The sequence below is a fragment of the Empedobacter tilapiae genome (assembly GCF_004785645.1).
Lineage (GTDB): Bacteria > Bacteroidota > Bacteroidia > Flavobacteriales > Weeksellaceae > Empedobacter > Empedobacter tilapiae.
In genome coordinates, this window is sequence record NZ_SRPE01000001.1 from 173,015 (window position 1) to 230,685 (window position 57,671).

49 protein-coding genes, 6 tRNA genes and 1 riboswitch (1 of these 56 cut by a window edge) are annotated in these 57,671 nt (G+C 31.1%); of the genes, 24 read left to right on the forward strand and 31 right to left on the reverse strand.

Features of this window, described 5'->3' with window-relative positions; genetic code table 11:
- The 3 genes from E4J94_RS00810 to E4J94_RS00820 all read left to right on the forward strand — a co-directional run.
- On the forward strand, window positions 1-7 hold the end of the coding sequence (locus E4J94_RS00810) for an HlyD family secretion protein (protein WP_135834008.1). It extends 1,187 nt beyond the left edge of the window; the window shows 7 of its 1,194 coding nt (coding positions 1,188-1,194); its start codon lies beyond the left edge, outside the window; the stop codon is at window positions 5-7.
- A 21-nt stretch (window positions 8-28) separates the two neighbouring features.
- Window positions 29-1,600, forward strand: coding sequence for a DHA2 family efflux MFS transporter permease subunit (locus E4J94_RS00815; protein ID WP_135834009.1), 1,572 nt, complete (start codon window positions 29-31; stop codon window positions 1,598-1,600).
- Between the two features lie 135 nt (window positions 1,601-1,735).
- Window positions 1,736-3,043, forward strand: coding sequence for a hypothetical protein (locus E4J94_RS00820; RefSeq protein ID WP_135834010.1), 1,308 nt, complete (start codon window positions 1,736-1,738; stop codon window positions 3,041-3,043).
- Between the two features lie 57 nt (window positions 3,044-3,100).
- Here E4J94_RS00820 and E4J94_RS00825 read toward each other — a convergent pair whose 3' ends face one another.
- Window positions 3,101-3,802 carry a DUF6261 family protein gene (locus tag E4J94_RS00825; protein WP_135834011.1) on the reverse strand — a complete coding sequence of 234 codons (702 nt, stop codon included), beginning with the start codon at window positions 3,800-3,802 and terminating at the stop codon, window positions 3,101-3,103.
- Window positions 3,803-4,327: 525 nt separating this feature from the next.
- Here E4J94_RS00825 and E4J94_RS17990 point away from each other — a divergent pair.
- Window positions 4,328-4,714 (forward strand): WapI family immunity protein, encoded by a 387-nt coding sequence (locus E4J94_RS17990; RefSeq protein ID WP_449389983.1) that lies wholly within the window; start codon window positions 4,328-4,330, stop codon window positions 4,712-4,714.
- A gap of 30 nt (window positions 4,715-4,744) precedes the next feature.
- Window positions 4,745-5,155 carry a hypothetical protein gene (locus E4J94_RS00830; RefSeq protein ID WP_135834012.1) on the forward strand — a complete coding sequence of 137 codons (411 nt, stop codon included), beginning with the start codon at window positions 4,745-4,747 and terminating at the stop codon, window positions 5,153-5,155.
- A 102-nt stretch (window positions 5,156-5,257) separates the two neighbouring features.
- Here the strand turns inward: E4J94_RS00830 and E4J94_RS00835 are convergent, their stop codons facing one another.
- The 4 genes from E4J94_RS00835 to E4J94_RS00850 all read right to left on the reverse strand — a co-directional run bounded on the left by E4J94_RS00835 (window position 5,258) and on the right by E4J94_RS00850 (window position 9,311).
- Window positions 5,258-5,908, reverse strand: a complete 651-nt coding sequence (locus tag E4J94_RS00835; RefSeq protein WP_135834013.1) for a phosphoribosylanthranilate isomerase — start codon at window positions 5,906-5,908, stop codon at window positions 5,258-5,260.
- 272 nt (window positions 5,909-6,180) lie between these two features.
- Complete coding sequence (gene prfA, locus E4J94_RS00840) at window positions 6,181-7,272, reverse strand: peptide chain release factor 1 (protein WP_135834014.1); 1,092 nt, start codon at window positions 7,270-7,272, stop codon at window positions 6,181-6,183.
- Between the two features lie 109 nt (window positions 7,273-7,381).
- Window positions 7,382-8,737 carry a T9SS-dependent choice-of-anchor J family protein gene (locus tag E4J94_RS00845; RefSeq protein ID WP_135834015.1) on the reverse strand — a complete coding sequence of 452 codons (1,356 nt, stop codon included), beginning with the start codon at window positions 8,735-8,737 and terminating at the stop codon, window positions 7,382-7,384.
- A gap of 259 nt (window positions 8,738-8,996) precedes the next feature.
- Window positions 8,997-9,311 carry a DUF3817 domain-containing protein gene (locus E4J94_RS00850; protein ID WP_135834016.1) on the reverse strand — a complete coding sequence of 105 codons (315 nt, stop codon included), beginning with the start codon at window positions 9,309-9,311 and terminating at the stop codon, window positions 8,997-8,999.
- Window positions 9,312-9,419: 108 nt separating this feature from the next.
- Here E4J94_RS00850 and E4J94_RS00855 point away from each other — a divergent pair, with 108 nt between their 5' ends.
- Window positions 9,420-11,048: a ShlB/FhaC/HecB family hemolysin secretion/activation protein gene (locus E4J94_RS00855; protein WP_135834017.1), complete on the forward strand. Its 1,629-nt coding sequence runs from the start codon at window positions 9,420-9,422 to the stop codon at window positions 11,046-11,048.
- Between the two features lie 73 nt (window positions 11,049-11,121).
- Here E4J94_RS00855 and E4J94_RS00860 read toward each other — a convergent pair whose 3' ends face one another.
- Entirely contained in the window at window positions 11,122-11,916 is a 795-nt protein-coding gene (locus E4J94_RS00860) for a hypothetical protein (RefSeq protein ID WP_135834018.1), read from the reverse strand.
- A gap of 415 nt (window positions 11,917-12,331) precedes the next feature.
- Between E4J94_RS00860 and E4J94_RS00865 the strand changes: the two genes are divergently transcribed.
- The gene (locus E4J94_RS00865) at window positions 12,332-13,525 is read left to right on the forward strand and encodes a C1 family peptidase (protein WP_135834019.1); all 1,194 of its coding nucleotides are present in this window, start codon (window positions 12,332-12,334) and stop codon (window positions 13,523-13,525) included.
- Window positions 13,526-13,589: 64 nt separating this feature from the next.
- Here the strand turns inward: E4J94_RS00865 and E4J94_RS00870 are convergent, their stop codons facing one another.
- Both E4J94_RS00870 and E4J94_RS00875 read right to left on the reverse strand, forming a co-directional pair.
- The gene (locus E4J94_RS00870) at window positions 13,590-15,776 is read right to left on the reverse strand and encodes a glutamine synthetase III family protein (RefSeq protein ID WP_135834020.1); all 2,187 of its coding nucleotides are present in this window, start codon (window positions 15,774-15,776) and stop codon (window positions 13,590-13,592) included.
- Window positions 15,777-16,038: 262 nt separating this feature from the next.
- Window positions 16,039-16,452: a DUF4293 domain-containing protein gene (locus E4J94_RS00875; RefSeq protein WP_038332961.1), complete on the reverse strand. Its 414-nt coding sequence runs from the start codon at window positions 16,450-16,452 to the stop codon at window positions 16,039-16,041.
- A 174-nt stretch (window positions 16,453-16,626) separates the two neighbouring features.
- Here E4J94_RS00875 and rho point away from each other — a divergent pair, with 174 nt between their 5' ends.
- Window positions 16,627-18,276, forward strand: coding sequence for a transcription termination factor Rho (rho, locus tag E4J94_RS00880; RefSeq protein ID WP_135834021.1), 1,650 nt, complete (start codon window positions 16,627-16,629; stop codon window positions 18,274-18,276).
- A 119-nt stretch (window positions 18,277-18,395) separates the two neighbouring features.
- Here rho and E4J94_RS00885 read toward each other — a convergent pair.
- The 4 genes from E4J94_RS00885 to E4J94_RS00900 form a co-directional block, all read right to left on the reverse strand.
- Window positions 18,396-18,479: transfer RNA gene (locus E4J94_RS00885), tRNA-Leu, on the reverse strand.
- Window positions 18,480-18,502: 23 nt separating this feature from the next.
- Window positions 18,503-18,575, reverse strand: a tRNA-Gly gene (locus tag E4J94_RS00890).
- 29 nt (window positions 18,576-18,604) lie between these two features.
- Window positions 18,605-18,688, reverse strand: a tRNA-Leu gene (locus E4J94_RS00895).
- A 31-nt stretch (window positions 18,689-18,719) separates the two neighbouring features.
- Window positions 18,720-18,792 (reverse strand) — tRNA-Gly (locus tag E4J94_RS00900).
- A 142-nt stretch (window positions 18,793-18,934) separates the two neighbouring features.
- On the opposite strand from E4J94_RS00900, the gene E4J94_RS00905 reads away from it, so the two are divergent.
- Together E4J94_RS00905 and E4J94_RS00910 are read left to right on the forward strand one after the other, a co-directional pair.
- Window positions 18,935-19,267: a hypothetical protein gene (locus E4J94_RS00905; protein ID WP_135834022.1), complete on the forward strand. Its 333-nt coding sequence runs from the start codon at window positions 18,935-18,937 to the stop codon at window positions 19,265-19,267.
- Entirely contained in the window at window positions 19,264-19,980 is a 717-nt protein-coding gene (locus tag E4J94_RS00910) for a DUF2071 domain-containing protein (RefSeq protein WP_135834023.1), read from the forward strand. Before E4J94_RS00905 ends, E4J94_RS00910 begins: the two co-directional genes overlap by 4 nt.
- 1 nt (window position 19,981) lies before the next feature.
- Here the strand turns inward: E4J94_RS00910 and cobC are convergent, their stop codons facing one another.
- The 4 genes from cobC to E4J94_RS00930 form a co-directional block, all read right to left on the reverse strand.
- Window positions 19,982-20,542 (reverse strand): alpha-ribazole phosphatase, encoded by a 561-nt coding sequence (gene cobC, locus E4J94_RS00915; RefSeq protein ID WP_135834024.1) that lies wholly within the window; start codon window positions 20,540-20,542, stop codon window positions 19,982-19,984.
- A complete protein-coding gene (locus E4J94_RS00920; RefSeq protein ID WP_135834025.1) occupies window positions 20,527-21,303 on the reverse strand; it encodes an adenosylcobinamide-GDP ribazoletransferase in 777 nt (258 codons plus the stop codon). Before E4J94_RS00920 ends, cobC begins: the two co-directional genes overlap by 16 nt.
- Window positions 21,297-22,316: a nicotinate-nucleotide--dimethylbenzimidazole phosphoribosyltransferase gene (cobT, locus tag E4J94_RS00925; RefSeq protein WP_135834026.1), complete on the reverse strand. Its 1,020-nt coding sequence runs from the start codon at window positions 22,314-22,316 to the stop codon at window positions 21,297-21,299. Before cobT ends, E4J94_RS00920 begins: the two co-directional genes overlap by 7 nt.
- Before the next feature lie 109 nt (window positions 22,317-22,425).
- Window positions 22,426-22,519: riboswitch (adenosylcobalamin-variant (AdoCbl-variant) riboswitch) on the reverse strand.
- Window positions 22,520-22,544: 25 nt separating this feature from the next.
- The gene (locus E4J94_RS00930; RefSeq protein WP_135834027.1) at window positions 22,545-23,186 is read right to left on the reverse strand and encodes a hypothetical protein; all 642 of its coding nucleotides are present in this window, start codon (window positions 23,184-23,186) and stop codon (window positions 22,545-22,547) included.
- A gap of 147 nt (window positions 23,187-23,333) precedes the next feature.
- On the opposite strand from E4J94_RS00930, the gene E4J94_RS00935 reads away from it, so the two are divergent.
- The 4 genes from E4J94_RS00935 to E4J94_RS00950 are packed head-to-tail and all read left to right on the forward strand — an operon-like array spanning window position 23,334 to window position 32,125.
- Window positions 23,334-27,257 carry a response regulator gene (locus E4J94_RS00935; RefSeq protein WP_135834028.1) on the forward strand — a complete coding sequence of 1,308 codons (3,924 nt, stop codon included), beginning with the start codon at window positions 23,334-23,336 and terminating at the stop codon, window positions 27,255-27,257.
- 11 nt (window positions 27,258-27,268) lie between these two features.
- Window positions 27,269-27,625 carry a response regulator transcription factor gene (locus tag E4J94_RS00940; RefSeq protein WP_135834029.1) on the forward strand — a complete coding sequence of 119 codons (357 nt, stop codon included), beginning with the start codon at window positions 27,269-27,271 and terminating at the stop codon, window positions 27,623-27,625.
- Between the two features lie 4 nt (window positions 27,626-27,629).
- The gene (locus E4J94_RS00945; RefSeq protein WP_135834030.1) at window positions 27,630-28,694 is read left to right on the forward strand and encodes a HEAT repeat domain-containing protein; all 1,065 of its coding nucleotides are present in this window, start codon (window positions 27,630-27,632) and stop codon (window positions 28,692-28,694) included.
- 2 nt (window positions 28,695-28,696) lie between these two features.
- The gene (locus E4J94_RS00950; protein WP_135834031.1) at window positions 28,697-32,125 is read left to right on the forward strand and encodes a sulfatase-like hydrolase/transferase; all 3,429 of its coding nucleotides are present in this window, start codon (window positions 28,697-28,699) and stop codon (window positions 32,123-32,125) included.
- Here the strand turns inward: E4J94_RS00950 and E4J94_RS00955 are convergent.
- The 6 genes from E4J94_RS00955 to E4J94_RS00980 all read right to left on the reverse strand — a co-directional run bounded on the left by E4J94_RS00955 (window position 32,122) and on the right by E4J94_RS00980 (window position 36,999).
- Complete coding sequence (locus E4J94_RS00955) at window positions 32,122-33,369, reverse strand: YaiO family outer membrane beta-barrel protein (RefSeq protein ID WP_135834032.1); 1,248 nt, start codon at window positions 33,367-33,369, stop codon at window positions 32,122-32,124. The genes E4J94_RS00950 and E4J94_RS00955 overlap by 4 nt on opposite strands.
- Before the next feature lie 91 nt (window positions 33,370-33,460).
- A tRNA-Leu gene (locus E4J94_RS00960) sits at window positions 33,461-33,544 on the reverse strand.
- Between the two features lie 23 nt (window positions 33,545-33,567).
- A tRNA-Gly gene (locus E4J94_RS00965) sits at window positions 33,568-33,640 on the reverse strand.
- 169 nt (window positions 33,641-33,809) lie between these two features.
- Entirely contained in the window at window positions 33,810-34,289 is a 480-nt protein-coding gene (locus E4J94_RS00970; protein ID WP_135834033.1) for a DNA-deoxyinosine glycosylase, read from the reverse strand.
- Window positions 34,289-34,984: an AIM24 family protein gene (locus E4J94_RS00975; RefSeq protein WP_135834034.1), complete on the reverse strand. Its 696-nt coding sequence runs from the start codon at window positions 34,982-34,984 to the stop codon at window positions 34,289-34,291. Before E4J94_RS00975 ends, E4J94_RS00970 begins: the two co-directional genes overlap by 1 nt.
- A 98-nt stretch (window positions 34,985-35,082) precedes the next feature.
- The gene (locus tag E4J94_RS00980; RefSeq protein ID WP_135834035.1) at window positions 35,083-36,999 is read right to left on the reverse strand and encodes an ABC-F family ATP-binding cassette domain-containing protein; all 1,917 of its coding nucleotides are present in this window, start codon (window positions 36,997-36,999) and stop codon (window positions 35,083-35,085) included.
- 107 nt (window positions 37,000-37,106) lie between these two features.
- Between E4J94_RS00980 and E4J94_RS00985 the strand changes: the two genes are divergently transcribed.
- Window positions 37,107-37,427 carry a hypothetical protein gene (locus E4J94_RS00985; RefSeq protein WP_135834036.1) on the forward strand — a complete coding sequence of 107 codons (321 nt, stop codon included), beginning with the start codon at window positions 37,107-37,109 and terminating at the stop codon, window positions 37,425-37,427.
- 18 nt (window positions 37,428-37,445) lie between these two features.
- Complete coding sequence (locus E4J94_RS00990; protein ID WP_135834037.1) at window positions 37,446-37,667, forward strand: hypothetical protein; 222 nt, start codon at window positions 37,446-37,448, stop codon at window positions 37,665-37,667.
- A gap of 5 nt (window positions 37,668-37,672) precedes the next feature.
- Here the strand turns inward: E4J94_RS00990 and E4J94_RS00995 are convergent, their stop codons facing one another.
- Both E4J94_RS00995 and E4J94_RS01000 read right to left on the reverse strand, forming a co-directional pair.
- Window positions 37,673-38,134: a hypothetical protein gene (locus E4J94_RS00995; protein ID WP_135834038.1), complete on the reverse strand. Its 462-nt coding sequence runs from the start codon at window positions 38,132-38,134 to the stop codon at window positions 37,673-37,675.
- 11 nt (window positions 38,135-38,145) lie between these two features.
- Window positions 38,146-39,204 carry an NAD(P)/FAD-dependent oxidoreductase gene (locus E4J94_RS01000; RefSeq protein ID WP_135834039.1) on the reverse strand — a complete coding sequence of 353 codons (1,059 nt, stop codon included), beginning with the start codon at window positions 39,202-39,204 and terminating at the stop codon, window positions 38,146-38,148.
- A 73-nt stretch (window positions 39,205-39,277) separates the two neighbouring features.
- Between E4J94_RS01000 and E4J94_RS01005 the strand changes: the two genes are divergently transcribed.
- Window positions 39,278-40,330, forward strand: coding sequence for an endonuclease/exonuclease/phosphatase family protein (locus E4J94_RS01005; protein ID WP_185145624.1), 1,053 nt, complete (start codon window positions 39,278-39,280; stop codon window positions 40,328-40,330).
- 59 nt (window positions 40,331-40,389) lie between these two features.
- Here the strand turns inward: E4J94_RS01005 and porN are convergent, their stop codons facing one another.
- From porN to E4J94_RS01040, 7 genes are all read right to left on the reverse strand, one after another.
- The gene (gene porN, locus E4J94_RS01010) at window positions 40,390-41,292 is read right to left on the reverse strand and encodes a type IX secretion system ring subunit PorN/GldN (protein ID WP_168801806.1); all 903 of its coding nucleotides are present in this window, start codon (window positions 41,290-41,292) and stop codon (window positions 40,390-40,392) included.
- Window positions 41,293-41,313: 21 nt separating this feature from the next.
- Window positions 41,314-42,882 (reverse strand): type IX secretion system motor protein PorM/GldM, encoded by a 1,569-nt coding sequence (gene porM, locus E4J94_RS01015; RefSeq protein ID WP_135834041.1) that lies wholly within the window; start codon window positions 42,880-42,882, stop codon window positions 41,314-41,316.
- 49 nt (window positions 42,883-42,931) lie between these two features.
- Window positions 42,932-43,603 (reverse strand): type IX secretion system motor protein PorL/GldL, encoded by a 672-nt coding sequence (gene porL, locus E4J94_RS01020; protein WP_135834042.1) that lies wholly within the window; start codon window positions 43,601-43,603, stop codon window positions 42,932-42,934.
- A gap of 39 nt (window positions 43,604-43,642) precedes the next feature.
- Window positions 43,643-45,082, reverse strand: coding sequence for a T9SS ring complex lipoprotein PorK/GldK (gene porK / locus E4J94_RS01025; protein ID WP_168801807.1), 1,440 nt, complete (start codon window positions 45,080-45,082; stop codon window positions 43,643-43,645).
- Between the two features lie 108 nt (window positions 45,083-45,190).
- Window positions 45,191-46,342, reverse strand: coding sequence for an arginase family protein (locus tag E4J94_RS01030; protein ID WP_135834043.1), 1,152 nt, complete (start codon window positions 46,340-46,342; stop codon window positions 45,191-45,193).
- The gene (topA, locus tag E4J94_RS01035) at window positions 46,342-48,876 is read right to left on the reverse strand and encodes a type I DNA topoisomerase (protein WP_135834044.1); all 2,535 of its coding nucleotides are present in this window, start codon (window positions 48,874-48,876) and stop codon (window positions 46,342-46,344) included. Before topA ends, E4J94_RS01030 begins: the two co-directional genes overlap by 1 nt.
- 84 nt (window positions 48,877-48,960) lie before the next feature.
- Entirely contained in the window at window positions 48,961-49,755 is a 795-nt protein-coding gene (locus E4J94_RS01040) for a DUF2189 domain-containing protein (RefSeq protein ID WP_135834045.1), read from the reverse strand.
- Window positions 49,756-49,877: 122 nt separating this feature from the next.
- Here E4J94_RS01040 and miaB point away from each other — a divergent pair, with 122 nt between their 5' ends.
- The 7 genes from miaB to E4J94_RS01075 all read left to right on the forward strand — a co-directional run bounded on the left by miaB (window position 49,878) and on the right by E4J94_RS01075 (window position 57,532).
- Window positions 49,878-51,323 carry a tRNA (N6-isopentenyl adenosine(37)-C2)-methylthiotransferase MiaB gene (gene miaB, locus E4J94_RS01045; protein ID WP_135834046.1) on the forward strand — a complete coding sequence of 482 codons (1,446 nt, stop codon included), beginning with the start codon at window positions 49,878-49,880 and terminating at the stop codon, window positions 51,321-51,323.
- 102 nt (window positions 51,324-51,425) lie between these two features.
- On the forward strand, window positions 51,426-52,697 hold the full coding sequence (locus tag E4J94_RS01050) for a sigma-54 interaction domain-containing protein (protein ID WP_135834047.1): 1,272 nt from the start codon (window positions 51,426-51,428) through the stop codon (window positions 52,695-52,697).
- A gap of 2 nt (window positions 52,698-52,699) precedes the next feature.
- Window positions 52,700-53,209: an LPS assembly lipoprotein LptE gene (gene lptE, locus E4J94_RS01055; RefSeq protein WP_135834048.1), complete on the forward strand. Its 510-nt coding sequence runs from the start codon at window positions 52,700-52,702 to the stop codon at window positions 53,207-53,209.
- A 23-nt stretch (window positions 53,210-53,232) separates the two neighbouring features.
- Entirely contained in the window at window positions 53,233-54,390 is a 1,158-nt protein-coding gene (locus E4J94_RS01060; RefSeq protein WP_135834049.1) for a tetratricopeptide repeat protein, read from the forward strand.
- Between the two features lie 4 nt (window positions 54,391-54,394).
- Window positions 54,395-54,745 carry a preprotein translocase subunit SecG gene (gene secG / locus E4J94_RS01065; protein WP_135834050.1) on the forward strand — a complete coding sequence of 117 codons (351 nt, stop codon included), beginning with the start codon at window positions 54,395-54,397 and terminating at the stop codon, window positions 54,743-54,745.
- Window positions 54,746-54,851: 106 nt separating this feature from the next.
- Window positions 54,852-55,274: a hypothetical protein gene (locus E4J94_RS01070; protein ID WP_135834051.1), complete on the forward strand. Its 423-nt coding sequence runs from the start codon at window positions 54,852-54,854 to the stop codon at window positions 55,272-55,274.
- Between the two features lie 5 nt (window positions 55,275-55,279).
- On the forward strand, window positions 55,280-57,532 hold the full coding sequence (locus tag E4J94_RS01075) for a zinc-dependent metalloprotease (RefSeq protein ID WP_246034223.1): 2,253 nt from the start codon (window positions 55,280-55,282) through the stop codon (window positions 57,530-57,532).
- Window positions 57,533-57,671 lie beyond the last annotated feature (139 nt).

The following is a 57,671-nucleotide window of genomic DNA, read 5'->3' on the forward strand; positions in this document are numbered from 1 at the left end:
AAAATAATCATCGATATTCAGAAAAATTATGGAAGAAAATAATTTAGTTGAATATGGTGCAAGACGTGTAATCATCACCATTACCGCCATCATGTGTGCATTGTTAGAGATTGTTGATACAACAATTGTTAACGTTGCAATGAACGACATGAAAGGTAGTTTAGGTGTCTCTTTAACTGATATTGCGTGGGTGGTTACCGCTTACGCAATTGCCAACGTAATTGTAGTACCGATGACCAGCTGGTTGTCACAACAATTTGGACGACGCAATTATTTTGCGGCTTCGATTATCATTTTTACAGTTGCTTCGTTTCTTTGTGGAAATGCAACAACATTGTGGGAAATTATCTTGTTCCGATTTATTCAAGGACTTGGTGGTGGAGCACTATTGGTAACTTCGCAAACTATTATTACCGAAAGTTATCCACCAAACAAACGTGGTTTAGCACAAGCAATCTACGGAATGGGTGTTATCGTTGGTCCTACTCTTGGTCCACCTTTGGGAGGTTATATTATTGATAATTGGTCTTGGCCATATATATTTTACATCAATATTCCTATCGGGATTATTGCAGTATTATTAACGATGTCATTTGTTCGTAGCCCAAAATATGCTGAAAAATCAAAACTAAGTCAAGTCGATTTCTTAGGAATTATTTTGTTAGCTATTGCGGTTGGATCGTTACAATATGTATTAGAACACGGACAACAAGACGATTGGTTTGAAAACACAACGATTGTAACTTTAAGTTTAGCAAGTTTCTTTGGATTCATTTTATTTGTTTGGAGAGAATTAGTTTTCAAACATCCAATTGTAAATTTACGTGTACTAAAAGATAGCAACTTGGCAGTTGGTACTATTTTATCCTTCATCTTAGGATTTGGATTATATGGATCGACATTCGTTATTCCAATTTATACACAATCAATCTTAGGATGGACAGCAACTGATGCAGGTTTATTATTAATTCCTTCATCGTTGATGACTGCTTTCATGATGCCAATCATTGCAACAATGTTACAAAAAGGTGTACCACCAAAATATATGGTTGCAGGAGGATTCTTTATCTTTTTCTGTTACAGTTTTTGGTCATACAAAATCTTAACACCAGACACAGGTTCAGAGCATTTCTTCTGGCCATTAATTGTACGTGGAGTTGGATTAGGATTATTATTTGTACCCGTTACCACACTTTCACTTTCGAGCTTGAAAGGGCAACAAATTGGTGAAGGAGCTGCCTTTACAGGTATGATGCGTCAGTTAGGAGGATCTTTTGGTATTGCAATTATTACAACATTTATTTCTCGTTGGACAGTTGGACACCGAACAAATTTAGTTTCGCATCTTGATACATCCGATTTTGATGTACAAAAACATATTCAGAATTTACAAATGAGCTTCGTGAGCAAAGGTTTTGCCCCAAATGAAGCATTAAATAAAGCCTACAACCTACTCGATTTACAAGTTACCAAACAAGCAACTGTATTAACGTACATGGACGTTTTCTTGTATTTGGGTGTAGTTTTCCTAATCTGTATTCCGTTTATTTTGTTCTTTATCAAAAAAGGAGCAGGTAAAGTAATCAGTGCAGGACATTAATCAGAATAATTATTTTTAGTATTTCAGGTTTTTTATAAATGTAAAATCCATCTCAGTTCTTGAGATGGATTTTTTTGTTGAATTATTTACTTCAATTTATCAGAATTAGATTACTTTAGAAACTTAATACTATTTATGAAAAACTCTATATTAACATCTATTACAGCCTATTTCCTCTTTTCTTTTTCGGCCAATGCTCAAAAAGTTTTTACTTCTGATGTCAATAACTTTTGGAAAGCATATGATAAAATTGTACAAACAAATGACACTGTATTGCAGTATAAATATTTGAATGACGACTATTTATCAAAAGGAACAGAAGGTTTAAAATTAATACGAGAAGCAAGAAATTACACTGATAAAGATTACATCAATGCAATTAATTCTTATCCCAAGTTCTGGAATTCAGTTCGAAAAAATACCCTAAAATCTAAAAAGCTTTCAAAAAAATTAAACAGTGGAATTGAAAAACTTCAATTGATTTATCCTGAATTAAAACCTGCTAATATTTACTTTACGATTGGTGCTTTACGTACAAATGGAACCATAAAAAATGGAAATGTTTTGATAGGAAGTGAATTCGCTATGGCGGATAAAAATACTGTTACAGACGAGTTTGCTGAAGATGTACGCAGTGCAAGACGTTTATTTTTTGATAGCGAACCGATTAAGCATTTGGTGTTAATGAATGTACACGAATTTGTGCATACACAACAAAAATTACCTTTAAACAATCTTCTTTCGAATGTTATTTACGAAGGGATTGCAGAGTTTGTTTCTGTAAAAGCCATGAATGTACCATCGGTAGCTCCTGCTATTGAATATGGCAAACAAAATAACGAAAAGATAAGAGCGCGATTTGAACAAGAAATGTTTACTCTTAATAACTTATATAAATGGCTTTGGGGAGATTCCCCAAATGAATTTGGCGTAAGAGATTTAGGCTATTATATCGGTTATCAGATGGCTGAAAATTATTACAATCAGGCTGAAAATAAACAAAATGCAATCAAAGAATTAATCGAATTGGATTATGTAAACGAAGCGATTATTGAAGATTATGTAACTAAATCAAATTATTTTTCTAAATCATTAGAAGAACTTCAAAAAGATTATGAAAATTCGCGACCTACAGTAATTGGAATAAAACAGTTTAATAATTACAGTAAAAATGTTGATCCCAAAACAAAAGAAATTACCATCCTTTTTTCTGAACCTTTAAATGGTTTTAATACTGGTACTGATTATGGTGAATTGGGAGAAGCGGCATTTCCTAAAAATACGATTAAAAAAAGTCAATGGTCTGCCGATAATAAAAGTTGGACAATTGAAGTGGAATTAAAACCGAATAGAAAATATCAGCTTATAATTACAAGTAACTTTAGAAATACAACTAATTACCCTCTAAAAAACTATCTGATAGAATTTGAAACTTCTAATTAGGTTTGAATAAGTAAAATCCTTGTCAAGATTTGAAGCCTTGACAAGGATATAAATATCTTAATTTGGATTCTCTCCTTTATTTGTAAGCAACGTACTGTTTCTTGAAGCTTTTACAATCTCGTTCAAATCATGGTACAAATTAGACCAATCAGGTAAATCTTTCATTGCCGTTATAAAATTGAGATATGACCTCAACACTTTTTCTAATTCTTTTCGAGTAGATGTTGCACTCGATAATTGACGAAGATCTGCATTAGCTTCGGCTTGTTCTGCAAAAATAACTTCAAATGCTTGATGCTTTGTTTTCAAATCGTCAAAAGCTGTTGCAAGCGCTAAATTTGTAAGACGTTGTGTATTCTCAGGCTTTTCTAATTCTTCGATAAGCTTCTTCAATTGAGCTGTTTCAGCAGAATAGCTCATCAAATCAAGACTTAACCCAAAAGTTCTGAACACACCGTACAAAACTTCCGCATCCTGATAATTTGCAATAGAAGTTAATTTGCGGTAACCATTCAGGAAAGCCTTCATGTTACTAAATGCAACATCTCGCTCTTTATCTGCCTCGGCAACATGTTTCCCTTTCCCGCTATAGGTCTGCTTTGTATAAACAGTATCGTATCTGTTATAAGAAGTTTCCAAAGCCAAAAGTAAAGGATGATTTTCTATAATTTTATAATTCCCTGTTTTAGAAGAATTGATTAATCGTTGCGCCAATGTCGCCAGATTTTTTGTAGATAATTTTGATAAATTCACTTTCATAATAGGTAGATTAAGTATTTATAATTCGCTTAATTTTAATGATTTATAAATATAATCAATAAATCTTATAATTATTAATGAGAAAACATTACAAACAGATTTATTTGTAATAAAATCTTCTTAGCAAACATTACAAACACACCTATTTATAATTAAATCTTCTTGGCAATCATTACAAACACACCTATTTGTAATTAAATCTTCTTGGCAATCATTACAAACACACCTATTTGTAATTAAATCTTCTTGGCAATCATTACAAACACATCTGTTTGTAATTAAATCTTCTTGGCAAACATTAAAAACAGACTTGTTTTTAATAAAATGAAAATCCTACTAAGCTGAAATATTTTTTTATTAAAACAATTCGTTTATTAATAATTATATTTACAAGAAATTAGTAATATACAAGCTTTCCAAACATAACACTGAATGAACTCAACAGAAAATCTATTTTTTGAAATAAAAAGTCAATGAAATTTTATAAGAATTTCGACAAAAAATACAATAAACTATAACTCAGAAATTGATTATGATAATAATTGGATTAATTGTTATATTGAGGTTAAAGGAGGAGCATTTCAAGGTAAATATTCAGCTGAAATTCTAACAATAACTTTTGAAGATTTTAAACAAAAGCTCGCAATTTTATATAATAAATTAGATGGAAAAGTAATATTTTCTGATTTAGAAGAATATTGTAAAATTGATATTTCAGGAGATGGTTCTGGTAAATTAAGAGCAAGTATTGAGTGTAATGATAAATCGGGTATATATTCTGCAAATCTAACTTTTGATATTGATTTTGATCAAACTTTTCTTAAAGATATAATTAACCAACTCAATCAAATTACCAAAGCATTTCCAATAATTGGTGATTTTAATATATCTAATAAATACGATGTATTATAATAAAAAAATAAGACTAAACAGTATTCTAATATGAAAATATTCAATTTTCTTTTCTTTATTTTAATTATTTTAACTTTAAACTCTTGCTTTTTAGCAATTACAGGAGCTCCACATTCTCACATATATAAAGAAATTTCTAACAAAAATGATTTAAAATTAAATGTATTTTGTACATACTTAATCAAACAGATTAAAATAGGAAATGTGAATCCAAATGATTCAATTTATATTCAATCATCGAGCTTAAAAAAATTAAATGAAAGAAAATTATTAAATCATGATGATTTATCCGATTCAATGAGATTTTACAATTTGAGAATTGGAGATATTAAATTCCATAATAAAAAAAGAAAAGATACTATCAATATTATAAGAATAACTAGTAATGGAGATAAAACGGTTTACAAATTCCTTTTAGACTCAAGCGACAAAGAAAATTAAAAAAATTCAACTATAGCTAATATCTCATTACCAACATATATAAACTCAACTAAATAAAAACACCTTGTCAAGGTTTAGAACCTTGACAAGGATTATTGTTTTTTATCCATTAACTGCTCTAAAAAAAGCTTCTAACTTCTTTTCGTCTAATTTTCCATCAGTTCGTACACCGCTACAAATATCCACACCAAAAGGTTGAACAGCGTCAATCGCTTCACGAACATTATCAGAATTAAGACCTCCAGCCAAAAACAGTGGAATGTTAATTTCTTCTCTAATTTTTTTGCTAATCGCCCAATTATGCGTACGTCCCGTTCCGCCCAATTCTTTTACTTGCAAATTAGGATTGCCGCTATCCAACAAAATAGCATCTACAAACTGAGATTTCTCTACCGCTTCTGTTACCGAATTTTCATCAATCACATGAATTACTTGTACCAATTTTACCCAAGGTAATTCTTTTCTCAAAATTTGATATTCTTCGTTTTTCAGTTCATCAACCAACTGAATTGTATTCGTATAAACTTTTTTATAATGTTGAATAATCGCTTCGGCAGTTGTTTCACTTGTTAATAAAAACGAAGCCAATGTTGGTGGAATAGTTTTAGTAATATCTTTGATTAAATCATCACCAATAACACCAGGTCCGCTTGGCATATTACCTACTAAACCTAATCCATTCGCTCCATATTTTATTGCTTGTTGTGCTTCTTCTTTGCTACTAATACAACAAATTTTAACTCTTGTTTTCATCATATTATTGATTTTACTTTTAAATATACCTATTATTCATTTTAATTAAAAATTCGTCAATTCGAGTGATTTTTAGAAACAGAGTGAATAAAAATTGTATCGAGAATAGAATTTTATCATTAAAAAACTATTCTCGATACAAAATTCTTACAGAATTCCACTCGAACAGACGTTTTTTTTGATAAAATTATCAAAATGAACAACGAGTTAAATATAAAAAAACACCTCAATTTCTTGAAGTGTTTTGTATGATCTAAGATTTAGAATTGATTTTAGAAATCGTCTTCTGCTCCTTTTAATTTTTCTGCATTTTCTGCCATTTTCAATGCATCAATCATTTCTTGAATATCTCCATTCATAAAGTTATCCAAATTATAAATTGATTTATTGATACGGTGATCTGTTACACGACCTTGTGGATAGTTGTATGTACGAATTTTAGCCGAACGGTCACCAGTCGAAACTAATGATTTACGTTGAGCAGAACGTTCTGAATGTTTTTTCTCGAACTCGATTTCATACAATTTCGTACGTAATAATTGTAACGCTTTTTCACGGTTCTTGTGTTGAGAACGCGCTTCTTGACAAACAATTACAATTCCAGAAGGTTTGTGCGTTAATTGAACTTTCGTTTCAACTTTATTTACATTTTGTCCTCCCGCACCAGACGAACGAGCTGTTTGATACTCCAAATCTGCTGGATTAATCACTACATCAACCTCCTCTGCTTCTGGTAAAACCGCAACCGTAATCGCCGATGTATGCACACGTCCTTGCGATTCTGTTTCAGGAACACGTTGTACACGGTGAACACCCGATTCGTATTTCATTGTTCCGTACACTGCATTTCCTTCTACTTGCATCACCAACTCTTTGTATCCTTTTCCAGATGCTTCAGAAGTATTTAATACTTCGTGTTTCCATCCTTTTTCTTTGAAATACATTGAATACATGCGGTAAATATCTTCTACGAAAATCGCTGCTTCATCTCCTCCTGTTCCAGAACGTAACTCGACAATGATGTTTTTCTCATCTTCTGGATCTTTTGGAATCAACATCATTTTGATTTCTTCCTCTAAAGGTGGAATCGCATTGATTGCTTCGTCTTTTTCTATTTTAGCTAACTCAACCATTTCTGCATCAGAACCATCTTGAATAATTTCGTCTGCTTCCTCAATTACATTGATTAAGTTTTCGTATTGTTTTTGCATTTCAACAAAGTCTTTCAAATCAGAATATTCTTTGTTTAATTTCGCATAACGAGTTTGATCTGTTACGATATCTGGTTGGATGATTAAATCTGCCACCTCATCGAAACGTTGTTTGATTGCTCTTAATTTATCTAATAGACCTAAATCTGCCATATACTTTTATTGGATTGCAAAGATACAATAACTCAAGGGATTCAGAAAATTTGAATAAAAAAAACCGATGAGAAATCATCGGTTTTGTGATTTATTAGTTGTTATATAATTATTTTTTAATAATCTTTTTCACAACTTTAGTTGCTCCATCGTTAATTTTTAAAACATATACTCCTTTTGGTAAAGAAGAAATGTTGTAAGAATCTGCATAATCAAATGATTGTACTTTTTTACCAACCATATCATATAATTCAATTGTAACGTTCGCTTTATTTAGAGTTGTACCTAAATCAATTTTAAAAGAATCTTCAACTGGATTAGGATAAACGTTAGTAACTTGTTTTGTATTAATGTCAGAAGTAGCTAATGTTTTCAATTTTCCTTCAACAGAGACATTATCAATATTAATACGATACATATCTGTTACATTAAAATGTCTGAATGTGATGTAAATTTTTTGTCCTACAAATTCTGTTAAATCAACTGATCGTTGAGCTTCTTTTCCTGGTAAATCTTTTTCAGTAAATACTTGTTTAAAAGCTGCTTCATTTGATGTATCATTAGTTGTAGAAATATAAACTGCATAGTTTTCTTTATTATATTTCGGATCAGAAGCAAATACACCATATTTCAGAGTTGCCTGACCATCTACATTTGTTAAATCTATTTGAGGAGAAGTAATCCAGTTATCAGGTGTTAATGGACCTACATTATTAATAAATGATGCAGAAGTAATCAAAGGGCTTCCTACTGGAATACCATTTTCATCAGTTGATTGTACGGCAGACCATTTATAACCATCTCCATCTTTATCATATAATTTCCAATCACTGATATCTTTGTCATCAAAATTATCTGACCAAATAACGTCTCCTGTTGGTTGTGGATCAGTAGAATCATTTACTTTGATATCGTCTATTAATAACATAAACATATCCGTAGAATTATTAACAAAAGCAATTCTTATTTGTTTACCTATGTATTCTTTTAAATCAATTGTTCTTTTTGTCCAATCACCATTCTCCGATGAGATACTTAATAATTCTGTTTTAAAATCTTCTATAGTATTTCCTCCTGTAGAAATCATTACTTTATAGCCATCTGAAAACTCTGGATCTTGAGCTTTGGCATTCCATTCAATAACTGGTGCTTTAGTATCTTTAAGATCTATTACTGGAGAAATTAACCAATCGTCTGATGTTCCTGCCGGATTATACCATGAAGTACTCATTGCTGAATAATTACCTGCTGGACCTCCATAGTTTCCATTTGCCCCAAGTCTATCAATAGAATTCCAGCCATTCTTTATAAAACTCATTGCTGAAGCTGGTGTATTCTTATCATTATCTATAACAGTCCAAGCACTTATACCTGGTCCATTTCCATCAAAATCTTCTTGAAAAATTTGTGCTGATAATGTCGAAATTGAAGACAACGTTAATAAAGAAAATAAAATTTTTTTCATAATATATAATTTAGTGTTAATAAATAATTAGTGTTTGTTGAAATTAATTTAATTAAAAATAAACAACACTATTTTAGTGCAAAAAAATATCATTTATTAAACATATTTATTGTTTAATAAAAAATAAAGTTATTTTTTTACGAAAAAACATCAAAAAAACACATTTATTAACAATAATTAAAAAAAAATCATTCTATCAATAAAAAAAACTTAAACAAGAGTTTGTTTAAGTTTTTATTTTTTATATAATTATCCAGAGTTATTTTATTTCCTCCTCAGCCAACATTGCTTTGTACTTTTTTCCTTCAATAAATTTCTTCTCAGCCCAAATTGTTCCTCCAGGAATAATCGCTGCTACAAAAAATATCCAAAAAATTGCCATACTCCAATTGTATTTTTCTTTTAAAAGATATAAAAGAATAACATACAAGATAAATAACCCTCCGTGAACTCGGCCTGAATGAGTTACCCAAGTTGGATCGTCCCATATATATTTCATAGGCATAGCTATGAAAAATAAAATAATCGCCGAAAGCGCTTCTAAATAACCAATAACTTTAAAAAATTTCAACATTCCGCTTAAATTTGAAGCCAAAAATAATTTTTAATTTTCATATGAATGCTAATAGATATCAGTAAAACAAATACTTAACATCTATTTTATACGTTATTACAAACAACCATGCGATTTCTAGGTTACATATTTATATTTTTTATCCAAACTATTTTACTTTTTGGACAAGAAAAATCTTATCATTTTTTTCGTTATAATAATGATACAAAATCGTATACAAAAGATTTTGAAAATAAAAATTTAGATTCTTCTTTAGATTCTTTACAGAAAATAGGTTATTATACGTTAACTGTTGATTCTATAAAAAATGAGAATGTTTATTTGAACAAAGGAAAACTATATCAAACTATTTGGATAAAGAATAATGAGCTTTTCGAGAATAAAAAGAATTATTTCCCTACTAATAATCTAGATTCTATTCTAACTAAACTCTCAACCGAAAATATTAATAAAGGTTATCCTTTTGCTCAGATAAAACTAATTACAAATGGTTTTGAAAAAGATGAGCAAAAAATAGAATTAGTTTTAGAAAGAGGAAATCAACGAACGGTAGATGGAGTAAAATTAATAGGTTATGAAAAACTCTCTAAAGGGTATTTGAGACATGGTTTGAATATCAAAAAAGGAGAAGTTTACAATGAACAGAAACTTGCAACAATTTCCGATTTAATACGGCAAACCAATTATATAGCAGAAGTGCAGCAACCTAAAACATTGTTTAAACCAGATTCTACTATTTTATATATATATCCAAAAAAAGTTGGTTCAAATTATTTTGATGGAGTTTTAGGATTTGGAACTGATGATAACGGAGATTTTAAATTGAATGGAAATGTACAACTTTCATTAAATAATATTTTTAATAGTTTAGAAGAAATACGATTAAATTGGATTGGAACTGCAAACAAAAACACATCGTTGAATATTGGTGTTAAAGTGCCTTATTTGTTCAAATCTGCAATTGGTTCGGAAACGAATTTCAAGCTTTTCAAGCAAGATTCTATTTTTGTTAATTTAGATTTTTCTGAACGATTATTTTATCAACTCAATCTTAATTCGAATATAGGAGTAAGCGGAATTATACAATCTTCAAACTTTTTATTGGAAGATGATTCCTATCTAAAATCGAGTTATGACGATTATTCGAAAATTGGTTTTGGTTTGAGTTATCATTATTTCCTAAAACATCCTTTTCGTTTGATGGAAGGAAAATCGATGTTGAATGTTATGGTAAATTCTATTCGTAAAAAAGAAAAGAATTTTTCTTGGACAGAAGATTTGGAAAATAAAACCGTCAATCAAGTTGAAGTTGGTCTAAAAACGTTTCGTTTATTCGAATTAACAAAAAAACACTACCTAAAAGCTAGTGCAGAGTTTAGAGGTTTACTCACAAAAGATGATGATTTTTCCGAAAATGAACTATACCGAATTGGAGGATTTGGAAGTTTTAGAGGTTTCAACGAAGAAAGTATCACTGCGAATATGTATGGTTTCGTAAATGTAGATTATCGTTTTGTACCAAGTGAAGCATTTTATATTGGTTTATTTACTGATTATGGTTTTATTGATAACAAACGAACTAATATGAATACGTCATTATTAAGTTTTGGAACAGGAATTTCTTTTTTAACCAAAATGGGAATTTTCAATTTGAGTTATGCTGTAGGAAAAACAGACAATTCTTCCTTTGATTTTAAAGAATCTAAAATTCACTTTGGGATATTAAGTCAGTTTTAAAAAATTAACCTTGTCAAGGTTAGTTTTATTTAGCTCTAAATATACATTTTACAAAAATATATAGTACCTAATTTTATTTTAGATTAATAATTACAGAAAATTCTGAATTAACATTTATATTACCAACTGTAGCTGGTTTCCATTCATTTTGCTTTATTAAATTAAATGCTAAATTCTTAATTGATTCGTTATAATTCTCTTTATTCGTTTTTATATCAAAGTAAGTAATATAATAGTCTTTTATGCTTGCTTTTCCATATTTATCTACATAAATGTCAATTCTAATTTCAGCAGTTCCATTCTCTTTATTTGTAATAATATATTTTTTGTCATATTGATTATACAATTCATCAAATTTCTCTTGTAATCCGGTATGATGCTCTTCATCATAATATTTATCTCCAGGAAATAAAGCAGGTTTGTTCCATATACCATTTATACTGCCTTTAGAAAATATTAAATCTGGATTTTTTCGTATCCAGATGCTATCTGAAATGAAATGTATAGAATCTATAAATTTACTTCCGAATCTTTCTTCAAAAACCAAATTCATAAGTTCACAATTACAATTTTGACGTTTATTTTTATAAACGATATCGGAATAATGAGCTTCTTTGATTTCAATTTTTTGAGATTTTAGTATACTATCAAATTCTTTAACGTGCCTTTCTTCTGTAAAATTGGTTAGCATACCATAACTTTTACAATAAATACCTGTTCCTTTTTTTATATCGTTTTCTACTTCTTTTATACTATTTAAACAATCAGTATCATTTTTATGAATACCATTCTTAAATTTTTGTATTGTTTTATTGTTCTCACAAGACATTAATAGAATTATAAAAAAAAGAAAAATTATTTGTTTCATTTTAGAGCTAATTTCCCACTAATATAATTATTTATCTGTAAGGCTACATTAATCCAAAACATGTCCGTTTGTAATAAATGTTAAGTTACGTTTATCTCAATCACATCTGTTTCTAATGTTCGTCAAAAAGATTTGATTACAAACAAGGTTCTTTTACGTTACCCGAGGACTAAGTTTATTATAAACAAGTATGTTTGTAATGTTCGTCAAGAAAATTTAATTACAAACAGGTATGTTTTACCTTACCCGAAGACTCGGTTGATCACAAACAAGTATGTTTTAGCTTACCAAATGTATTGTGTGAATGAATACTAAGAAGTTCTATTAAAAAAACTTTAAATTTTTATAGGTTTATTGTTAACTTTTTTATGAAATTAGCTACTAATAAAAAATACTCACACAAAAGAATTTAAAAATGCGTAAAATTTTTTATCCAATTTTAGCTTCAGCTTTATTTTTAGCTTCAGCTCAATTGGTATCTGCACAAGACAATTTAGTTAATTCATTAAACAAAAACGTTAGTGAAAATAGTAAAGAAGCATTCAAATTTACAGATGTTATAAATTTGGCTAAAACTCCAGTAGAAAACCAAGGTTCTTCAGGAACTTGTTGGTCATATTCTGGAAATTCTTTCTTCGAATCAGAAATGTTAAGAATGGGAAAACAACCTATTCAATTGTCTCCAATTTTCAATGCAAGAAACACATATGTTGAAAAAGGTAAACAATATGTTCGTATGCATGGAGCAACAACTTTAGGTGACGGAGGTGGTTTTTTTGATGTTTTAAATACAATCAAAAAATACGGGGCTGTTCCTGTTGAAGCTTATACAGGTCTAAATTATGGAACTAAAATTAACCAATTTGGTGAAATGGCTGCAATTCAAGAAGGAGTTTTGAAAGCTGTTGTTTCTAATCCAAATGGAAAATTAACACCTAACTGGGAGAAAGCTTATACAGCTGTTTTAGATAGCTATTTAGGAGAATATCCAAAAGAGTTCACGTACAACGGAAAAAAATATACACCACGTACATTTGCTGATCAAGTGGTAGGAATTAATCCAAACGATTATGTTGCGATTACATCTTTCAAAGATCATAACTATTACAAACCATTTGTATTAGCAATTCCTGATAATTGGGCGTACGAATCTTTTTATAATGTCCCAATGACAGAAATGACAGATAACATTGACTATGCTTTGAAAAACGGATTTACAGTTGCTTGGGCAACGGACGTTTCTGAAAAAGGATTTAGCTGGAAAAATGGTGTAGCGTATGTACCAGAAGTTGATTTTGCAGATATGAATGCTCAACAAAAAGCTGATATGTTCAAAGGTCCAAAACCAGAAAAAGTAATTACAGAGGATATGCGTCAAGCTGCTTTTGATGATTACCAAACAACTGATGATCACGGAATGCACATTGTTGGTATTGCGAAAGATCAAAACGGAAAAGATTACTACATCGTGAAAAACTCTTGGGGTTTAACTAACGATTACGAAGGATATCTTTATGTAACAAAAGCTTTTGTTCAGTACAAAACAACAAATATTTTAGTTCACAAAAACGGTGTTCAAAAACAAACGTTGAAAAAATTAGGAATCTAATTATTATCTTCTTAAACAAAAAAACCGATGATATTATCATCGGTTTTTTTAATCATTTGAAATATTATCTCGTAAATAACAATTCTCTGTATTTTGTTAAAACCCAGTATTCGTTATCGACCATTAATTCTAACTTATCTGCGTGATAACGAATTTCATCATAATATGGTTTTACTTTATCACAATAAGCATGTGCTTTTTCTTCTAAAGATTCAACCACATTTGCTTCTTTACGTGCATCCATCATCAAGTGCAATTTTGCATTTAATTCATTTACATGCATCGAAATTTTCTTCAAAATGATTAATTGTTCACCTGCATATTCTTCATAACCATCTCCAAAAATATCTTTGAATCCTTTAATGTTTTTGATCAATATGTTTTGATATTTAAAAGCTGTCGGAATAATATGATTTCTCACAATATCACCTAAAACACGACCTTCAATCTGAATTTTCTTGATATAATCTTCTAATTCGATTTCGTAACGCGCTTCAACTTCTGTGTTGTTCATCACATTAAGCTCAGAAAATAAATCCAACGATTTTTGAGAAACTTTTGCTTTTAAAGCAGATGGTGTTGTCTTGTGATTTGACAATCCTCTACGAGCCGCTTCTTCTTCCCATTCTTTGCTGTATCCGTCACCTTCGAATAATATATTCTTCGTTTCTTTTATATATTCACGTAAAACATTGAAAATTGCTTCGTCTTTTTTCAAACCTGTTTCAACCAAAGCATCAACTTCTTTTTTGAAATCAATCAATTGTTTTGCTACAATTGCGTTCAAGGTTGTCATTGCATTTGCACAGTTTGCAGTCGATCCTACAGCGCGGAACTCGAATTTATTTCCTGTAAAAGCAAAAGGAGAAGTTCTGTTTCTGTCTGTATTGTCTAATAAAACATCTGGAATTTTTCCAACAACGTTTAATTTTAAATCAGTTTTTTCTTCTGGAGATAATTTCCCTGTCGAAACACCTTCTAACTCTTCCAATACTTTTGTCAATTGTTGACCAATAAAAATCGAAATAATTGCCGGAGGAGCTTCATTTGCACCTAAACGATGGTCATTAGAAGCAGAAGCGATAGAAGCACGTAACAATTCCTCGTAAATTGAAACTGCTTTGATGGTATTAATAAAGAACGTTAAAAACTGTAAATTGCTGTTTGGCGTTTTTCCTGGTGCTAATAAATTTACTCCAGTATCTGTTGCTAACGACCAGTTATTGTGCTTTCCAGATCCATTAACTCCTTTGAAAGGTTTTTCGTGGAATAATACTTTAAAATGATGACGCTCACCCACTTTTTGCATCACATCCATTAACAATGAATTGTGGTCAACTGCTAAATTCGTTTCTTCGAAAATTGGCGCTAACTCAAATTGATTTGGAGCAACTTCGTTGTGACGAGTTTTTACTGGAATTCCCAACAACATACATTCATTCTCCAAATCGCGCATATAATTTAAAACACGCGTAGGAATCGAACCAAAATAATGATCTTCTAATTGTTGACCTTTTGCTGAAACATGTCCTAACAATGTTCTACCTGTTTGTAAAATATCTGGACGAGAAGCCGCTAAAGCATCATCAATTAAGAAATATTCTTGTTCCCAACCTAAAGTCGGGGTTACTTTCTTCACATTTTTATCGAAGAACTTCGCCACTTCTGTAGCTGCTTCATCAATTGATAAAAGCGCTCGCAATAAAGGTGTTTTATTATCTAAAGCTTCTCCTGTGTACGAAACAAATACTGTCGGAATACATAATGTTGTTCCGAAAATAAATGCTGGAGAAGTTGGATCCCAAGCTGTATATCCACGCGCTTCGAATGTATTACGGATTCCTCCATTTGGAAAAGAAGATGCATCTGGTTCTTGTTGAACTAATAATGATCCACTAAATTTTTCTACAGGATCCGCTCCATCAAATGAAGTTTCGAAAAAAGCATCATGTTTTTCCGCTGTTGTCCCTGTTAATGGCTGAAACCAGTGCGTATAGTGTGTTACTCCTTTGCTCATCGCCCATTCTTTCATTCCTAAAGCAACAAAATCTGCCATTTTACGGTCGATTTTAGTACCATAATCCATTGCAGAACGAACAGCTTTATATGCTTCTGAAGTTAAATGTTGACGCATTGCTTTGTCATTGAAAACATTGCTTCCAAAAATTTCTGATTTTTTCCCTAATTCAGGTACAGCTACCGGTTTGCGATTGCTTGCGGCTTTTAATGCTTCAAAACGAAATGATGTCATAAGAAAATTACTTTGTGTTGTTTTATGATGCAAAAATAAATAAAAATTAAACACAAAATAAAAACACCCCTAATTTTTTAGGGGTTGAATTAAAATTTAATTACAAATAAATTCAATACCCCTTTGTTTTAGCCTGAATTTTTAAAACATTAGTATAAAATTAATTTTTATTTAACATTCGAATAAACTTCCTTAAACGAAAAAAGCAGTTTCAATTGCTTGAAACTGCTTTTAGACACTCATAATATAAAAAGTTTTTGGTCTATCTGAAACGGTCTACTGATTTTACAAGATCATCATCCTTCTTAATCAAACGATTGGCAATTGACAGAAGCACAATCGAAGCTAAAGGAACTAATGCCCAAATACCTTTCTCAGAATTTCCTTCTCCAGGTAATGTTAATAGACAATATACAAAAGAACCAATTAATAAAACATTCAAAATAATGTTTAACCATCCTAAGCTAATTTGTAACTTACGTTTTTTGAAAAACATAATGGTTAAAAATGAAATTAAAGCTGATGAGAAAAAGGCTAACGAAAAAATGTAATCTCCTTTCTCCGGATTTTGTAACCAATTTAATGGAATATCAAACAGCTTATCAAAATTCATGGCGAATATACTCGAAATTATTCCACTTAAGAATAAATATATACTTTGCTTTCTTTGAATCATTTCTTAAATTTCGAATACAAATGTAAAAAAACTTTTTGAGTTTTTATAATTATTCGTACTATTGCATTAATAAATCTCAAATTTATACGCTTTATAACAATTCTATTGTTATGATTCCCAATTACTTTATTGAATAAAAAAATATAAACACATTAATACCTTCATTATAGGATTATGTTTGATATCGAAGAATTAAAATCATTCAAATTACCAGATTTACAACAAGTTGCAGAGCAACTGAAAATCGATGGGTATAAGAAATTAAAAAAAGGCGAATTGTTAGACGCTGTTTTAGGTTTTATCAACAGTCAACCAAAGGTTGAGGAAAAAGTTGAAGCTAAAGCAGATACAAAACCTGCCAAAAAAGATAAAGCTGAAAATCTACCTACAGAAGAAAAGAAACCGAAACGCAAACGAGTTCAAAATTCAGAAGGAGAAGTTCAACAAAAAGAGGCTGTTGCAGAAGAAGTAAAAACTGAAAAAGTTGAAAATACTTCTACCGAAACAGAAAGAAAAGAAGAAAATAATCCTCGCGTTAATAAATTTCAGGAACGTGCAAACAAAAGCCAAGATCTGAAAAAGAATAACCAAAATAATCAGAATCAGAAGAAAAATAATCAATCTGATAATCGTAATCAAAACGATCAATCTCAACAAAATAATCACCACAACAATCAAAAAAATAAATATCGTGCTGCGAATTATGAATTTGATGGAATTATACAAACAGAAGGTGTATTAGAGATTTTACCAGATAATAATTATGGTTTTTTACGTTCATCAGATTTTAATTATTTATCATCACCTGATGATGTGTATGTTTCTCAATCTCAAATTAGATTATTTGGATTAAAAACGGGTGATACAATCACAGGAGAAGTACGCCCTCCGAAAGAAGGTGAAAAATATTTTCCTTTAATCAAAATCAAAGAAATCAACGGTCGTACGCCAGATTATGTACGTGATCGTATCGCTTTTGAGCATTTAACTCCACTTTTCCCTAACGAGAAATTCAATTTAAGTAATTCTAAATCTTTATCAAATCGCGTGATTGACTTATTTACACCAATAGGTAAAGGTCAACGTGGGATGATTGTGGCACCACCAAAAACGGGTAAAACAACATTATTGAAAGATATTGCGAATGGAATTGCACAAAATCATCCAGAAGTTTATTTGATTGTTTTATTAATTGATGAGCGTCCGGAAGAGGTAACAGATATGAAACGTTCAGTAAACGGAGAAGTTATTGCGTCTACGTTTGATGAGGAAGCAAATCGCCATGTAAAAGTTGCGAATATCGTTTTAGAGAAAGCAAAACGTATGGTAGAATGTGGACATGATGTGGTGATTCTTTTAGATTCGATTACGCGTTTGGCACGTGCTTACAACACTGTTTCTCCAGCTTCTGGTAAAGTGTTGTCGGGTGGTGTTGATGCAAATGCGTTACACAAACCAAAACGTTTCTTTGGAGCGGCTCGTAACATCGAAAATGGAGGTTCTTTAACAATTATTGCAACTGCATTGATTGATACAGGTTCTAAAATGGATGAAGTTATTTTCGAGGAATTTAAAGGAACAGGTAACATGGAATTACAATTGGATCGTAAGATTTCGAATAAACGTATTTTCCCTGCGATTGATTTGGTAAGTTCTTCTACACGTAAAGATGATTTGTTATTAGACGATAAAACACAACAATTGATGTGGGTTCTTCGCAACCATTTATCGGATATGAATCCTGTAGAAGCAATGGAATTCTTACACGACCGTATCAAACATACGCGCTCTAACGAAGAGTTTTTAATCTCTATGAATAAGTAATTTATTACAACTTATAATTTCAAAAACCACCTAAATAACTTTAGGTGGTTTTTTGTTACATTTTATGAAAAATATAAACAATAAAAAAGCCCAAGAAAATAAATTCTTGAGCTTTGTTGTACCTCAGGCGGGACTTGAACCCGCACGTCCTAATGGACACAGGATTTTAAGTCCTGCGTGTCTACCAATTCCACCACCAAGGCATCCACTTCTAAGAAAGAAGTTGAGCGGGAAACGAGACTCGAACTCGCAACATTCAGCTTGGAAGGCTGACGCTCTACCAATTGAGCTATTCCCGCGTGTAAATTGCAAAATCAAATTAAAAAAGTACCTCAGGCGGGACTTGAACCCGCACGTCCTAATGGACACAGGATTTTAAGTCCTGCGTGTCTACCAATTCCACCACCAAGGCAAAATTTGATTTTGAATCTTATATTTCAAAGAGCGGGAAACGAGACTCGAACTCGCAACATTCAGCTTGGAAGGCTGACGCTCTACCAATTGAGCTATTCCCGCATTGCGAGTGCAAATATAAGATCATTAAGATTACTTTTGCAAGTATTTTTTAAATTAATTTCATAACTTTTTCTAATAATTTAATTTTGAAACATTTGACTTGTTGATTTTTTTTGAGAAATTAGATAAAAATATAATTTAAATGACATTTGATGAATTATCGATATTAATTGAACGAAATAATTTCAAGTCAAAAGTTGATTTTACAATTGCAATTAAACTTTTTGATGCAGAAAATGATTGGCTCGAAGAATCAATTACAATAAATGATTTTATAAATAAAGTTGAAATGGAAATTGGTGACGATATTTTTTATCAAAATTTAGTTTCTAAATTAGATTCATATAATTTTATAAATAACGCTTGGAAAGCAGAAAGCTTAATGTCAATAAAAGATATTTTAGAGCTTGATATAACAAGAAATTTAAAATCAATTATTAATGAATTTATTGAAAATAATAAAATCGAATTATGAAAATTCCCACAATTCATGGAATTATAGAGCGCAGAATGTTAATCAATTTTTGTATAGAACCGCAATATATTGAGACGATTTTACCTCAACCTTTTCGTCTAAAATTGTACAAAGGAAAAGCAATAGCTGGAATTTGTTTGATTCGATTAAAAGATATAAAACCAAAAGGCTTGCCTGATTTTATAGGAGTGAATTCTGAAAATGCAGCGCATCGAATTGCAGTTGAATGGGAAGAGAATGGCGTGACAAAAGAAGGTGTATATATTCCGAGAAGAGATACTTCGCTAAAATTGAATGCACTTGTTGGTGGTCGAATTTTTCGTGGTAAACATTATTTTGCGAAGTTTAATGTTATAGAAGAAAACGATGATTATCATTTAGATTTCACGAGTTCTGATGATACGCAAATTGAAATTGATGCGAAAAAATCTGTTGAATTTAATTCTAATTCGATTTTCGAAACGTTGAATGAAGTTTCAAAATTCTTTGAGAATGGTTCTGTCGGTTATTCTCCAAATGGAAATAATTTTGAAGGTTTAAAACTTGAAACCTACAATTGGGAAGTGAAACCTTTGGAAGTTTTACATGTAAAATCAAGTTTTTTTGAAGATGAAACAATCTTTCCAAAAGGTTCTGTTCAGTTTGATAACGCAATTCTGATGACCAATATCGAGCATGAATGGAAGTCGTTAGAAAAGATAAAATGTCTGTAATCTACTCTTTCCTTAAAATAAAATCTTCTTCATTCATTTTTCCTAAATTAAACTGAAATATTTCACCATAATTTACAGGTATTTTGAATGCATTTTTGATTGGGATTTGTAGTACATAACACCACATTAAACGAATGATTCCTCCATGCGTAACGATTAATACTTTTTCATGTTGAACATTTCGTAATTCGTCCATAAAATGAAAAAGTCGTTCTGACATTTCTTGCATCGATTCGCCATTTGGCGTTTTAGTTTCGACAAAATCGGCGTACCAAGGTTCTATTTCTTCCGAAGGAATTTCGTTCCACGATTTCATTTCCCAATCCCCAAAATTGAATTCTTTTAATCGATCATCAAAAATAATTTCATTCGAGAAAGTTTCTGCCAATCGTTTACAACGACTTAATGGACTTGAAAAAATTATCTCAAAGTCGTTTTCAATTTTAGTATGAATTTGTACGACTTCTTGATGAAAAGCATCAGCTAATTCCACATCAGTTTGCCCGCAACAAACCGATGAAGGAACATTAACTTTTGTATGTCGAATTACAGAAACTTGCATAGAATTAAAACGCCAAGATAAAACAAAACTTCGGTAACTTGTTGCACTGTTCCCAAGCAATCCCCCGTATATCCGCCAATATATTTTTTGAAATACCAACCCAAATAAACTTTCCCTATGTAACAAAGTGGTAAAATCAACAAGAATTTCCATTCACCAAAAACAATAAAAGGCACAAGACAGAAAAGAAAACTAATGACAAGGTTTTTTATCGGAAGCGCTTTGTTTGCCATCGGTTTCGATTTACTTTTGTCGATATCTGTCACATATTCGTGCGTATGAATCATCATTCCAGAAAAAAAACGACTAACCGAATGTGCTGAAATTAAAGTAAAAATCATCAACCAAAAATTATTTTCTGCAATGTGTTGAAGAGATGAGAATTTCAATAACAACAATAAGATAACGCCAATGACACCGTAAGCTCCAATTCTGCTATCTTTCATAATTGTCAAGATTTTTTCTTTGCCATAACCGCCTCCAAAACTATCGCAAACATCGGTAAAACCATCTTCGTGAAAGGCTCCAGTCAATAAAACGCTTGCAATCATTGTGATAATAATGACAATATCAACAGGTAAAATAAATTGGCAAATCGTATAAATCAATGCATTGAAAGCGCCAACTAATAATCCAATTGCTGCGTAATATTTTTGTGATTGATTCATGATTTCGTTGCTATATGGAATTTTAAACGGAATTGGAATTCGTGTAAAAAACATCAATGCGGTTAAAAAATAAGTGATTTCTTTTTTTAGCATTCTACTTCAGTTTCTTTGTTACTTACGCCTGCAGATTCGAAACTTGCCATGTCATTGTAAAAATTTACCGCACTTTTGATAATTGGATAAGCTAACGCACAACCCGTTCCTTCGCCGACGCGCAAATTGATGTTTAGAATTGGTTCTTCATTGAAATAATTCAATAAATATTGATGTCCAGATTCATCACTTTGATGACAGAAAGTAGCATTATTTAGAATTTCTGGTTTTAATTTAGACGCAACCAAAATCGCAGCCGAAGCAATATACCCATCAATCATCAACAACATATTATGTTCGTAAGCAGATAACATTGCAGCCGTCATTTGCGCAACTTCGAAACCACCAAAAGTGGCTAAAATTTGTTTTGGATCAGTAATTTTTCCATGCATATTCTTCGTTTCATTTAAAATATTGATTTTATTCTGCAATTGCTCATCATTCAATCCAGTTCCACGGCCTACACATTGCTCAAGTGGTAAATCAGTTAAATAATGTACAAGCATCGATGCAGAAGAAGTGTTCCCAATTCCCATTTCGCCAAAACCAATAATATTTGTTCCGTTTTGAGCGATTTCGTCCACAATTGTCTTCGAATAATCAAAACATTGTTCAAGTTGATCTAAGGTCATTGCAGGTTCGTACAAGAAATTTTTGGTTGATTTAGCTACTTTACAATTTTTCAAAACCGAATAATCCTCGAATTCATAATTTACACCAGCGTCTACAATGGTTAAATCAATTTCATTTTGATTACAAAAAACATTAATTGCAGCTCCATTATTCAAAAAATTGAAAACCATTTGAGGTGTAACTTCCGCAGGATACGCGCTAACACCAGATTGTGAAATTCCGTGATCGCTTGCGAAAACAATTAAATGAGGTTTTATTAATTCTAAATGATTTTTTTGTTGAACCAAACCAATTTTAAGCGCGATTTTTTCTAATAAACCCAAAGCTCCTAGCGGTTTTGTTTTAAGATCAATAATGTGTTGAATTTCTTCTTTTTGCATTTTGTACTAAACTATATTTTAATAAAAAATGCTTCCGAAATCAAGTACAATCAATTCAACAAATAATAAAATACATGTAGTTTTGATTGAGCTTCAATCGCGAAAGCATCATCTAAAAAGTGGTCTGGCTTATAGTTTTTACTACTTACAGTTGCGCGACAGCTCAAGATTTACACTCGATTCCCTTTTATGCAACTAAGATAATGAAATAATCATAAAAGCAAAAAACTATTCTGTAACCACAACTTTTTCTTTAACCATAGGAGCAATTGAAATTTTTCCCATAATCATCGGTTCCATTATAAAATCATTCGAACTTACTTTCACTTTTTTTGGTAAGTTTTGTTTTGTATAACTTTTAGTAATTTCTACGTTATTTTCATTTGAGGCTAATCTGATATCAATTAGCAAACCTTTGTGTACATCAAATTTTATCGTATACTCTTCTCCTACTTTCAAGCTTTGTTTTACAACCTCATTATTTATCAACAATCGGAAAGTAGAAAATTGCTGTATTTTTGAGTTAGAAGTTTTATCAACAATCAATCTAAACGAAATTCTCTCAACCTGAATCGAATCATTTTTAGGCGCTAAAGGTTCTGTACAAGTAATTTTATCTTGTCCTTGCACTGAAGAAGTCATTAAACCTAAAGCTGAAAAAATGATGACGTTAGAAATCGTTTTTTTGAAAAAATTTTGACCTAATTGACTTGGATGAAAAACACCACAATGAACGTTACTTTTCTGAAATTCATTCGAAATTTCATCATTTGTCAAATTAGAAAAGTCAGTAATTTTATGCTGACATTTCGCGCAGAAATTTTCGTTTGTTAATTTTTCTTTGCAAGAAATTGGAATTGTGATTTTCATATTTTTTAAAGTTTAGATATATCATAGAGATGATTTTGTGAAACAAAAGGTTGGTTTGATTTTTTTTAAAATAATTGATTTTAAATATTTGTAATTATATAATATCTTTAACCTCTCTACTTTACTTTTAAAATAGCTATTATTTAAATGGAAAATTTCCCCATCCCCGCGAACGAAAAGCAAAGATTGCAAGCTGTTTACGATTATAATTTGCAAGCACATGACAAAGACGAAGAGTTAGAGGTATTTGCAAATGCTGCGAGTTTAATTTGTAATGCACCAATTGCCTTGGTTTCTGTTTTTGATGAAAATTATCAAGTAATTAAGGCAAATTGCGGGATTGAGGTAGATATTGTTCCGCGTCAACAAACGATTTGTCAATTTTCTTTAATGGAAGAAGAAATTTTGGTGATTGATGATGTAACGAAATTTGGACCTGCAAAAAATATTGTTGGAGTAAAAGCTGCAAATATTCAGTTTTACGCTGGTGTTCCCTTGATTGATGACAATGGAAATGTATTGGGAACTTTGTGTGTAAACGATCATTATCCAAGAACCTTGGATGAAAAACAACGAAATTTATTGATTCAACTTGGGAAAAATATCACAAAACTATTAGTCAGTAAAAAACGAAAAAAAGACGCCACTTACTTTCAAAATATTTACAAAATATCGAATAACTTGATTGGAGTTGCTGATATTAATGGTATTTTAAGATCTATAAACCCTGCTTTCAAAGAAGTTTTGGAGATAAAAAAAGAATCTCACATTGTGGAGAAAAGTTTTGTAGATTTTGTCTCTGAAAAAGATAAGAACAAAGTGCAAACATTTTTATCTGACTTAAAAAATAATTCAGGTTCTATACATTTCAAATGTTTAATGTCTTCTATTGAATCAAAAGAAGAAAAGTTAGTGGAATGGTACACAAAATCAAATTTAAAAATTGACAACGAAATCTTCCTCTTTGGGCGAGATATTACACTTGAAAATTCGAAGAAAATAGAATTAGAAAATAGCGAACGTAAGTTTAGAAATTTCTTCAATTCTTCACTTGGTTTGATGACTATTCATGATTTGGATGGAAATATTTTGTCAATAAATAAGACAGGATTAGAATCTATGGGCTATTCGAAAGAAGAAGCAAAAGATTTGAATCTAAAAAAGTTGATTCCAAAACCTAATCATAAAGAATATCAAAAATATATCGAAACGATTTCTAACAAGAAGCAAGATTCTGGTTTAATGAGTTTAATAAAAAAAGATGGTTCATTAACATATTGGTTGTACAGCAATATTTTAGACAAAGATAACGAAGGAAATCCTGTTGTAATGAGTACTGCTGTAGATATGACACAAAGAACTTTGTTGGAAAGAGATCTAAATCGTGTTCGTCAGTTGCTAGATCATACGTACGAAGTTGCGAATGTAGGAGGTTGGAAATATGATTTAGTTAAGCAAAAATTAATTTGGGCTGATATAACGAAAAAAATCCATGAAGTTGAACCAGATTATGAACCAAATGTAGAAAATGCACTTAATTTTTACGAAGCAAAAAATAGTTATCCAAAAATAAAGAAAGCCTTTAAAGATGCGGTAGAAAAAGGAATCGAATATGATATGGAATTGCAGATTGTTACCCAAAAAGGAAAAACAATTTGGGTAAGATGTAAAGGAATTCCAGAATTCTTAAATGAAGAATGTGTTAGCGTTTTTGGAATTTTTCAGGATATTAATGAGAGGAAACGTTATACTTTAGAGTTGACAAGACAAAAAGCCATTTTCGAAACGTTTATTAATCACGTACCTGCTTCTGTTGCAATGTTTGATAATGAAATGAATTATCTAACATTAAGTAATCAATGGTGTGATGAATTTGCAATAAAAAAGAAAAATATTATTGGAAAATCTCATTACGAAATGTACAATGTTCCAGCAGAAAGGAAAGCGATTTATGAGGCTTGTTTGCAAGGCGAAAATTATTCGAATGAAGATACTATTTATCGCACACCAAAATATGATACGGATCAACACTATTCGTGGGCGATTCATCCTTGGTATATCAATAAAAAACAGATTGGTGGTCTAATTATGTTTTCGCAAAATATAACAGAATCTGTCAAGAAAAATAAAGAACTTAAAAAAGCCAAAAAGAATGCTGATATTGCTAGTAAAGCAAAGTCTGAGTTTTTAGCCAATATGAGTCACGAGATTCGTACGCCGTTAAATGGTGTGATTGGTTTCTCTGATTTATTGTTGAAAACGCCACTTAATCCAACTCAAAAACAATATTTGAATTACATTAATGATTCTGCAAATTCATTATTGTCGATTATCAATGATATTTTAGATTTTTCCAAAATTGAATCAGGTCGAATGGATGTTTCGATAGATAAAAATAATTTGTTCGAATTAGGAAATCAAGTAATCAATGTGATTCTTTATCAAGCCGAAAACAAAAAAATAGAATTGTTATTGAATATAGATAATAATTTACCACAATTTATTTGGATTGATGAAGCGCGATTGAAACAAGTGTTAATCAATTTACTTGGAAACGCCGTGAAATTCACAGATAGTGGAGAAATAGAACTTAAAATTTGTCAAGTTGAACCAATTATAAAAGGTGAAAAAGCAAAATTGAGATTCTCTGTGCGTGATACTGGAATTGGAATAAAAGCAGAAAAACAATCCAAAATTTTCGATGCATTTACACAAGAAGATAGTACTATTAGTAAGCGTTTCGGCGGAACAGGTTTAGGTTTAACAATTTCGAATAAGTTGCTAAATTATTTCGGAAGTCATCTAGAATTACATAGCGAAATAGATAAAGGTTCTACATTTTTCTTTGATTTAGAAGTTGATTACGAATACAATATTAAGAAACAATTTGATCATTTGGACGAAATAAATCATGTGTTAATTGTGGATGATAATCAAAGCAATCAAATGATTTTGCAGCATATGTTGCAGTTCAAAAATATAACATCTGATATTGCGAACAATGGAATGGAGGCTCTTCAGAAAGTTTTGAATGGCGATGTTTACGATGTTATTTTGATGGATTATCATATGCCAGTTTTGAATGGTTTGGAAACAATTCAGAAGATAAAAGAGTATTTCGTAACCAAGGACACAAAAACTCCTTTAGTGTTATTGCATAGTTCTTCTGAGGATGAATTTTTGATTCAGAAAGCAATAGAATTGGGAATTACTTCGCGTTTGTTGAAACCAATTAAGTCAGAAGAATTGTTTGATACGCTGCGTAAAACAATTATTGATTCGAAAGAAATTCAAATCGTAGAAATTGAAAATAATGAAGAAATTTCGCAAGATTTTTCGAAACAATTTCACATTTTAATTGCAGATGATAATTTAGTAAATATGGCTTTAAATCAACAAATCATCAAAAATGTTGCGCCAAATTCTATTTTATATACAGCTGCAAATGGTGTGGAGGCAGTGTCGATTTGTCAAGAAAACAAGGTCGATTTAATCTTGATGGATATTCAAATGCCGGAAATGAATGGTATTGAAGCAACTAAGCTTATTCGTTTATTAAACAATTTTCAAGAAACTCCGATTATAGCAGTGACAGCGGGAAATGTAAAAGGCGAAAAGGAAAAATGTCTTGATGCTGGATTGAATGATTTCTTAGCAAAACCAATTCGAGAAAAAGATATTTTTGGTGTCCTAGAAAAATGGCTAGACTTTTCTCAAAATGAAAAAATTGAAACCAACGATTTTGGAAATCACCTTGATCTTTCGATGATAAATAATTATACGAAAGATGACGAATCGTTTAGAAAAACGTTTATTAAAATAATTATTAATGAGTTAGAAAAATCTATACTAGAATTTGAAACTTATTCCAACAAACAAAATTTAGAAGAATTAAATCAATTAGGTCATAAAGTAAAAGGAACAGCAAAAACGGCTGGACTTACAATTTTGGCTGATTTGACCGAACAAATAGAAAAATCAACTTCAATCAATTACCTACAAGAAAACCAACTGATTATTAAAGCAAAAACCGAAATAGAATTAGTTATTAATTATTTAAAAAAAATTTAGAAACCAATATTATGCAAATTTTAATTGCCGAAGACGATGAATTGATTTTAAAAACAATTGAGCACAAACTCAAAAAAGAAGGTTACGAAGTTGTTTTAACACGAAATGGAAAAGAAGCAATCAGTAAGATTGAGACTGAAGATATTGATTTGATTATTACCGATATTATGATGCCTTTTGCGTCTGGTTTGGAGATTATTAGTGCTGTTAGAAAAAGTAAAAATCCTGAAACACCAATGATTATTTTGTCTTCTTTAGGGCAAGAAGATGTGGTGGTGGAAGCATTTAATTTGGGTGCAAATGATTTTATGGTGAAACCATTTAGTCCTATTGAATTGTCTGTTCGTGTGAAGAAATTACTAAAATAAAAGCATGATTATCCTACAAATTATAACCTATACCGAGTTAATCGTAGGAATTTATATTCTACTTATTTTACTTTTTTTGACAATTATTTATACGTTATTGACAAGTATAATTGAATATAAAATTATTACAAAGAAAAATAAGTGGAATGCTATTATTGATCAAGAAATTTATGAGACAATTTTGGATGATCAATCCAATTCGAATACTGATTTTAAGGATTATTTGAAATCAAGTTCATTCAAACATTATTTTATCAAAAAATTACTAAAAGCGGAACAAAATTTTTCTGGAAATTCAAAAGAGAGTATCCAAAATTTATTTGACTATTATCAATTAAAAAAAGTATCCTTACAGAAATTAAATAGTCAAAAAAAACATGAAATTGCTGAAGCAATACAGGAAGTTACGGCTATGAATTATGTTGAAACTTTACCAAAAATCAAAAGTATGTTACAACATAAAAATGATTTAGTACGATCTGAAGCGCAATATGGTTTAGCAAAATTTTCTGGTTTCGAAGGTTTATTTTTTTTGGATAATTTACAGGAACAATTGACGGATTGGCAACAGTTGAAGTTGTTGGATGCAATTACAATTTTACCGAATAATGATGAGGTTGATATCATAATTTCGAATTGGTTAAAATCACCTAATCAAAGTGTGAAAATTCTTGCAATGAAATTAATTCGCAAGTTTCAATTGTTGCAAATGCACGATTTAGTCGCAGATAATTTGTTTGATCCTGATGAAAAAGTTGTGGAAGAAACAATTAAAACATTAGTCAGAATCGAAGATGATTCAACTTCAAAACTATTGATTGAACAATATCAAACGTGTAACGAAAAGTTTCAAATTCAAATTTTAAAAGCCTTAGATAAAATTTCTAATCCAGAAAATAACACATTTTTAGAAACTCAAGCAAAGGAAAATCCTTCATTTTCTGTCAAAAAAGCAAGTGTAAAAGCGTTAAATAATTGTTATTCAAAAACCGATTTACAAAAACTTGCACATCAATCAAACTCTCCTGAATTAAAACAAATTATTAATCAAATTATCCAAGAAAACTAATCATGAATTGGCTAGAAACGGCTTTCGATTTTTTTATTTACGGCTTCCTTTTTTATTCAATCCTATTAATTTTAGTCTATGGATGGATAGGTTTTTATGCAAAAGGTGCAATAAAATCTTATATCCGAAAAAACAGTTTTACGGATTATTCGCTTATTGCAACATCGCCAAATGCGCCAACTTTTAGTCTTATTGCGCCCGCTTATAACGAAGGTGCAACGATTGTGGAGAACGTGCGTTCTTTGTTGTCGTTGTATTACAATCAACTCGAAATTATTATTGTAAATGATGGTTCCAAAGATGATTCGTTGCAACGATTAATTGAAGCGTATGATTTGATTAAAATTGATTATTTCGTTGAAGGAAATATCGAAACGAAACCAATTAATGCGATTTATAAAAGTACAAATCCTGTTTTCAAAAAATTAATTATTGTTGACAAAGTAAATGGAGGAAAATCGGATGCGTTAAATGTCGGAATTAATATTGCAACAAACGATTATATTGTTTGTATTGATGTCGATTGTATTTTAGAACAAGATGCGATTCTGAAGCTTGCAAAACCGTTTATGGATGAAGCAAAAGCAAAAGTAATTGCATGTGGAGGAGTTATTCGTTTGGCGAATAATTGTACCATTGTTGACGGAAAAGTTGTTGATGTTAATTTGCCAAAAACACGTTTAGGAAGAGCGCAAGCGTTAGAATATATTCGAGCATTTCTTTTGGGAAGAATGGCGTGGTCGCGCGCCAATGGTTTGATGCTGATTTCGGGTGCTTTTGGTGCTTTTGATCGTGAAATTGTACTCAAGTGTGGCGGTTACGATCACGATACAGTTGGTGAAGATATGGAGCTTGTTGTGCGAATGAGACGCTATATGCACAAACAAAAATTAGCCTATAAAGTGGTTAATATTCCCGATCCGCTTTGTTGGACAGAAGTGCCAGAAAGTAAAGAAATTTTAACCAAACAGCGTAATCGTTGGATGCGTGGAACGATAGAAACATTGTGGAAACATCGTATTTTATTTTTCAATCCGAAATATGGAAAACTTGGAATGATAAGTTATCCGTATTGGTTTTTCTTCGAATTTTTAGGACCAATTATCGAATATATTGGTTGGATCATTTTCGTTGTTTTATTCTTTTTAGGATTAATTAATTGGCATATTTTCTTTCCTTTAATGGCTTTTGTATTGCTTTATGGAGTTTTATATTCGATTTATGCAATTCTGATTGATTTGATGACGTATAACGTTTATCACAAAAAGGGCGATATTCCGAAATTATTTTTAACTGCGTTTATAGAGCCTTTTACATTTCATCCGCTAGTTGTGTTGTCAGGTGTAAAAGGTGTGAAGGATTTCTTTCTAAAAAATAATTCGTGGGGAGAAATGACGCGACAAGGTTTTGGAGGAAATCAAGCAAAAGAACTATCTATTTGGCAAAAATTGAAACTTGGATTCATTAATTTAGTTCAACAAACTACGTTTATTTCGTTGGTTTATTTGTTACTTTTTGGATTGTCAACAATTCTTGAATTTTATCTTTATCAAGAAAATTTGACGCTGCATTCTAATCAAACACTATTTTTTGATTTATTTGCGCATAATATCGATTTTGTTTTAGATAGTATTTTTGTGGTAAGTTTTATATATTTTTTACTGCAATTTTATTCAATAAGTTGGGCAAAAAAATGGATCATTTTTGTGTATTCTTTTTTAATTATTTCAAATATTTTATTGATTAAATATTTTCAAACAACACTCAATTTATTAGGTTCAGATTTGTTTTCTTATACGTTCGAAGAATTGAAGTTAATTATTGGCGCATCAGGCGTTGTAAATGCGATAAATATTGTATTGTCAATCGTTGCAATTGCTATTTTAATAACGATATTTATTTACAGTTATCGATTAAAAATCAATCAAAAAATTATTCAATTACCATTAATAATTTTGAGTTTTTTATCGCTTATTATTCCAATTAATTTATATTTGAAAAGTACTCAAAATGATGAGTTTTCATCTAATCTAATTTTGAGTAAGTCGTCTTACTTTTTCTCAAATTCGATTGAACAATATGCAGAAGATAAACTTTCGGAAATTGACTTTTTTAATTCAAATTCGAATTCAAATAATGAAGATAATCGACATTATTTTGACAAAACCAATTATCAATTTTTATATCAAGATCAGAACAAAAATTTCTTCGCGGATCAATTTAATCTAACAACAGAAAAACCGAATGTTGTTTTTATTGTGATTGAAGGTTTGGGACGAGCTTTTAGTAACGAAGGTGCATATTTAGGTTCTTTTACACCATATATCGATCAGCTTTCGAAAAAGAGTTTGTATTGGGAAAATGGATTAAGCACGACAGGAAGAACATATGGAGTTTTACCTGGATTGACGGGTTCTTTGCCATTTGCTGAAAATGGTTTTATGGAACAAAAAAACTTACCTCAACATTTCAATTTGTATAATTTGTTAAAAAGTAATGGTTATAAAACTGGTTATTTTTACGGTGGTGATGCTGATTTTGATTTTATGTCGAAATACTTGAATTATTCGGGTGTTGAAACAATTATTGATGAAAATGATTACGAAAATAATTATGCTAAAATTCCGTCAAATAATGGATTTTCTTGGGGATTTGACGATCATTCAGTATTAAAAAAATATTTAGCAACGCAAAAAGAAAATAATCAACCGTATTTTAATGTTTTGATGACGTTAGCGACGCATAGTCCTTTCTTAATAAACAATGTTGAGAAATATAATAAGCAGTTTGAAACGTTGATTAAATCACGAAATTATGATGCGTCGACTTTGACGACAGTAAAAAAATACAAACAACAATTGGTTACTTTTTTGAGTGTTGATGAAGCTGTAAAAAACTTTTTCGAAGCTTATCAAAAACGTTCAGATTTTAATCAAACTATTTTTGTTATTACTGGAGATCATCGAATGCCTGAAGTTCCGATGGAAACAAAGATTGATCGTTTTCATGTTCCGATTATTGTCTATTCTCCTTTGTTGAAAACACCAAAAAAGATGTCAAATATTGTGACGCATTTTGATGTTGCGCCAACTTTTGTGACATATTTTAGAGATTCGTATAAACTGAAATTACCGAATTACGTGACTTGGATGGGACAGAATTTAGAAAATGGTAAAGCGAATTACCGAAAACAAGGCGTTCCGTTAATGCAAAATAAAAACATTTTGGATGATTATGTTTTCCAGAATTATCATTTGTCTGGAGGGAAATTATATCGAATCGAAAAGAATTTAACCGAAGATGTTGAACAAAATTCGAAAATGGAAACAGAGTTGAAAAATCGATTAAAAAGCTTTAAAACAAAAAACCATTCTTTGAAAAATACTCAAAAAATGGTTCCTGATTCTATATTTAATCGTTATATCAATTAGAATTTTCGACTGTACGAAACGCTTACATCAAATTGATTTCCTTTTTGATTTGGACGATATTCTTGATTGTAATAATTCGTACCAATTGAAATTAAGTTTAAATCATTGATCGAAAAATTATAATCTGCTCCAATTTTGAAGGATTTCAGTTTGTAAGTTGTATCTTCTAAAAGATTGTTGTTAAAATCTTCAGGCGAAATACCTGTACCAATAGCTAAGCTTAAATAATTGTTTGCATCACCCGTATAATAACGCATTGTAAATGTATACGAATGCGAAATATTGTTGTTACTTGGCGTTACAAATGCACGTAAATTGAACCAATAATTTTTATAATATTTCCCAATTGATCCTGTAAACATCCAAACATCATCCGAAAAATGAAGTTGACGATAACCTAACTCGGCTTCAAAACTTTTAGGTAAATTAGCGTAAAGAGATGCTCCTGTGCGATATTTAGGGAAAATTCCATCACTATCCGAATATCCACCGCCAACGTACATGTAAAATGTATTAGAAAGTCTTGGATAAGCTTCTACTTCGTATTGAGCACCGTTATCTTTAAACTTGTTTGCGTAATTTACTTTAAAGATCAATGAACCAATCGAAGTTTGTCTTTTATAACTAACCGAAACTTGATGCCAATCATCTGTAAATTGTTTGTCAAAATGTGAGTAATTGTAATTAACACCAATTGCGTTTTTAGTATTATTGATTTCTATTCGATTTGCTAATTCTCTCGCTTCCGTATTTTTAGGATTGATCGCTAATAATTCTTTGATTGTTTTTGAAGCTTCTTCATAAGCATTGTTCGAATTAAGAACTTTAGCTTTCAATAACAATAATTCTTCATTTTTAGGATATTTAATTAATCCACGATCAATAATAGAAACGGCTTCTGTATAATTATCATTCCAATATTCAAGTGATGTATAAGCTAAATAGAAATCGGTAGAAGTATCCATGTTTTTTTCAACATTCTGAAAAACTTTTCTGGCTTCTTCGTTTTCATCATTCCACGTATATATTCGTCCCAAAAAGACAGCAATATCTGTATATTCTGGCGATTGATATAAAGCTTGTAATGCAAGTTTCTTGGCAGTTGTATAATCTTTTTCTTCGAAAGCTTTGTGACGCGCTTCTTGAAATAAATCATCCGAACTTTTCGATTCTTGGCTATACGAAAATAAAGGTAAAAAGGTAAGAGTAAAGAGTGTCTTTCTTAGAAATGATTTTTTAATCATGTGATAAAAACGTACTTTATTATGAGGATAAAGATATAATTATTTGAAGCATAAAAAAAAGCCCAAGAAAATAAATTCTTGAGCTTTGTTGTACCTCAGGCGGGACTTGAACCCGCACGTCCTAATGGACACAGGATTTTAAGTCCTGCGTGTCTACCAATTCCACCACCAAGGCATCCACTTCTAGGAAAGAAGTTGAGCGGGAAACGAGACTCGAACTCGCAACATTCAGCTTGGAAGGCTGACGCTCTACCAATTGAGCTATTCCCGCGATTGTGAGTGCAAATATAGAACAGCTTTTTGAATTACAAAACTTTTAGGAAACATTTTTTTCATAATTATTTCACATAAAAAGCTAAGTTTCTCATCGTAAAATTTTTAACATCAAAAATATTTTTACTTTTTTTGGTGTTAAAAATTTTAAACATGAATAATTTAACCTAAATAATCGCTTTTTTCCAAATTTCCATCAATCGTTCATAAGAAAATTGAGCATTTGCTGGACTTGTACTTGGTAAAGAAATATACTCAATAGACAATTTTTTATCAAAATATTTCCAAAATAATTGCTCCGCTTTCTTTCCATTGAAAATTATTTTTTTTATTGTAGGATGTTCATTCAGCAATTCATCTATCTGATTTGGCAAAACATTTTTCATCTCCGCGTCCATGCTTCCTTTTCTATCAGCAGAATGTGCAACATCCCAAAGCGCAAACTTATTCTGTAAAATAAGTTGTTTTCTCATTCCATAATCTTCTGAAAATTCTGTCTCGAAAATTTCAAACATCATTTTCCAAAATCGATTACGAGGATGTCCATAATATTGATTAATTTCTAACGATAAATCACCAGGTAAAGAGCCAAGAATTAAAATTCTTGGCTCTAAAGATATAATTGATTCAAATGATTTTTTATACATTATTTACTTTCCTGAAAATAAACTTCTTCATATGGCTGAATTAACACCCAACCGCTACCAGAAAATTTCATTTGGAACTCTTCACCACTTCCTCTTCCTAATAAACTTTTAAACGAGACATTAGATTTCAATTCAGGTGATAAATTACCTGACCAAGCTACTGTTGCATTTGGATCTGTAAAAACAGGATTGTCAGGTGTTACGAGCAATGTTAAAGGATCTCCATGAGTAGTAATTGCAACCATTCCAGATCCAGATAATTTTACTTGAAACAATCCTCCTGCCATCATTCCTGCAATACTTTTCAACATAGTAATATCACTTTTTAAGGATTGGTCATGAGCTAATACATCATTTCCATTTACACAAATCGATTCATTATTAATTTGTAATACTTGAACTTTTTTTCCTGAATCTGCTACATATAAACGTCCAGAACCTTCTGCTTTCATTAACTTAGTTCCTTCACCTGTTAATGTTTTCTTTAAAAATTTTCCTAATCCTCCAGATAACATTCCTTCTCGCTCAAACTTAATACTCCCTGTATAAGCTACCATACTTCCTGCTTTTGTCCAAACTGCTTGATTATTCAAATTTATTTCAAGCATTTGTGGTTTTTCTAATTCAAAGTAATCATGTTCTGCTTCGTTTTGTTTTGTTCTTTCTATAAATTGGCTAATTGTATATTCACTCATAATTTATAATATTGTAATTTTATTTTAAAGATAAACTTTTTTTGCATAAAAAAAGTGCTACAAATTGTAACACTTTCTTTGATTTTATATTTTTAAAGTTAAAAAATCAGTTCAGAAACCTCCTCCCACTCTAACATTTTTTTATCTAAATCATTTTTTAGATTCGAATATTTATCCAATTCTTGTTGCGTTTGCGAACCTGAATGCAATTTCGTTTCTAAATCAGAAATCTTCGTTTCTAAATCAGAAATCTCCGTTTCGATTCTTGACAATCTATTTTTAAGACGTTTTTGCTCTTTTTCTTCCTCAAAAGATAAAACTCTTTTCGCTTGTTCTATTTTAACCTCAATCGGCTTCTCTTCTTTTGGTGCAGCCAAACTATTCCCTTTCTCCACTTCACGGAAACTTCCCGCTTTTATTTGCGCTAAATAATCATCAATTCCAGAAAGATATTCTTTTACTTGACCATTACGGAAATCGAAAACTTTATCCACTAGACCTTCTAAAAATTCACGGTCATGAGAAACTAAAATTAATGTTCCTGAATATTTTTGTAAAGCTTTTTTCAACAATTCTTTTGATACAATATCCAAGTGATTCGTCGGCTCATCCATAATTAATACATTGAATGGACGCAACAACAATTTACACAATGCTAAACGATTTCGCTCACCTCCCGAAAGAACCGAAACTTTTTTCTCTACCGCTTCGCCACCAAACATAAATGCTCCTAAATAATCGCGAACATGTTTACGTGTTTCTTCTGTTGCAGAATTTTCTGCTTCTTCTAAAACAGTCAATTTATCATTTAAAACATGTGCTTGATTTTGAGCAAAATATCCGATTTCTACATTATGTCCGTGTTTAATTTTTCCTGAATGTTCTTGTTCATTGATAATTGCACGTGATAAAGTCGTTTTTCCTTGACCATTTTGACCAACAAAAGCTATTTTTTCACCACGATTTACATAAAACGAAACATGATCAAAAACTTGATGATTGCCAAAAGCAACCCCAACATCATCTAATTCGAAAATAATTTTACCTGGTTGAATTGCATCCACAAAACGGATATTCATTTTTGTAACATCATCATTTTCGATTTCGATACGTTCTATTTTATCTAATTTTTTGATTAATGATTGCGCCATAGAAGCTTTGTTCGCTTTTGCACGGAATTTAGAAATTAAATCTTCCGTATGCTTAATCATTTGTTCTTGATTTTTTTGTGCTTGCTCTAATTTTTCGCGACGATCTTCACGCAATTCTAAATAACGCGTATAATTCGCTTTGAAATCTGAGATATGACGATTCGCAATTTCGATGGTACGATTGGTTACATTATCCAAAAATTGACGGTCGTGCGAAACCAACACAACAGCGCCAGGATAATCTTTCAAGAAATCTTCTAACCAAACTATCGAATCGATATCCAAATGGTTGGTAGGCTCATCTAAAAGCATTACATCATGCTTTTGTAACAATAATTTTGCTAATTCAATTCGCATTCTCCAACCTCCAGAAAATTCATCTGTTGGTCTATGAAAATCTAAATTTTTGAATCCTAAACCAATTAAAATTTGTTCGATTTCGGCATCTTTTGTATAACCGCCTAAAAGACCAAAACGTTCTGTTAAATGCGAAATATCTTCAATCAATTTACCATATTCATCAGATTCGTAATCTGTTCTTTCAGCTAATTCTTTGTTTACAAAATCAATACGTTCTTGAATTTCACCCAACTGCTCAAAAGCAGAATCCGCTTCTTGCCAAACTGTTCTTCCTTGTACAAAATCAATATCTTGCGATAAATATCCGATTGTAACTTCGCCTTCGTAAACAACTTCACCTTCTGAAGATTGCTGACTTTTGGCTAAAATTTTAAGCAAAGTAGATTTTCCTGCTCCATTTTTCCCTACCAAACCAACACGGTTTCCTTTGTTGATGCGGAACGAAACGTTTTCGAATAAATATCTACCCGCAAAATAAACTCCTAAATTTTGTACTAATAACATTTTGCAAAAATACAATGTTTTTTGTTAGATGAAAACTTATCTCAAAACTATAAGTAGTATATTGTGAAAGTGTTTTAAAAATAACAATCATCTTTTAATTAATGATTATGAGTAAAATTATTATTGTTCCTATTAATAAAGAAGCTGAATTAAAATTAGATTATGATACAGCTTCTCCAAACGAGTTAATCGAAATTAGATTAAATGAATCAGAATTTAATATTTTATGGAAGAAAGGTGTTTTTGATTTAATTAATCAAACCTGTAACTCAATGATTGATGATTATGAATACGAAAAAATTAATAATTTAATTTTAATTAAAAACACTTATAATCAATTGAATAAAACATATTCTGAATATAATAATATTATTAATATCTTTCGTACAGCATTAGAACTTAAAACAAGTATTCATTTCTATTTTTAACAATATTTAAAATCACTCATGAAAATAATAATTGAAAGTTGGAATGAAGGATTTCAAAAAATAGCTTTAACACATCTACAAATTGATTTACTAAAACTATCACTAAAAGAGGCTAAAAGCAATGTTGACAAATTGTTAGATGGGCATTCAATAATAATTGATGTTAACAATGAACAATTAGCTACAACTTTTGTAAAAGAAGTAAAGAATATTAATGTTAATTGCAGAATGTTGCTTTGATTTTTTTAAGGTTTTAAACGATAACTCAAAAAATACAACACAAAACTGATCAGAATCGAAAAAGTTGCTGGAACAAAATAAGCCAATGCAAGATTTTTGGTTGCTATAAAATTAATCGGAAGATTGATTAATCTGAATTGAAAAACAAAAAAACACAATACAACTATCGTTACAGCTATTTTCCAATCGTAATTTCGTTTATGGTTAATCACTGAACATAAAACATATGCTAAAACAATTCCTACAAAACTCAAAATTGTTTTCATTTTAGCCAGATGTTTCAGTTTTTGACTGATTCCAAATTCATCACTTTTTCTGACCAAAAAAGCAAAATTATCTTTTCCCATTGAATGTATTAATTCAATTAAATCTAATTCTGCTAAAACGTAAAATTGTTGAATCCCTAAAAATAACAAAACACTTGCTACAAGTTGAATTGCGAATATTTTTAAGTTAAAATTTTTCATTCAGAATTGGTTTAAAATCGATCATAGAAACGTGTAATGTCCGTTTCTTTATCGATTGGTTGATTATTCTCTAAAAATTGATACAACTCGTCTACCATCACTGGCGCCAACATTGTTCCGCGTGTTCCCATACCATTCAAACAAATCAATTGTTGATACGTTGGATGCGCCCCAATAATCGGACGACGATCAATAACCGTTGGACGAATTGACGCATGTTGCTCCACCACTTCTACTTCTTCATTCAAAAACTGCTTCACTCCATTCACCAAATATTCTTTCGCTTCATCGGTAATTTCGTAATTCACAGAATCTCGATCATAAGTTGCACCAACAAAATATTGATTACTTTCTAAAGGCATCAAAAATTCTTTTCCTTTCACAACTGCTTCAGGTAAATTAGCTTCAGTTTTAATTTTTAAAACTTCTCCTTTTACACCAATTATAGGTAAATTTTTGAAATAAGGATTATTTAAAATGTTGTAACCTTCCGCAAAAATTATTTTAGTTGTTTCTATATTTTTATAGCTCGTTTGATTATCTTTTAATTTTAACTCATTAAAATCAAAAGTTTCATCAATAAACAAATCATTTTCGAATAAATAATTCTTAAAATCAGCCAAAAGATTCGTCAAATCTACACGACCTGTATGCAAAACTTCGCCAGAACCAATCTGAGAATTTATCGAAGAAAAATCATTCAATTGTTCTGTATTTGTAGCTAAATAATCAATCAAATCTGGATGAGTTGTCGCTTTTTTTAACCACGTTTTTTTCTCTTGTTCATCATTAAAAATTCTATAAACTGGAAAATTGTAGATATATTTTTTGTTTAATAATTGTTCAAAATCACCAAAAACTTCTCTCAATCTCTCGATTTGTTTTGTAGCATTCCAAACAATTGAAAAACGTTTTAGCACAACAGGATTAAAGATTCCAGCAGCAATCGCTGATGCTTTATGAAAATGATTATCAATCATCACAAAAGATTTCTTTTCCTGCAACAATTTCATCGCCATACAACTCCCTGCAACACCTTGACCAACGATTATATATTCTACTTTTTTCAATTTCTAAAATTTACTTACAAAGGTAAATAATGTTTCGGTTTTACTTATCTTTATTCTTAAAATCAACCGTTTTATGCAAATATTTTATACCATAATTTCTTGCCTCATTATCCTTTCAGTCATTATTCCATTCATCAAACATACACATTGGACGATTAGAGTTTTTGATTATCCGCGATTTCAAAAATTTGCTTTGGTAATTGCAACTTGTTTTTTATTCATTTTTGTACCTAAAACTTCAGTTACAATAAGTTTATTTATTTGTTTGATTTTTACAGCGATTTATTTGCTTTGGGTAATTATTCCTTATTCTCCTTTCGGTAAAAAAATGATTGAACAAGTAAGCCTAAAACCAGATGAAAAACCACTAGATTTTCTTGTTTATAATGTTTTGCAAGACAATACGAAGTATCAAAATTTGGTTGAATTAATTAAGAAAAGAAATCCTGATATTGTTTTTTTATTGGAAACGAACAACGAATGGATGGAACAAATAAAAGATGCTACAAACGATTTTGAATACAGAATAGAAGTTCCGTTAGAAAACACATATGGATTATTATTTTATTCTAAATTACCTATAAAATACCAAGAAATTAATTATTTGATCAGTACAGAAATTCCTTCTATAATTGCTGATATCGAGTACAACAATCAAATTGTCCGTCTGTATGGTCTACATCCAACTCCGCCAGTTCCACAAGAAAATGAAGAAAGTGCTGAACGAGATGCTGAGATTTTAATAATTGGTAAACAAGCCAAAAAGTATGGAAAAGCGTGTGTTGTTTTTGGAGATTTGAATGATGTTGCTTGGAGCCGGACAACTCGTTTATTTTTAAAAACATCACAAATGTTAGATCCTCGTCGTGGTCGTGGAATGTTCAATACTTTTCATGCTCATCATTGGTTTTTACGTTGGCCTTTAGACCATTATTTTTTGAGTTCTCAGTTTCGATTAATCAAGATGATGAGAGAACCAAATATTGGTTCTGATCATTTTCCTATCAGTATTCAAGTTGTTTTACGTAGTGATGATGATTCGGGAGAAATGAAATTAGATCAAGAAGAAAAAATAGAAGTTGAAGAAAAAATAGAAGAAGGTATTGAAAAGGGTAATGCTAATTAGAGTTACATAGAAATAAAAAAATCCAGTCAAATGACTGGATTTTTTTATTTCTATTATAATTAGTAATTCCACATATCAGCCTCTGACTGAATAATAGAATTTCTAATTTTATGATGTTCTTCTAACTGACCTTTTGAATCATTTGGAATATAATCTTCGATCATCTTTGTTCCATACATTGTCTGAGCTTTGTAAATGACAGAACTAAATCTGCGAGCATTTAGCATCTCATCATATGTAATTGCTGAATTAGAGTTACTTGGATTAAAAACCGTTGCATTCACCAAAACGTTACGTGCATCTGGATACCAAATCCAGAATAAATCTACGTAAGCTCCGTCAGCAAATTCAGTTCCCAAAGATTGTGCATCTGGTCCCATAATTGCTAAACCTAACAAACGATATTTTAATTCACCTAAACGACGATCTATATACCAAAGACCTTTCGTTTTGATCATTTTAATATCATCAGATTTAATCTTATAATTAAAAATTGCTGCTTCATCTGGTTTTTCACCAGCTGCAATCATATCATAGTAATATTGTTGTGTATCCTTTTTTTCATTACGAGCCATGATTTGATCATAAGTCATTTTGTTTAAAAAGAATTCATCATCATATATTTCTTTGATCTTCTTATTACGAACGCCATCTACCAATACATCATATAAAGATTTCGAATTTTGAATTAATTCATCACCCGCTTTATAATATGGTTGATTTAGACGCTCATTTAAATCAATAACTTCCCATACAACTTTTGACCATAAAACATCTTTATCTTCGATAAATCCATATTTCATAGGATCTTGTGCTGTACTTACAGTATCTCCTGCTTCATCAACTCTTGTTTTATTTTCGCGATCTCTTCTTAACTGTTCTGGTGAAACAGCATTAAGAACATTTTGCGCCATTGTAAGAGTTGAGAAGAAACTCATTAAACCATACAAAAGATATTTCATATTGTTACTTTTTTCTTTTTATTATTGTACTTGAATAGCTACTGTTGATGCTTCTCCTGTAGCTCCCGAATTTGTACGGTACTTAATATCGAATACACCAATTACATCTCCTTTTTTCGCTTTCGAAATAGCTCCTGCGGCTCCAGACATTTTATTACCAGAAACACGTACTGTTGGTTGTCCTGGAACTTTCACATTAAATGATGTTACTTCTCCTGAAATTGGGAATAAGAAATCTGGCCAATCTACACGAATTGTTTGTGCTGCAATTCCATTATCAGGAATTGATGGACTTGTATTTCCTAGAATTACCCCTCGTGCTGGTGGAACTGGTTTAATACGGAATGTTTCACGAACTGATAATGTCTTACCAGAGCTTGCTTTCGTTGTAGCTGTAAATGTAACTTCACTTCCTCCTCCTGCTGTATAATTCCATTTATTTGCTCCAGCTGGAGAGGCACTTCCTGAAGAAGCACTTAGGCTTACTGGTCCATTTGCGCCATTAATTGTAGCAGAAATTGGATTAGTCACTCCACGGTAAACAACACGTAAATTATCTGCAACAATAGAACCTCCTGTTGGATCTTTTTCTATAATTTCAGCAGCTTTTTTATCTAATGTTTGTGCTACAACTTGGTAAGTTGAAGGTGCAATAGCTACAGTTTTTGTTTTTCCATTCGATACATATGTTATATTACCTGTTAATTGATGCATACCTACAGAAGATGTATTTAACTTAATAGATGCTTTACCATCAACAACAGCAGCAGAACCAACACTTGTAGAAACAGAACCTTTGATTGAATTATCGTAAGCTCCTAAAACTACATTAAGAACAGCTTCGTCTCCAACTTTTACAACACCTGGTGATAAGAATAAACCTTGGAATGCATCCAACTCGATTTTTTCTTCCAATTTCCCAGATAATAATGCTCTCACTAAGTTTCCTTCTTCTGTACGAGCATCCATTTGCATTTTAGATAAATTCGTTAATGAGGCAACCATTGGTTGATCATAAAATTTTTCTTGAATCCAGCTTTGTTTTTTAGATTTAGCTGTTGTTCCAAAAAACTCATTAATACGAGCCTCTGCATTCTTAGCATCAGGACTTTGCTTAGCGAAAGTCATCAAGAAATTTCTAAAAGCATCAATTTTATTTGTAAACTCTTGTGCTTTTTCATTTCCATTATCCCCTCCTTTTCCTTTAAAAAATAAAGATACAACAGGTTCCGTATTAGATAATGCATTGTAATCTGTATCTTCTCCTCCTGAAACAAAATCAGCTCCTGCTAATTCTTTTTTCAATCCATCAATGTAAGCAACAAAATCATTTGTTTGCTTTTTAACTTCTGCAGCCTCTGTTTGAGTTTTTGCATAAGTAGGGTCATCCTTCGCCTTTAGATCAATCTGACCATAGAAGGTATCATTATTTGTTTTCGTTAAAGTCGTTGTTGACTCTAAAGAAGTATTTATCGTTTCGAAAGATCTCAAAACCTCACGATCCACGTTCAAAGCCATCATTGCAATGAACACGAGATACATCAGGTTGATCATCTTCTGACGTCCAGTTAGTCTACCACCTCCTGCCATAATAATTTATAGAATTAATGAATAATTAGTTAATTTATTGAAACAATGATTAGTTATTCTTCATTGCTGAAAGCATACCTCCGTATACTTTGTTTAATGCATTAATATTAGCAGAAAGTTCTTGCATTTCTTTTAAGAACTGCTCTGAACTACCTGAAGATTTTTGCATTTCTTCAATAAATTGTTTATTTAATTCTACTTGTTTTTGGCTATTAATAATTTGCTCTGCATAGACAGCATTTAACTGACTAATATTAGTTGATGCTTTTGCAATCTCATTACTATATTGTTCTGTTGAAGCTACAGCAGAAGTAGTTGTATTTAATTCATTTACAGCTGAACCAAATTTATCTAAAGATCCACGTAATCTTTCAAAAACTTCTTTATCTAATTTAGCATCAGCCAAAACTTTATCTAATTCAGCTGTTAAATTATTACCTGCATTTGCAACAGCAGCAGTTTTTCTTTGTACTGGCTCTCCGCTTAATAATTCTGGATAAGCTTTCTCCCAATCATAACTTCCTTGAGGTTTGTCAAAAAAAGCTGAATAAAAGAAAACGAATGCTTCAGCTACTAATCCGATAGTTAAGATTAAATTCGCTGATATTGGTCCTAAATTAGTATGTGTAATTTTACATAACGCCCCGATAATTACTACTGCGGCAAAGAAATTATACAAAAAATTTGTAAGACGTTCTTGTTTTGAAGCTTGTACTGCCATATGAGTGCTTTTAATTTATTATTTTTTTATTGAAATAGGTTATTTAGTTTTTCTAAAATTTACTTTTGATCCTTCTGGAAAAGATTGTACTGTACGGAATCCTATAAAACTTCTTGCAGAATCTTTATGCTCCCAATCACGCGATGAAACCATTAATAAGTACCCTACGTCTTTCCATGATCCTCCACGGACACTTCTATTTACTTCTCCTGACATTGTAATTGATGGATTCAGTGAAGATGACATTGTATAAGAAGATCTATTGTATGGAGAACTTGTCCATTCTGCTACATTTCCAGCCATATCATATAGTCCATATCCATTCGCACGGAATGTTTTTATTGGAGCTGTATACATGTAGCCTGTTTTCTTACCATCGTTAATTTCTAAATAATCTCCACGTTTTGGTTTGAAGTTAGCTAAATAACAACCTCTATCATCTGTTAAATATGGACCTCCCCAAGGATAAGGTGCATTTTCTAAACCTCCTTTAGCTGCATATTCCCACTCTATTTCAGTAGGTAAACGATAGCTAATAACTTTTACTTGGCTCCCTCTTTTCTTTTTATTATTTAGAGCTGTATTATGATATCTTGTACGGAAATCACAAAATGCAGTAGCTTGATTCCAATTTATTCCAACTACAGGATAATTTGCGTAAGCTTTATGCCAAAAATAATCCTGATGCATTGGATCATTATAAGAATAATTAAAGTCTCTTACCCAAACAGTCGTATCAGGATAGATATTTAAACTAAATTCTTTACGAAAATCAACACGAAAAGTTCCGCGTTTTTTTGCAGCTGCAGTCTGATCAACAGTTACATAAGAATAATTCAGTTTACGTGTATCAATACGTCGTTCACCATTCATTCGTTCTTCTGGCGGGTAATACAAGCCTTCCATAACTTCTGCATAATCTACATCTGGATATTTATATTTATCCCACTCTAAACGCTGCTTCCAGTTTAACTTTTTAGAATCTAATGATTGTCCATCTCTACCTGTATTACTATTTTTAAGATATTCATCATAAGGTGTTCCTTCTCCATCAGCTGAACCAGAAACATAGGCAAAAGCTCCAATACCATCACTATCTGTATTAGGATTCATAGGATCAAAACCTAATGACTCTGCTTTATTTGCCAACGCAGTACGTGCAATAGAATCTTTTACATAATTTACAAAAATCTGATATTCAGAATTTGTAATTTCTGTATCGTCCATATAAAAACCTGTAACAGTAACAGTTTTTACAGGAGCATCATTTGTTTTTGTAAAATCGTAATCGGTTTGTCCTAAAACAAACGATCCACTCGGAATCGGAACCATTCCCTTTGGACGAACTGGCGTCCAAGCCGAAGATGTTTTCGAAACTATTTGTCCATCATTTCTATCACTACTCCCTCTGTTTTTCAACATTTTACATGAAGATAAAGAAAGAGATAGCAACAATGCACTTACCAAAATTCTATTCATTCTGTTATAGATTTATTTTTATACAGGTTTTATACTTTTAATTTTCAATTAATAAGGCTACAAATTAAGGCAATTTATTAATTGATTTTTACAATTGTTCTTTATTTTTTAATAAAATTTTTTGAAATACTTCCACCATCTATTTGGAATTCCTCCATTCAAGGCTTGCTCATAATCTTTTTCTGAACATGAAATAATTTCAATTTTTCGTTCTCCATCAACCGTGTTATCTACTTCAATCCACAATTGATTAGTAAATATATTTCGATAAAAAATATAATTATATCCTTCTGTAGGAACAAAAATTTTCTCAAAATATTGTGTATCCTCAAAACTTTTTATCTCTGGACGATGATTTTTTCCATCAATAAAATACCAAATCATCTGCGAAATTAATAGATGATCTAATTTTTTATAGTTCTCAATATAGTCACAAACGTAAAGTGAAGTCAATTTATTGCTAAAACCTAAATATCTTGTTAACGCACAAATTTCACGTGAAGTAAAACCATTTGGTGTCATATTTTTTGAAGAAGAAAAATCTGAACCTTGTAAGCTCGATAAATTAAGCAAAGCCGCATTTGCATCTCTCGAATAAGGTTCTATTTCTTTTACATTTTCGGAAATTATACCCAAACGAACAGCATCAAAATTTAACTGATCCAACAAATCTAATTTTTCTTGCGCAACAAAATATGTTTGAAAACCAATATTTGTGTAATCCAATAAATTGAAAGGCTCATTCGAAATAATTTTTGTTAAATAATTATTTTCTGTTGTTTGCACTTCATCTTTACCTAATCGTAATTTATGATCGATTGTTAGGTAATAAACTTTATCAACAATTTCGTCATAAGCACGATATTGTTGATAACCTAAACTTGGATTTCCTCCCAAAATAACAACAACGTATCCATCACGAATTAATCCGTTTGTAACTTCTCTAAAAACTTTTTCGGTTTCAGCTTTATCATCATAATAAATAACATCACCAAAATCGTACAAATCTATCGACCAATTTCCCATTTGCAATTCGTACAATTGTGTACGAACAAGGCTAAAATCTACATCTTCGATCAAATCTTTTTGTTTCGAACGAAATTCTGTCACACCAATAATCGCGATTTTATCGTTCGATTTTTCATCGATTTCGATCACATCTTCGCGGAATTTTATAACTTGTCCTAACGCAAAAGAATTACAAGATTTAGCAAAATCTTGTAATTCTTCAGAAACGGGTGTTAAAAAGTCTTTGTACATTACTTTTTAGTCGTTGTTTTTTTAGTTGTCGTTTTCTTCGCAGTTGTTTTTTTTGCTGGCGCTTTTTTAGCCGCAGCTTTCTTTTTAGGTTTCGCTGCTTCTATTAATTTTTCAACCTCAGCCAAAGTCAACGCTTCCGGATTCGTCTCTTTCGATAACTCAACTTTTACTTTTCCTTGAATCAAATTATAACGCCCCCAACGCGCTTTCTCCAAACGAATTTCCTGTTCTGTCCATTCGCGTACCACACGTTCAGATTCTTTACGTTTTTTATCTTCAATCAATTCGATAATATCAGCTTGAGATAAATGATCGAAATCGTATTTTTTCGGAACATTAATAAACCATTCACTCCATTTAATAAATGGTCCAAAACGTCCTTTTCCTTTTGTTACATCATACCCTTCGTATTGTGCAATCGGTGCATCAGCTTTTAATTTTTCTTCAATTAATTCTACTGCACGCTCAAATGATAAATCCATTGGATCTTCCTCTTTCGGAATCGAAATATATTTATCATCAAACTTCACATAAGGTCCAAAACGTCCAATATTCACTTCTACTTCATGCGCTTTATACTCGCCTAAAGTTTTTGGTAATTCGAACAATTTCATTGCCTCTTCTAAGGTAATATTATGAATAGATTGATGTTTTTGAAGACTTGCAAAACGAGGTTTTTCTTCATCTTCTGCTTCACCAATCTGAATCATTGGACCAAAACGTCCAATACGTGCATGAACTTTTTTACCCGAAACAGGATCAATTCCCAATTCACGTTCTCCAGTTGCACGATCTGCATTTTCTTGAACATCTTCTACAACATGATGAAATTTCGTATAAAATTCATCAATCATTTTTGTCCAATTCAATTTACCTTCCGCAATTTCATCAAAACTATTTTCGACACGCGCCGTAAAATCATAATCCATCACATTCGTAAAATAATCAACCAAGAAATCATTTACCACGATTCCGATATCAGTTGGCATTAATTTGCGACGATCAGCACCAAAAATTTCTTTTTGTTGAACTTTTTTGATTTGATTATCAATTAACGTTAAGGTATTATATTTTCGTTCTTGACCATCCAATTCACCAACTTCCACATAACCTCTATTTTGGATTGTAGAAATCGTTGGTGCATAAGTTGACGGACGACCAATTCCTAATTCTTCTAATTTTTTTACCAGAGATGCCTCTGTATAACGAGCCGCAGGACGAGAAAAACGTTCAGTACCGTTTATTTCATCTGCTTTCAATTGCTCATTTACTTTTACACTTGGCAATAACACTTTATCATCATCTGCATCTTCGTCGTCAAAAGATTCTTGATATACTTTTAAGAAACCATCAAACACAATTACTTCTCCTTTCGCTTGGAAAATAAAGTTGTTTTTGTTGTTATCAATATCAATGATAGTTCGCTCCAGTTCTGCATTTGCCATTTGAGAAGCAACTGTACGTTTCCAAATTAATTCGTACAATTTTCGCATTGAATCGTCTGCATTAATCGAGTGATTTTCGAAATGCGTTGGACGAATCGCTTCGTGAGCTTCTTGTGCAGATGAATTTTTATTTTTATATTTTCTTATCTCAACATATTTGTTTCCATAAGCAGATTCTATCTCAGCTTTTACCGCTGTTAAAGCGTCATCAGACAAATTTACACTATCCGTTCTCATATATGTGATATGTCCAGATTCGTATAATTGTTGTGCAACACGCATCGTTCTCGAAACTGAAAAACCTAATTTACGAGATGCTTCTTGTTGCAAAGTTGATGTTGTAAACGGCGCAGAAGGTGTACGTTTTGCAGGTTTCTTTTGTAAATCATTTACTTTAAAATCTGCTCCAACACACGTTTCTAAGAAATCTTCGGCTTCTTTTAACGTTGAAAATTCTTTTGTTAAAACTGCTTTTAATGTTCTTCCTTCATTCGTTTCGAAAATTGCAATGAATTTATATGATGAAACTGGAACAAAATTTTGAATTTCTTTTTCACGTTCAACAATTAATCGAACAGAAACTGATTGAACACGACCTGCAGATAATCCTGGTTTGATTTTTTTCCATAAAATTGGCGACATTTCGAAACCAACTAATCTGTCCAAAACACGACGAGCTTGTTGTGCATCAACCAAATTTTCATCAATTTGACGTGGATTTTCTACCGCACGTTGAATCGCTTTTTTCGTAATTTCATTAAAAACAATACGTTTCGTATCTTTCTTTTCTAATCCAAGAACGTGATACAAATGCCAAGAAATTGCTTCTCCTTCGCGGTCCTCATCGGATGCTAACCAAATTGTTTGGGCTTTCGAAGACAATTTTTTCAGTTTACTTACAACCTCCTTTTTATCAGGTGTTACTTCGTATATTGGCTTATAATGATTCTCGATTTCGATTCCCATTCCTTTCTTTGGTAAATCGACCACGTGACCAAAACTTGATTCCACGATAAAATCATCACCTAAAAAACCTTGAATGGTTTTAGCTTTTGCTGGGGACTCAACAATAACGAGATTTTTAGACATATTGTTTTCTTAAAAATTTCTGCAAAATTAATAACAAAAAAATGAAGCAGCCAAAAATGATTTTCAACTGCTCCTTAATTTTATTTATTTCATATAAGGATTATCCTTGTAAATATCTGATCCGATTTGGTCTATTTCAGACTGTTCATTGTCTTCTGTACCTATAATTGTCTCATATAAAACATATGTCGCAATATAGATTAAAGGCATTGCTACTAATAATCCAACTCCACAAGCAAGCGCTCCTAAAATTGCGACTCCAAAACAAGCCAGACAAAAAACAAATGCTGATCCAAAGTTTTTAAATAAAATACTTACACTTGATTTTATAGCTTCCATTGTAGTAAAACTTGTAAACAATACAAACGGGATTGCTAATATTGATGTAACATAGAAAATGAATCCAGGTACAATACACAATAAAATACCTATCATTCCTAAAAATTGAATAGCTAAATATGTTGTAAAAATAACACCAAATTTTCCGTCTTTATAATGAACAAACAAATCTGAAAAATCAGGATTTTGATGTTTATTAAATTTTTTAGCCATTGTCAAAATACTTACAGTAATAGGCGCTAAAGCTGCGGCAACTATAACACTAACAATATTACTTACCCAAGCTAATGGAGACAATGCTTCTGCGTACACTTCATCAACATCAGACATATCTGAAATAACAAAAGAAGGTACAGAAATAAAAAGTCCTATTATAAAATTAATTGCAAAACTAATTGCGAATGTAATTACAATTGCAAGAATTGCATATAAAGCGATTCCTGAAAAAATTTCCCATGATTTTGAAAAAATATCACCAACGTTTATATTAACTCCACGTTGCTTAATTTCTTCTATTCTTTGTCTGATTCTATCATCCATAGTTTTATATTTTTTTAGATTTCCTCAAATCTACAAAATGTTAATAAAATGCAAAAGAAAATTTTACTGCCAATATGTCACATAGATTTATTATTTTTGCACGGTAAAATATCCATTTTAGAATGCATACAGAAGAAAAACATATAGATGAAGCAAGACAAGGAGAGGCTTTGATGACTGCTCCTACTCGTAATGCAACAAAGAAATTATTCTTAGAAAGTTACGGATGTCAAATGAATTTCTCGGATAGTGAAATTGTTGCATCTATTCTAAATAACGAAGGTTACCAAACCACTCAAAAAGTTGACGAAGCAGATTTAATTTTATTAAATACTTGTTCTATTCGTGAAAAAGCTGAACAAACAGTTCGTAAACGCTTAGGAACTTTAAACGCAATCAAAAAACAAAATCCAAGTCTTAAAATTGGTGTTTTAGGTTGTATGGCGGAACGTTTGAAACATAAATTCTTAGAAGAAGAACATTTAGTTGATATCGTTGTAGGTCCAGATGCTTACCGCGATTTACCAAACTTAATCAACGATGTAGAAGATGGTCGTGATGCGGTAAACGTACAATTATCAAAAGAAGAAACGTATGCCGAAATTTCTCCTGTTCGTTTAGGAGGAAATGGCGTTACAGCTTTCGTTACGATTACTCGTGGTTGCGACAACATGTGTACGTTCTGTGTTGTGCCTTTTACACGTGGTCGTGAGCGTTCTCGTGATCCTCACTCGATTTTGAATGAGTGTAAAGAATTAGCAGAATCTGGTTATAAAGAAATTACACTTTTAGGTCAAAATGTCGATTCATATTTATGGTATGGTGGAGGACCAAAAAAGGACTTCAAAAATGCAACTGATATTCAGAAAGCAACTGCTGTAGATTTTGCGCAATTATTAGATATGGTTGCTACACAATTTCCTAATATTCGTTTACGTTTTTCAACTTCTAATCCGCAAGATATGGAAGAAGGCGTATTACAAATGATGGCGAAACACAAAAACATTTGTAAATATATTCACTTACCTGTTCAATCGGGTTCTACCACTGTTTTAGAGCGTATGAATCGTCAACATACTCGTGAAGAATATTTCGAATTAATTGATAAAATTCGTCGTATCGTTCCAGATTGTGCTTTATCTCACGATATGATTGCAGGTTTCTGCGGCGAAACAGAAGAAGAACATCAAGATACATTATCGTTAATGGAATATGTGAAATATGATTTCGGTTATATGTTCGCTTATTCTGAGCGTCCTGGAACACCAGCCCACAAAAAAATGCCTGATGACGTTTTACCAGAAGATAAAAAACGTCGTTTACAAGAAATCATCGAAATGCAACAAAAACATTCTGCTGAGCGTATGAATAGTTATGTTGGAAAAACTCATGAAGTTTTGATTGAAGGTAACTCTAAACGTGACGAAAATTTCTGGTATGGACGTAATACGCAAAATGCCGTTTTAGTTTTCCCTAAAGTGGAAGGAACTAAAGTTGGAGATTTTGTAAACGTAAAAGCAAATAACTGTACTACGGCTACTTTGATTGGTGAGATGATTGAAGATTAATTTTTTCAACTTGTTATACTGAACTTATTTCAGTATCATTTTTCAAATCAAAAAACTGATGAGATTGAAAATTTCAATTTCGAAAACCTAAAAAATTAAAAAATGGATTCTTTACAAACAATCAAACAACGTTTTGGAATCATTGGAAATAATGTAGCCTTGAATCGTGCTTTAGAAAAGGCGATTCAGGTTGCACCTACCGACATTTCTGTTCTTGTTATTGGAGAAAGTGGTGTTGGTAAAGAATTTATTCCGAAAATTATTCACAATCAATCTGCTCGCAAGCACAATAATTATATTGCAGTGAACTGTGGTGCAATTCCAGAAGGAACAATCGATTCTGAATTATTTGGACACGAAAAAGGTGCTTTTACAGGCGCTACACAAACACGTAAAGGTTATTTTGAAGTAGCTGATGGCGGAACAATTTTCTTAGATGAAGTTGGTGAATTACCTTTAGCAACACAAGTGCGTTTGTTACGTATTTTGGAGTCGGGCGAATTTATGAAAGTTGGTTCTTCAGAACTTCAAAAAACAAATGTTCGTGTTGTTGCTGCAACAAATGTAAAATTATTAGAAGCTGTTGAAAAAGGTAAATTTCGTGAAGATTTATATTATCGATTAAATACAGTTCAAATTGATATTCCAGCTTTGCGCGAGCGTAAAGAAGATATTAATTTATTGTTCCGAAAATTTGCTTCAGATTTTGCAAGTAAATACAGAATGCCTCATATCGAACTTTCTCCAGAAGCACAAAATTATATTGCAAATTATCCTTGGCCAGGAAACGTGCGTCAATTAAGAAATTTTGCTGAACAAGTTTCTGTTGTTGAAAAAGACCGCGTGATTTCTTTAGAAAAAATCATGGAATTATTGCCAAATAATTCTACAATGTTAACGGTTACAAATAAATCGAAAGATGGAAGTTCTTCTGATTTTATGGAACGTGAATTATTGTTCAAGGTTTTATTGGACATGAAAAAAGATTTGAACGATTTGCGTGCTTTAACATTAGATTTGATCAAACACAAAGATGTGGAAGATTTTAATGGCAATACCCAAGAATTAATCCAACGTGTTTATCAAGATCAAAATGAACCTGAGAATGATTTCGCTCCAAATCAGTACAATTTAGTAGCATCATCTTCTACACCAAATCCGTCTGCTTTTCAACAACCACAATACGATTATTCGAATGACGTTTATGATGTAAGTCCAATTGAAGAACCAGAGTCTCTTTCATTGCAAGATAATGAAAAAGAAATGATTAAGTTAGCACTAGAAAAACACAAAGGAAAACGAAAAATGGCTGCTGACGAATTAGGAATTTCTGAGCGTACATTATATCGCAAAATCAAACAATATCATTTGTAAATATGAATAAAATAAAACTATTTGTCCTTAGTGTTTTTGCTATTTTTAGTTTAACAGGATGTATAAAATATTCACTATCTGGAGCTGCTATTCAACCAGATTGGAATACTATTTATGTCGCTACCTTTCCTAATTATGCACCTCAGCAAAATCCTACTTTAAGTCAAGATTTAACAATTGCTATTCAAGACATTTTTAGAAGTAGAACAAAATTAAAGTTAAACTCAAACGAAAACTCAGACTTAATTATTGAAGGTGAAATCACAGGATATGAGGTTGTTCCTGAAGCTATTCAATCAAACGATATTGCTGCTCAAAACCGCTTAACAATTTACGTAAAAATTAGATATATTAATAATAAAGACGAATCTAAAAGTTACGATAGAACATTTTCTGCATTTCGACCATATGACGGAAATGAAATGTTAAGTTCTGTAGAGTCTTCAATTGTTCCATTAATTATTGAAGATATTCGTAATCAAGTTTTCGCTTCTATTGCGATGGATTGGTAAAAAAATAACCTTATATTTGAGCAATGACCAGAATTGAATATTTAGTAGCACATCCGTATGAAGTTAAAAAATCAGATATTCCTCTTCTGAAAAAAGAAGTTGAAAAGTATCCATATTTCTATACATTACGTGCATTGTTACTTTATGGTTTAAAAAAAGAGAATCATCCATCTTTTGAAGATTATTTGAACAAGACTTCAATTCATAGTAGCAATCGTGTCGATTTGTATCATTACATCAATTCTGAACCAATTCAGAAAGAAGTTCAAGTAGAAACTGAAACTATTTCTGAACCAATTTTAGAGAATTCTACTTCTGAAATCATCGAAAATAGTAACGAAACAGTTGAAGTAATTGATGAAATAATCGAAGAAAAAGAAGAAGAATATAACCAAGAAATTGAAGTTATTTCTGACATAAATTCTGATGAAATTAATGAAGATATTGTGGATGAAATGATTGAAAATGATACAGAAGAATCTGAATTGAGAACAGATCATGTGGTTGATATTATTTCAGATGAAGAATTGAACGAAGTTGCCGAATTAACAAATAAAGTTGTTGAAGAAAATATTTATAAAAAAGAAAATTTAACTTCTGAAAATGATATTGAAAATGCGGTTAAACAAACTTCCGATATTGAAATTATTGAATCAGAATCTCAGCAAATAATTGAAACAATAAAAAATAATCAGGAAGAAGAAATTATACAAGAATTATCTGAAAACACTGAATTAATTGAAGAATCTGAACCTGAAATAGTTGAAAAAAAATCAGAAGTAATTGAAAATAATTCCGATGATTCTACGTTTTCTTTTACAGATTGGTTAAAGAAAGTTCCTTCTCAATCAAAAACTCAAAAAGAGATTGAAGAAGAACAAGAAATTGCTGAGAGGGAAATAAAATATAAGTTGATTGATGATTTTTTGGAAAAAAATCCAAAAATAGTTCCGATGAAAAAAACGGATATCACTCCAGCCAATACTTCATCAAATTTTGTTCAAAACACAGAAGAATATTCGGATTTGATGACCGAAACTTTAGCTCAAATTTATATTGAGCAAAAAAAATATGATAAAGCAATTAAAGCTTATAAGATATTAATTTTGAAATATCCAGAAAAAAATAGTTTATTTGCAAATCGAATTAAAGAAATTGAAAATTTAAAAAACTCTAAATAATAAAATGGGACTATTTCAGTTTTTCATGATTATTATCATGATTTTATGTGTATTATTAGTATTAATTGTATTATCTCAAAATCCTAAAGGAGGAGGTTTATCGTCTACTTTTGGAGGTGGTGGTGGAAGCCAAATGTTTGGAGTTCAGAGAACAAATAAATTCTTAGATAACACTACTTGGGGATTGTTTATTGCTGTAATTATATTAATAATTGGAGCAAGTACAGCACACGAAAATCCAAATGCTATAAAACCTATTAAGCAAAATGTAACAGCACCTGCTAATAATTTACCAGCGCAACCTACTACAAGCGGAGCAAATCAAAATCAATTACCAGCTCAGCCAACTAAGTAATTTTTAATAAGAAATAAGCAAATAAAAAAGCGAATCATTCGAATGATTCGCTTTTTTATTTGCTCTTTTTAAATTTTTATTCATAATTTAGTCCTAAACACTGAATATGAAACACTATTATTTCCTTACAACATTAATATCCTTGTTTTTTATTGGTTGCGGACAACAAAAAGTTTTAAAAACTATTTCAAAAAATGAGTTGGAGGTTTTTAGAACAGCATTCGATGAGAAAGGATGTAAGAATAATATTAATGTCTTTACTAATAAAAAAGACTTTGATGAGTTTCAAAAATCATTGATTATTTCAGGACAAAGGAATGCTCCTTTAAATATCATTGATTTTTCAAATAAAAATGTTGCTGTTATTTGTAAAGAAGATATTGATCGTTATGAAATATTAGAATTAACAAGTAACTCAAAAAAGAATATTTTAAAATTAAACAAAAATAAAGATGAGGCTGACATGTCTGTCAACTTATTATTTATAGAAATTCCAAAAGAAATTAATTATTTAACACTTGAATATTAAAATTTATGAAATCAAAATTTATTATCTTATCCTTACTTATGGGAGGTAGTTCTGTTTTTGCGCAAAGTAATCATTGGCAAGAGCTGAAAAACAAAAATTTCCAACCGACAAATTTAGTTGAAAGATCATCTGTTCCTAAAGAATACAAATTATTCAATCTAAATACAACGAATCTAGTAAACGATTTAAATAACATCGCAAGTAGAGGAAAAAACCAACCTCATTTAGTTAATATCCCAAATGAAACAGGAAAGTTAACAAAATATATGGTAGAAGAAGCTTCTATTATGGCTCCCGAATTACAAGATAAATTTAAAACAATTAAATCTTATGTAGGAAAGTCTGTCGATGGAAAATCAACTATTCGCTTCAGTTATTCTCCTTTTCATGGTTTTAGTGCTATGATACAAAAAGGAAATGAAGTTTCTTACATTGATGCATATACAGAAGATTTATCAACTTACATTTCGTACAATAGAAAAAATGTTGATGATAATATTAGTTTTGCTTGTCATACAGACGATGTACACCAACAAAATTTGATTAATCAAATTACAAGTGATATTCCTACAAATAAAATTGCTAAAGATGGTAAAATGAGAAAATACCGATTAGCTTTAGCTACAACTATTGAATATTCTAGATACCATATTAACAGAGCAGGATTAGCTGGTGGAACTGATGAAGAAAAATTAGCTGCAGTAATGTCTGCTATTAATATAGCTATGACACGTGTAAACGGTGTTTATGAAAAAGAGTTTGGTGTTACAATGGAATTAGTTGAAAATAATGATAAAATTATTTTCATTAAAGCTGATGAATACACAAACAATGACGGGAGAGCAATGCTTACAGAGAATCAAATCGTTTTAGATAGAGAAATCGGTATTAACAATTATGATATTGGCCATGTATTTTCTACAGGTGGTGGTGGTGTTGCTTATTTAAGAAGCCCTTGTGGTGATAGTAAAGCAGGTGGTGTAACAGGATCAGGAGCACCTATAAATGATCCTTTCTATATTGATTATGTTGCTCATGAAATGGGGCATCAATTTGGAGCGCCTCATACATTCAATAATTCATGTGGAGGAAATCGCTCTGGTTCAACAGCTGTTGAACCAGGAAGTGGAAGTACAATAATGGCATATGCAGGTATTTGCCCTCCTAACGTTCAATACAATAGTGACCCTTATTTTTCTACTGTAAGCGTAAATAATATTTATTCTTTTGTTACTTCTTCTGCAGGAAGTTGTTCAGTAAATACTGACTCAGGTAACAATGAGCCTATAATTGAAATCAATAAGTTATCACATAATATTCCTCATTCAACTGCATTCATGTTAGAAGCTACTGCTACTGATCCTGATGGTGATGCTTTAACATATAACTGGGAACAAACAGATACACAAATTGCAACACAACCACCAATTTCTACTAATAAAAATGGTCCAACATTTCGATCTCTTAATCCAACTACAGTAGGATACAGATACTTCCCTAATTTACAATCAATTGTAGATGGAAAATTAACATTTGAAACAAATCCAAGTGGAACTCCTTTATCTTGGGAAGTTATTCCAAGCGTTGCTCGTACATTAAAATTTTCAATTTTAGTTAGAGATAACAACTCTAAAGGTGGTCAAACTGATCGTCAGAATGTTACATTGTCAGTAAAAGATTTCGGGCCATTCAAAGTAACTTCTCAAGCTACAACTGATTATTGGACTCAAAATTATCCAGCATCAATCACTTGGGATGTTGCCGGAACTGATGCAAACGGAATTGATACACAAAACGTAAAAATTTTATTATCGGTTGATGGAGGAAAAACATTTAATTATGTTTTAGCTGAATCTGTTCCGAATAATGGAAAATATGATTTTACAGTACCAAGTAATGTTACGTTAACAAAAGAAGCTCGTATTATGATTAAAGCGATTGATAATGTTTTCTTAGCGGTAAATACTGCAAACTTTGAAATTTCGGATAAATTAGCAACTTCAGATATCAATTCTAAAGACTTAGCTACAATTTCTCCTAATCCTTCAAATGGAATTATCAATTTAGATTTCGCAAAATCATTTACAACAGGTAAAATTACGGTGACAGATTTAGCAGGAAGAACAGTTTATACAAACAAATTGAATTCTTCAAAATCTCAACAAGTTAATTTATCGAATTTATCAAATGGAGTTTACATTGTTTCGATTGAAACAGGAAGTGAACAATTCACGAAAAAAGTGATTATCAAAAAATAATTATTCATAAAAATTACTTTAAATGCCAAGTTGTCTGACAGCTTGGCATTTTTATTTTCCCTCATTACAATTAACTTATCCATAATGGCAGAAATTGGCTATTGGCACGTTTTTCGTTGAATTGAAATCATCAATTATT

Coding starts and splice junctions, on each gene's coding strand:
- E4J94_RS00985 (WP_135834036.1), top strand. CDS start 37,107: ATGAGTAAAATTATTATTGTTCCTATTAATAAAGAAGCTGAATTAAAA.
- E4J94_RS00940 (WP_135834029.1), top strand. CDS start 27,269: ATGCAAATTTTAATTGCCGAAGACGATGAATTGATTTTAAAAACAATT.
- porN (WP_168801806.1), bottom strand. CDS start 41,292: ATGAAATATCTTTTGTATGGTTTAATGAGTTTCTTCTCAACTCTTACA.
- E4J94_RS00875 (WP_038332961.1), bottom strand. CDS start 16,452: ATGATTCAAAGAAAGCAAAGTATATATTTATTCTTAAGTGGAATAATT.
- E4J94_RS00850 (WP_135834016.1), bottom strand. CDS start 9,311: ATGTTGAAATTTTTTAAAGTTATTGGTTATTTAGAAGCGCTTTCGGCG.
- cobC (WP_135834024.1), bottom strand. CDS start 20,542: ATGCAAGTTTCTGTAATTCGACATACAAAAGTTAATGTTCCTTCATCG.
- secG (WP_135834050.1), top strand. CDS start 54,395: ATGGGACTATTTCAGTTTTTCATGATTATTATCATGATTTTATGTGTA.
- E4J94_RS00835 (WP_135834013.1), bottom strand. CDS start 5,908: ATGAAAACAAGAGTTAAAATTTGTTGTATTAGTAGCAAAGAAGAAGCA.
- E4J94_RS01060 (WP_135834049.1), top strand. CDS start 53,233: ATGACCAGAATTGAATATTTAGTAGCACATCCGTATGAAGTTAAAAAA.
- E4J94_RS00930 (WP_135834027.1), bottom strand. CDS start 23,186: ATGAAAATCACAATTCCAATTTCTTGCAAAGAAAAATTAACAAACGAA.
- E4J94_RS00860 (WP_135834018.1), bottom strand. CDS start 11,916: ATGAAACAAATAATTTTTCTTTTTTTTATAATTCTATTAATGTCTTGT.
- E4J94_RS00815 (WP_135834009.1), top strand. CDS start 29: ATGGAAGAAAATAATTTAGTTGAATATGGTGCAAGACGTGTAATCATC.
- E4J94_RS00990 (WP_135834037.1), top strand. CDS start 37,446: ATGAAAATAATAATTGAAAGTTGGAATGAAGGATTTCAAAAAATAGCT.
- E4J94_RS00870 (WP_135834020.1), bottom strand. CDS start 15,776: ATGACATCATTTCGTTTTGAAGCATTAAAAGCCGCAAGCAATCGCAAA.
- miaB (WP_135834046.1), top strand. CDS start 49,878: ATGCATACAGAAGAAAAACATATAGATGAAGCAAGACAAGGAGAGGCT.
- E4J94_RS01040 (WP_135834045.1), bottom strand. CDS start 49,755: ATGGATGATAGAATCAGACAAAGAATAGAAGAAATTAAGCAACGTGGA.
- porM (WP_135834041.1), bottom strand. CDS start 42,882: ATGGCAGGAGGTGGTAGACTAACTGGACGTCAGAAGATGATCAACCTG.
- porK (WP_168801807.1), bottom strand. CDS start 45,082: ATGAATAGAATTTTGGTAAGTGCATTGTTGCTATCTCTTTCTTTATCT.
- porL (WP_135834042.1), bottom strand. CDS start 43,603: ATGGCAGTACAAGCTTCAAAACAAGAACGTCTTACAAATTTTTTGTAT.
- E4J94_RS01030 (WP_135834043.1), bottom strand. CDS start 46,342: ATGTACAAAGACTTTTTAACACCCGTTTCTGAAGAATTACAAGATTTT.
- E4J94_RS00975 (WP_135834034.1), bottom strand. CDS start 34,984: ATGAGTGAATATACAATTAGCCAATTTATAGAAAGAACAAAACAAAAC.
- E4J94_RS01005 (WP_185145624.1), top strand. CDS start 39,278: ATGCAAATATTTTATACCATAATTTCTTGCCTCATTATCCTTTCAGTC.
- prfA (WP_135834014.1), bottom strand. CDS start 7,272: ATGGCAGATTTAGGTCTATTAGATAAATTAAGAGCAATCAAACAACGT.
- E4J94_RS00845 (WP_135834015.1), bottom strand. CDS start 8,737: ATGAAAAAAATTTTATTTTCTTTATTAACGTTGTCTTCAATTTCGACA.
- E4J94_RS00820 (WP_135834010.1), top strand. CDS start 1,736: ATGAAAAACTCTATATTAACATCTATTACAGCCTATTTCCTCTTTTCT.
- cobT (WP_135834026.1), bottom strand. CDS start 22,316: ATGCAAAAAGAAGAAATTCAACACATTATTGATCTTAAAACAAAACCG.
- E4J94_RS00865 (WP_135834019.1), top strand. CDS start 12,332: ATGCGTAAAATTTTTTATCCAATTTTAGCTTCAGCTTTATTTTTAGCT.
- E4J94_RS01075 (WP_246034223.1), top strand. CDS start 55,280: ATGAAATCAAAATTTATTATCTTATCCTTACTTATGGGAGGTAGTTCT.
- E4J94_RS00855 (WP_135834017.1), top strand. CDS start 9,420: ATGCGATTTCTAGGTTACATATTTATATTTTTTATCCAAACTATTTTA.
- E4J94_RS00830 (WP_135834012.1), top strand. CDS start 4,745: ATGAAAATATTCAATTTTCTTTTCTTTATTTTAATTATTTTAACTTTA.
- E4J94_RS00910 (WP_135834023.1), top strand. CDS start 19,264: ATGAAAATTCCCACAATTCATGGAATTATAGAGCGCAGAATGTTAATC.
- E4J94_RS00955 (WP_135834032.1), bottom strand. CDS start 33,369: ATGATTAAAAAATCATTTCTAAGAAAGACACTCTTTACTCTTACCTTT.
- E4J94_RS00905 (WP_135834022.1), top strand. CDS start 18,935: ATGACATTTGATGAATTATCGATATTAATTGAACGAAATAATTTCAAG.
- E4J94_RS00980 (WP_135834035.1), bottom strand. CDS start 36,999: ATGTTATTAGTACAAAATTTAGGAGTTTATTTTGCGGGTAGATATTTA.
- E4J94_RS00935 (WP_135834028.1), top strand. CDS start 23,334: ATGGAAAATTTCCCCATCCCCGCGAACGAAAAGCAAAGATTGCAAGCT.
- E4J94_RS00825 (WP_135834011.1), bottom strand. CDS start 3,802: ATGAAAGTGAATTTATCAAAATTATCTACAAAAAATCTGGCGACATTG.
- lptE (WP_135834048.1), top strand. CDS start 52,700: ATGAATAAAATAAAACTATTTGTCCTTAGTGTTTTTGCTATTTTTAGT.
- rho (WP_135834021.1), top strand. CDS start 16,627: ATGTTTGATATCGAAGAATTAAAATCATTCAAATTACCAGATTTACAA.
- E4J94_RS00920 (WP_135834025.1), bottom strand. CDS start 21,303: ATGCTAAAAAAAGAAATCACTTATTTTTTAACCGCATTGATGTTTTTT.
- E4J94_RS00970 (WP_135834033.1), bottom strand. CDS start 34,289: ATGTATAAAAAATCATTTGAATCAATTATATCTTTAGAGCCAAGAATT.
- E4J94_RS00995 (WP_135834038.1), bottom strand. CDS start 38,134: ATGAAAAATTTTAACTTAAAAATATTCGCAATTCAACTTGTAGCAAGT.
- E4J94_RS00945 (WP_135834030.1), top strand. CDS start 27,630: ATGATTATCCTACAAATTATAACCTATACCGAGTTAATCGTAGGAATT.
- E4J94_RS00950 (WP_135834031.1), top strand. CDS start 28,697: ATGAATTGGCTAGAAACGGCTTTCGATTTTTTTATTTACGGCTTCCTT.
- E4J94_RS01050 (WP_135834047.1), top strand. CDS start 51,426: ATGGATTCTTTACAAACAATCAAACAACGTTTTGGAATCATTGGAAAT.
- E4J94_RS01070 (WP_135834051.1), top strand. CDS start 54,852: ATGAAACACTATTATTTCCTTACAACATTAATATCCTTGTTTTTTATT.
- topA (WP_135834044.1), bottom strand. CDS start 48,876: ATGTCTAAAAATCTCGTTATTGTTGAGTCCCCAGCAAAAGCTAAAACC.